Raw genomic sequence first — 57,671 nt, forward strand, 5'->3', positions numbered from 1 at the left:
AGGTGCAGGCCCTTGGCCAGGCCGAACTCGCGTGCCAGGTCGCGGCGCTGGTTGCCGCCGCCTTCGCTGCGTTGGCCATCGATCTCGGCTTGCTTGCGCTTCAGGTAGGCATCGGCGCCGGCCTCCTCGCCGCCGTAGCCGAACTGCTGCGACAGCCAGCCTGCCAGCGTCAGCTCGCCGCCGTAGCTGTACAGCGCGGTGCCGGGCTGGTCCGCGAAGGGGCGGCCGCTTTCGGCGCGGCGCTTGGGATCGAGGTAGCGCGCGGCGAAGCCGTCCCAGTCCGGCCCGTCGCGGCCCACGCCCACCGCCACCGAGATGCCGGCGCCGCTGCTGCGGTCGCCCGGCTTCACGTTGACGATGGCGCCCACGCTCTTGAGCTCGCCCTTGTCGGCCATGTACAGGTCGCGCCCGGCGCTGAGTGCCAACTCGCCGGGGCCTGCGATGTGGAAGCTGCTGGTGCGGATGTCGCGGCCGGCCTCCACCACCGACACATCGTCGGCATGGCGGTGCACGATCAGGTTGCCGCGCGCCGAGCCGGCGAGCAACTGCTGCGGCTCAGGTGCCCACTCCGGCTTGCCGTTGACGGTGCGTCCATGCCAGCCCGTGGCTTCGGCCGGCACGTTGTCGACCTGGCCCAGCGCGGTGCCGGCATCGACGATGTCGCGCCCGGCGCGGATCGCCACCGGGCCGCCGCCCTCGTACCAGATGCCGAACGAGGTCGGCGCGCCGGTGCCGCCGCCGCGGTAGAGCATGGAGCCGGTGCGCAGGCCCACGATGTCGCCGTCCACCGCGTAGAAGCGCGACGGCGGCTGGCCCATCGGCGCCACGTCGGCCGCGCTGGGCGAGGTGAGCGTGAACAGCGGAAAACGCAGCGACGAGTTCTGTCCGCCCACGGTGACGGAGGCCAGCAGCGCGTCGGCGGCCGAGTTGTGGATGATCTCTCGGCCGTACCAGATCGGGTTGCCCAGCGCGATGAAGCCGGGCTGGAACGGATCCACCAGCCGCGACGGGTCGGCGCCCGAGGGCGTGATGGTGTAGCCCCCGCCGTAGATCGAGTCGCGCGCCAGCAGCTCGAGCTGCGCGGTGCGCTGCACCGCGTACTGCGGTCCGGTCGGCGACGGCGCCAGCGTCAGGCTCCAGCCCGAGGGGCCGCCGCTGCTGTCCATCCAGCCCCGGCTCGCGTCGCCGTAGTACAGGCTGCCGCTGGCCGCCAGAGCGCGCAGCACCGCCGGATAGACGAAGCGACCGTCGGTGGCCTGGTGGTTGGTGCGGTAGCTCGGGTCGGCCCAGCCCAGCGTGGGCGTGAGGTTGCCGCCGGCGCTGGCAAGGTCGATCGCGGTGGATGGCGTCCACAGCGAGAACCAGGTCCAGCCGTCGCCCTGGTACTGCTTGCCGTTGGCACTGAAGGGCGTGCCGCCGGTGAGCGTGGGCACGCGCCCCGGATCGGCCACGCCGCCGAGCACCAGGTCGCCGCGCGCGTCGAGCCGCACGCCCGCATCACCGGGAATCAGCACCGGCCCGCCAGTGGCGAGGCCCGAGGTGGCGATGTAGGAGTCGGTCGCCCACGCGTTGTTCAGGTTGGCGACCTCGTAGCCCAGCTTGATGCCGCCCACCGCGCCGCTTTCCAGCCGCAGCGCGCCGCGCAGGTTGGCGAAGACGCCGTTGAGGTCCATCATCGTGCGGTGATGGCTCAACGGGTTGTTGGCCTGCCATGTGGTGCTGGAAGGCAGTCCGCGCACCTCGGGCGACGGGTTCAGGGTGCCGCCGATGCGCACGTCCAGGTCGCCGCCGCCGGTCAGCAGCAGCTCGCCCGAGCGCGTCACGCGGCCGGTGCTGCCCACCGCCAGGTGCAGGCCCTGGCTGCGCGCCACGTAGGTGCCGCTGAAGTCGCCCATCTGCTCCATCATCCCGGCGTTGCCGCCGGTCTCGAACACCAGGTTGCCGCCGCCCAGCGTGCCGATGCCGACGAAGCCGACCAGGAAGGGCCATTGGCCGCCAAGGTCGTACATCGAGGTGTCGCTGCCCGCGACGTAGCTGCCGAAGTTGATCCACCAGGCGGTGGGCACGCCCTCGGGGCCCGGCACCACGCTGCCGGTGCCCTGGCGCCAGACCCAGTTGCCCAGCATCGCGCTGGGGTACTGCACGCGGAACACACCCAGTTCGTCGGTGGTGCGACGCAGGCTGCCCCGAGCGCCGATGGTGTCGCCGCGCGCATCGCCCTGCACGCGCACTCGCAGGTTGCCGCCGTGGTCGGGGTACCAGGCGCGGTACAGGCTGTCGCTGTCGACGAACTTCTCGAAGACCTCGTAGGCGCCGTTGAGCACGTTGTTTCCGTCGCTCCCCTTGGCGCGCGGGCGGTTGAAGTCGGCGTCGTCGGCGCGTGCCGCGGCGCGCGTGCCGGCGGTGTAGATGCCGTAGGGCGAGTTCTGCGTGAAGTCGTTGCCGGCCAGCAGATCGAGGTCACCGGTGCCGGTGCGCAGCACGCTGAACAGCGGCTGGCGCACCGGGTAGGACTTGTAGTTCCAGACCTCGGGCGTCTCGGAGACCAGGTCGCAGTAGCCATAGTCGCACATGCCCCAGGACACTTCGCCCGGCGTGAGGATCACGCCCTTCCCGCCATAGCCTTCGTCCTCGGCCAGCTGGTTCCAGGCCCAGACCTTGCCGCCGGAAACCAGCTCCTTCGTGAAGGCGTTGCCGTAGTGCGTGTCGGCCAGCCGCAGATCGCGCTGCGGCCCGCGCGGCTGCAGCGCGCGGCTGTCGGCGGCCTGTGTGTCGGCGCCGGCCACCAGGCGCATCGACCACGACTGCGAGCCCTCGGCCAGCATCGGCGCGATGGCGAAGTTGCGGCCCTGGTTGCCGTCGGCATCGGCCAGGCGCAGCTTGACCGACGCCACGCCGCCTGGCAGCTTGACGATGGTCTCGGCCGGGATGATGGCGCCGCGCTGCAGCGCCACCTCGCGCGCCAGCACCGGGCCGTTGTAGCGGTAGAAGGGCGGCTGGTTGATGTCCATCACGGCGCCGTCGGGGAAGGGCAGCGGCACACCGGCGGGCCACAGCATCTGGCCGACCTTGGCCGCGCCCGGCAGGCGCATGCCGGCATCGAGCTGCATCCTGGCGCTGAGCTTGAGCGGCTGGGCCAGCACGCTGCCGGCCGGCTGGATCACGTTGCCGGCGGCGTCGCGCACCGCACCGCCGAGCACGGTGCCCGCGGGCAGCGTGTAGTCCCCGGTCAGTACCGCGCGCACCGCCAGCACGGTGCCGGCGGCCAGGCTCATGGGCTTGAGCGGCGCGTCGAAGTTGAGCGCGCGCCCGGGCTGCAGGAAGGTGTCCTCGGCCAGCGCGACGGCACCGCCGCGCGGCACCACCACGTCGCCGCCGAAGGGCACGCGGCCCTTGAGCAGCACCCAGCCGTCGTCGTCGCGGGTCGCCGGCAACGCCGAGGTGTCGAAGCCGTCGTTGACGCTGCCGTAGATCTTCAGGTTGCCGCCCGCGCGCACCGCCAGCGCGCCGGCCTCGCCCGAGCCGTAGACGGCGGTGCGCTGCGTGCGCGCATTGAGGCTGTCGTAGCGGAAGCCCGAGAGGTCGAGGTCGCCCTCGATCTGCAGGTCGCCGTCGGGCGTCCTGCTGATGATCTGCACGCCGGGGCGCAGGTGGAAGGCGTCGGCGTAAGCGCGCAGGCCGCCCAGGCGCCGGTTGACCAGGTCGCCGTTGGCCAGCACGTTGCGCATGAAGGCCACGCTGTCGTCGTGCTTGGCGTTCAAGTAGGCCTGGTCGATGCGCTGGTAGGGCCGGCCGCTGACGTCGAGGTCGGTGCCCTGGGGCGCGTCGTCGTACTGGAAGAAGCCGTTGACATTGATCGTGCGCGCGCCCGCGATGCGCTGCGTGCCGCTGGCGTCGATGTCGATGTCGCCGCCGCGCCTGCCGCCCAGTCGCGGCGCGTTCAGCTCCACGGTGCCGAAGGCGCGCGGCGTGCCGTCGGTGCCGGCGCGCAGGTCCATGCGCGCGCCGTCCTCCAGCACCAGCCGGCCCTTGCCGCTGTCGATCTCGATGGTGGCGCGGTTGGGCGCCTCGATGGCCTGGCCGTAGCTGTCCACCCGCAGGCGCGAGCCGTGCGCGTCGAGCAGCGCGCCGCCCGCGATGGTCACGCCGTCGCGCGCCGCCAGCCGGATGCTGCCGACCTGCACGCCGCCAGCGTCCACCTTGCCTGCCACGGTGAGGTGGCCACCATCGACCGAGAGGTTGATCTCGCGCGCCTTCAGCTCGTCGCCCACCACCAGATCGCCCTGCTTGATCTGGAAGCTGCGCTCGCCCAGCACGCCGGCGTCGGTGAGGCGGTGGTTCAGGCCGGTGAAGTCGGCGATGCGCTGCGCGTGCACATCGATGCGCCCGCCCGCGTAGGGCACCAGCGTGCCGCCGGCGTCGTACTCGCCGCTGCTGCCGCCACGCAGGCGGCCCAGCAGCTCGACACCGCCGGCACCGGCATCGAGCGCGGTGACGGCCAGCCGGCCGGCGCGGTTGTTCTGCGCCGAGAAGTCGATCCGCGCGCCTTCCGCCACGCGCACGTTGCCCTTGCGGCTTTCCAGCGCCACGTCGCCCCCCCAGCTGTACTTGTCGACGTCGAAGAAGTTCAGCCGCCGGCCGGCCAGGTCCAGCCGCGCGCCGTCCTGCAGCTGCACGTCGCCGTCCGCGCGCAGCGTGAGCTTGCCGCTGGGCAACACCACGGCGGTGTCGAGCGTCACGCTGCGGCCGTCGATGGCGATCTCGGCACCGAGCGCGCGTTTCGCCTCGGCATCGCCCAGGGTGCCGGGCTTCGTGCCCTCGGGCGCGGTCACCCGCACGTCGCCGCCGGCCTTGTAGCGCATCACCGAGCCGGCCTCGCCGGTCAACAGCGGCGTGTCGATGCGCAGCGTGCCGCCGGTGCGCACGTAGCCCTTGGCGGACTCGTCCCAGGCACCCTGGGACTGGTAGACCGACAGCGACCCCTTGCTGCGCGCGCTGACCTGCTCGCTGGCGTTGAGCCGCACTTCGCCGAAGCCCAGTGCCAGCCGGTCCATGTCGTGCACGGTGTCGCCGCGCTTGCCGTTGGCCTCGCCCAGCTCGATGCGCCGGGCGTCGATCTGCAGCCGGCCACTGCCGGTGCCTGCGCCATTGGCAGCCACCATGCCGGGCGGCGTGATGGTGCCGCCCCACACCAGCACGTCGGTCTGGATGCGCGCCACGTCATCGGCGCCGCCCCAGCCGTAGATGGCGGGCGCGGTCAGCACCAGGCGCTCGATCGGCGACTTGCCGGTCGCGGGGTCGATGGTCGACAGCTGCGCCGTGCCGTGGAAGTTGACCGCGTCGCGCACGGTGAACATCAGGTTCTCCAGCGCCGGCGCGCCGGTGCTGGTGTCGCCGCGCAGCAGGCGATCGAGCACCTGCTGGTTCAACGTCAGGCCCGGCGTCAGCGCGCCGCGCGCCGCGGCATCGGCCAGCGTGCGTTCGCTGCCGATGTTGATGCCGCCCAGCGCCAGCACCAGGTTGCGGGTGCCGTAGCGCGAGTTCTCGCCCAGCGTGAAGGACTGGTCGGTGGCGGCGGTGATGGTGCCCTCGGAATACAGCCGCGCGCCGGCGCTGCAGCTGCCGGTGCCGGGGCACACGCCGATGTCGATGCGGCCGGGGCCGCTCTCGCCGCCAGCAGAGACGCCCGGCGGCAGGATCTCGATCCAGCCGTTGGACACCGCCAGCACGCTGCGCATGCCCGGGTCGTAGATGTAGCCGCGGCGCGAATCCCAGGCCGCCGGGCCGCGGCCCAGCGCGTCGATGCCGGCGCCGGCTTCGATGGTGATGCCGTTGTCGCGGCGGTCGGTGACCAGGAACACCTCGCCCGCGCGCAGCACCGCGCCGCTGCGCAGCACGATGCCCGGGGCGGCGGCGCTGAAGCCGAGCGTGAGCTTGCCCATCGGCACGCCGCCGATGCCCAGCTGCGCGGCGCCGATGGCGTTGAGGTCGCGGTCGTACAGCGAAGCGCCCTCGAAACCCGGCGTGGGCGCGGCGCCCTCGGGCAGCACCTCGACGGAGCGTCGCCAGCCGCCGAGCACCACCGCCGTGCCGCCCATGCCATCGCCTTGCGTGCCGTAGCGCGTGGTGCCGGCAAAGCGAAGCGCCCGCGCGCCGGGCACCGAGCCCGGCGTGCCCCTTTCGCCGAACTCGAAGCGCAGCGCCTTGGCGTCGCGCTCCAGCACCGGGCGCGGCAGGCCGTCGCGCATCGCCTGCGCCACGGCGAAGTCGGCGTAGCTGGTCTCGTTGTACTGCGAGTAGGTGCGCAGCACGTCGCCCGGCGTGAACACCGCCTGCAGCGGCAACGCGTCGCGGATGCCGGTGCCGGCCACGCCCAGTTGCGCGGGCGCGGTGTAGGAGCCGTTGCGCATGGCCGTGGCGCTGCCGGGGGCACCGACCTGCGCGGCCAGCCCGTTGAGCTCGACGCGGAAGGCACCGGGCATCAGCGCGTAGGTGGAGGGCATCAGCGTGTAGGTGCCCGGCGGCAGGCCGGGCACGCCGGTGCCGATGGTGATCTGGCGGCCGATCGCGGCATCGCTCGCGCCCTTCTCGCCCTTGAGCGGTGCCGCCAGCGGCTGCACGCCCGGCACGATGGCATAGACCGGGTTGGTCGCCAGGCCCGGCAGCGCGAAGCCCTTGCGCTGCGCGCCCACCTGCATCAACGGGAACATGCGCGCATCGGTGGAGCCGCCACGGCCGGCCAGGAAGGCGGCCCCGGTCAGCGTGCCGCCGCCCGACATGTCGAGCACCGCGCCCTCATGCACGTCCATCGAGTGGGCAGCCAGCCTGATGCTGGGACCCTCGCCGACGCCACCGTAGACCACGTCCTTGCCGTTGAACAGATAGCTCAGCCCGTCCTGCGTGCCGCCATAGGGTATCCGCAGCCCGTCGGCGCTGACCGAGGTCAGGCTGCCCGAATGCAGCTGCACCGAGGTGGCGGCGGTGTTACCGCGGGTGTCGCCCAGCGTGATGCTGCCCAGCGGCGCGCGCAGCACGCCGCGCTGGTCGATGTTGGCGGCCCGGAAGGTCATGGTGCCGAAGACCGACTGCGGCATCGCCGGCGTATCGCCCACGCGCTCGATCACCAGCCGCCGGGTCATGTCCATCTCGGACTGGCGCGCGCCCCATTTGTCGATGTAGTTGTGCATGCCCACCTGCACCAGTCCGCTGTCGCCGGTGGCCGGGTAGATTTGCGCCGCCGCCAGCGTGAGGTCGCCGGGCACATGGAACCTGGCGTTGTCGGAAAAGCGCAGGTCGCCGCTGCTGCGCAGCACCGATTGGTCGAAGGCGTAGCGCTCGACCTCCAGGTCTTTCGGCACGTTGCGCACGATGGTGCCGCGCACGCCCATCTGCACCATGCCCGACAGGTCGATCAGCTGCGCGTCCATGCGCAGCGAACTGCCGCCTGACACCAGCGGCACGCCCAGCGTGCCGGCGCCGTCCCCGCTGTTGCGCGAGCCCAGCACCGGGTTGGGCACGATGTAGTCATCGGGCTGCTTGCGCGTGCTGCCGGCCACGCGGATGTAGGGCGCGGCCAGGGCCACGCGCACGTCGGGGGGGGCCTTGTCCGCCAGCGCCAGCGCGGTGGTGGTCAGGCGCAGGCTCTGGCCCAGCGACAGGTCCACGTTGCCGTCGAAGGACAGCATGCCGTGGGCCAGCAGCGAGAGGTTGTCGAAGCCGCCGTCGTGGATGCGGTCGACGCCGATGCGGGCCGTGCCGTAGGACAGCGCGCGGTGTTCTTCGCCCGGGCGCAGGTCGGCGGCCTCGCCCACCCCGCTCCTGCCCTGCACCTGCGCCAGCAGCAGCTCGCGCGGCACGCGCACAGCGTCGTCGACCTTGGCGCCCTTCAGGCTGTAGCGCTCCACCGGGCCGTAGGCGGGCGTGTCCAGGTTCACCGCCAGCGTGCCGCCGGCCGCACCGGCACCGCCCGCGGCGGCGCGCATGCTGCCGTCGAGGAACAGGCCACGGTAGGAACTGAGCGCGATGGTGCCGCCGTGGCTGGCGGCCTCGGTCGCGCCGCGGCCCGGCAGGTCCAGCGTGGCCGAAGTGCCCGAGGCTTCCAGCCGCGCGCCCGGGCGCAGCACCACGAAGGCATCGGCCGCGTCTACCTGCGTGGCATCGAGTACATGGCGCCCGCCGATCTCGATGGTGCCCCCGTTGGTCAGTTGGCCGTAGCGGCGACCCAGCACATCCGTGGCGACCACCGGGCGGGCCGCGACGTCGATCAGCGCCTGCCCGCCGATCCAGAACGAGCGCGCATTGGGCATGCCGTCGGGCAGGTTGGTGTCGCTGCCCGAGCGGTAGTCGCCCGGCAGCAGCGAGACGCGCCCACCCCAGGCCGAGAGCGTGCCCTCGAGCGTGATCTGGTCGTTGCCGCGCAGCGTGAGCGTGCGGCCCGGGTCGAGCGCGACCTGGGCGCCCTCGCCCACCGTCAGCGGCGCGCGCTGGTAGAGCGTGCCGCCTTCCAGCGTCAGGTCGGCGCCGGCACGCTGCGTGAGCTTCTGCTTGACCGGGTCGTCCTGGTAGAGCGGCGGTGTCCACAGCTGCAGCGCGGCCGACGGGTCGGCCCCGGTGGGCAACAGCCTGCCGACGGCGGGATCGAAGCGCTGCACCGGCATGTGCACGTTCACCTGCATGCCGTCGGCCACGGTCAGGCCGTCCTGGCCGCGCACGGTGTACTGCGCGAAGCCGCTGCGGAACAGGCCAGAGTCCAGGGTCAGCATCGGCTGCACCGCGACCTCACGCGGCAGCGACTTGCCGGCGACGATCGGCGTGCCGGCCGGCATCACCGTCTCGGCCGCGGCCACGGTGCCGCCCTTGTACGAGGTGGTCTTGGCCGGGACCGGCACGCCCTCGGGGAACACATCCCTGGGAATCACGTAGCCCTTGCTCAGTTCGGTAATGGTCACCAGCACGCTGCCGGCCGGCACCTTGTCGCCCGGCTCATAGACGGTCTCGTTGGCCAGTTGCACCATGGTGTTGGCGGGCAACACCCAGTCGGCGGCGGTGACGACGGTGCGCGTGCTGGAGACGTCGGGCATCACCGTCTCCTTGAGCGCCACGCCCGGGAGCGCGCGCGACACCGTGACGGAGAAATCCATCGGAATCATGCTGCCGGCCGCGATCACGTAGTCGCCGGCCAGCCGCAAGAGCACGCTGCTGCTGCGGCCGGCGGCCAGCACGCCGTTGCCGCCGGCGGGCAATTCGCCAATGCTGATCGCCGTGCCGTTGGCCAGCGTCAGCTTGCCGCCGCCCTTCACGCCGTAGCCGCGCAGCTCGCCGTCCATGTGCAGCGCGCCCGCGCTCACGCCGTCCTTGCCGGGCTGGGCCGACATCAGCGTCACGTCGCCGCCGCGGCCGCCGCGCAGTTCGTTGCCGGCCATCAGGGCGGCACCGCCCGACACGTCGATCAGGCTGCGCGCGCCGAGCGTGATGTCACCGGTGCCGCGCACCGTCACCTGTCCGCCGTCCACGTAGGGCAGGCCCTCGATGCGCTCGGGCGATTGCGCGATGTTGCTCCACAGCCCGCGTGCATCCAGGCGCACGCCCTCGGCCACCGCCACGCGCGGCCGGTAGCCGGCCGGCAGCATGTCGGCGATGGAGAGCTCGACCCAGCTGCCGCCGCTGGCGCTGGTGAAGCGGCTGACCAGATCGCCCAGAACGATGCTGCCGCCGCGCGCGACCAGGTCCGCATCCACCGCCACCGTGGGCGCATGCAGGGCGATGACGCCACCCGGGGCGACGGTGATGGCGGACTTCACCGCCACGGTGTCGTTGGCGTAGGCGGTGAAGCCGCCCAGGCCCTGGCGCTGCAGCCAGCCGCTGTCGATCCGCAGGTGGCCCCGCAGGTCCTTCGGCAGCGCGTCGCCGGCGGCCAGCGCATCGGCCAGCGTGCTGGGCGCGTCGGCGATCGTCACGCGGTCGACCTGCGCCGTGGGGTTGTCGCGCAGAAGACCGGTGGCGGTGTCGTAGATCGGCGCGATGCCGCCGATGAGCAGGCGCCCGGCCAGCGGGGCGGCCGTCTGCAGCTGGCGGTAGCCGTCGAGCCCGGCATCGCGCTTGCGCTGCTGGCGCTCGCCCTGGAACACGGTGGCCTCGATGTCGCCGTCGAGCACCGCGGCGCGGGTGCCGACCAGCACCTGGCCGGCATCGCGGCCGACGGTGTAGCCGCTCTCCAGCCGCTGGCGTGGCCCGATCAGCGGGTTGTAGAAGTAGGCGGTGGTGTTCTTGCCCCAGCGCACGTGCTCGTCCTCGAAGCCGCGGTACAGGCCGGCGTAGGCGATGTCGGCCGGCGCGTTCGACAGGTTGTACAGGCGCCCGTCGGCGTCCTTGAGCCAGCTCTGCTGCAGCATGCCTGTCTGCACGTTGAGCGTGCCGCCAGCCACGTTGATGGCCGAGCCGCGCTGCGTGACCAGTTCGCCGCCAGCGAAGCCCACCGTGCCGCCCACCGAGGCCCATTCGCCGATGGTGTGGCCGTCGGTGTTCAGGTAGCCACCGACTTCCAGCAGCCCGCCGCCGGTGTACCAGCGCTCGCCGGCGTAGCCGTTCACGCCGGGGGCCACGCGCACCAGGTCGCGCCGGTCGATCCACATGTCGATGCTGTTGAGGCGCTTGCCGTCGCGGTTGAGCGGCGCATCGCGCTGCTCGTTGCCCTGCACCTTGATCTTGACGTTGTTGGACGCCATCGCCACGCTGACGCCGACCGCGCCGGCCACGTCGATGGTGGCGCCGCGCGCCAGGCGGGTGCGGTGCTCGGCGCGCGCCTGCACCTGGCCGCCGGTGGCCAGGGTGAGCGAATCGCCCTCGAAGTCGATGTCGCCGGCCGAGTCGATCTTCACCAGCGACTGGTCGCGGCGGTTGTAGCCGCCGTCGCTCGGGCGCATCGAGTCCTTCAGCAGGGTGTCGCGTTGCACGTCGAGCGCGGTCGCGCCGTCGTTCTCCAGCACGATCGCGCTGATGCTCTGCGGCGCCAGCGTGACGCGCGCCTCGGCGGCATCGCCCTGCGCCTTCAGGTGGATGGTGCCGCGCGTGTTGACCGAGGTGCTGGACAGCAGCACGCCCTGCTGCTCCACCGTCTTGCCGACCAGGGTCACGTCGCCCGTCGAGGCGGCGATCAGGCCGGTGTTGCGCACGCGGCCGGCGGCGCTGCCGGCCAGGCGCAGCGGATCGACCTCGTTGCCGCGGGTGCTCGAATCGCTGTTGCCGTCGGTGCTCATGCCCTTGCGGATCACGAAGGCATCGCCCGCCGCCAGCACGGCCTGGCCGCCGGGGGTGGTGATGCTGCCGTGGTTGTGCGCCTCGCGGCCGGCCAGCAGCACGTAGCCGCCGCCCTCGGTCACGCTGGTGGGCCGGCGCGTGGCGATGCGCGCGCCGGGCTCCACCACCACGTCGGCGGTGGCCGCGCCGTGCGTGGCGCCGGTGGCGTTGAGCACCAGGTCGTTGGCCAGCACCGGCACCTGGCTGCTGCCGCGCGTTTCGCTGTACAGGCCCTTCCTGAACTGCGCGTCGCTCATGCCCACGGCCGCGGCCACGAGGTTGCGCGTGTCGACCTGGCTGCTGCCGCTGAACACGATGCCGTTGCGGTTCACGACCATCACGGTGCCGTCGGCCTGGATCTGGCCCTGGATCTGCGAGGGCCGCGCCTTCGGGTCGTTCACGCGGTTGAGCACCGACCAGCTGGCCTGCTGGTCGAACTTCACGGTGGTGTTGCGGCCGACGTTGAAGGTCTCCCAGTTGAGGATCGCCTTGTCGGCCGTCTGCGCGACCGTGACCACGGTGCGGCCATCGACGTTCTTCTGCGAATCGCCCGTCAGCGGGCGCGCGTTGTGCCAGCCGGCGGTGAGCGAATTCGTGTCGACCTTCAGGCCGCCTTCGGCCAGGCCGTCGGGCACCGACGGATTGTTCTGTGCAGCCGCGCGGGCCGCGGCCTGGGCCGACTGCTGCGCCGCGATGGCACGCGCCGCCAGGTTCAGGTTGCCGATGGATTGCTGCAGCTGCTCGTTCGCGCGCTGCTGCTGCGCCTGTGGTCCCGCGAGCAGCGCCGTGGGCATGCCGTTGGGCAGGCGACCGGTGGCCAGGGCGGTGTTCTGCGCCATGTTCTTCTGCGCCATCCAGGCGCCGCTGAACGCCTGCTGCGCCTGCGCGCCGTCGAATACGGCGCCCCCGGCCAGCAGCAGCGCGATGGCTCGCACCAGCGGCGTAAGCCGGACCTGCGCGAATGCGGGAGACGAAGAAGAGGACGCGTTCGGCGGATTGCGCCGGGACACCGTGCGGTGGCTGCTGCGTTGCATGCGGACTTCCATGGGTTCGTGTTTCGTTGCTCGTCGATCGAGGCCACGAAGCGAAAGGGCCCGTGGACTACCGAGCTATGACAGCGAAGGTCCGGCGCGACTGCACGATGTCACGAAATCTTCACGAACGCGCGCACCGGCACGTCTCAGGCGTTTGCAGCACCCAGCAGCACGATGCCACCGGGCAACTGCGTGAGTTCGGCGCCGTAGACATCGCGCACGAGAAAAGCCACGTCGTCCAGCCGGTCGATGGAGAAACTGGCCTGCACGCGACTGCGGCCCAGCGCCTCGCTCGTGAGGATGAGCCGGCCGCGGCGGTAGCGATTGACCTCGGCCACCACCTGCGACAGCGGCACCTGGTCGAACACGAGCTGGCGGCGGCGCCATGCAATGACGGGACCGGTGTCCACGCCCGTGACGACGCCGAACCCGGCGGGGCCGTAGCGCAGCTGCCGGCCCTCGTCGAGCTGCGCATGCTGCGTGCCTTGCGCCACGTTGACCTGTCCCGCAAGGCAAGTCACGCAAACCTCGCCGTCGAGGTGGCGGATATTGAAGCGCGCGCGCGTCGCCGACACCACGCCGCCGCCCGCTGCCACCGTGACGCGCGCCGACGCCAGACCATCGGCCAGCACCTCGGCCTCGCCGGACACCAGTTCGATGGCCTCGCCTGCACGTTCCTGCGCCGCACCATGCCGCAGGTTGATGCGCGTCTGCGTGTTCATCTGCAGCACCACGCCGTCGCCCATGGCGACCTCGCGCTGTTCGCCGGTGGCGGTGTGATAGTCGTCACCCCACTCGACAACCGACGGCCACAGCGCCAGCGGCGGCGATACCGCGAGGTAGGTAACCGACGCTGCCACCGCGCCACCCAGGAAGGCGCGGCGCCCACGCATGGGCACGGGCAGGCGGCGGGTCGCCTCGCGCGCTTGCTGCTGCTGTTGTTGCTGCTGCATGCGCTGTGCGGCCGGCGCCATGGCCTGCCACACCTGCCGCGCCTGCACAAAGGCCTGCGCATGGTCGCGGCTGCGCGCACACCAGTGCCGGAAGGCCTGGCCGTCGGCTTCGGTCACCTGCTGCGAGCCGAGCCGCACCACCCAGGCCTGCGCTTCGCGTTGCAGGGTCTTCATGGCCTCGGTCGCTCCGGGTTCTTCAGCTGTCATCATGGGAAGACTGTTTTCCGGCGCCGGGACCGAAGCGTTGGATGAAATCTCTGCCAAGCCGCTCGCAGCAATGCTCCAGGCCGGCACGCAGCTCCTTCTCGACGGTGCGTGCCGACACGCCGTAGCGCGCCGCGATGTCCTTGTGCGGCATCTCGTCGACGCGCGCGGCCAGCACGATGGCGCGGCGACGGCGCGGCAACTCGGCCAATGCGCGCTCGAGTGCCTCGAGTTCGTTGCGCGCCTCGGCGCCGCGCGCCGGATCGGCGGCCTCGTCGGCCATGTCGTACAGCGCCTCGACCTCACCCACGCTCAGCAGCCGCGAGTTGCTCTTGCGCTGGTCTTCCGCGACGTTGAGCGCAATGCGGAACAGATAGGCCGAGGGGTAGCGCACGGCACTTCGCACGGTGGAGTTCTCCACGCGCAGGTAGGCCTCCTGCAGCGCATCGTTGGCGAGATCCTCCGAACCGAGGCGGTGGTGCAGGTGCTTGCGGAACTGCGCATAGCGCGCCAGGAACAGCGCGCGCAGCGAGGCCTTGATCGATTCGGACATCGCGCCGACGCCTCAGCCCGCGGCGCGCCCGCCGCGCGCATCCAGATAAGGCCGGCAATCGCGCGCCGGGTCAGGACGCGGGGTCAGCAAGAGGGTGAAGGGCTGCGGCAGCGCGGCCGGCGGCGGCGCATCCAGGCCGAGCGTGCGCAGGCTCGCGAGCACCGTGGCGTCGCGCGCCTGCACGCCGCTGCCCTCGAGCAGGCGGGCATCGGCGACGGCGCCTGCCGGGTCGATCCACAACTGGATCGCGAGCCGGTAGCGGCCGAAGGCGTCGGGCTGCGCGATGCACAGCACGCGCGTGACCGCACCCTGCAGGACAGCCGCATAGGCCTGCAAGGCATGCGCATTGCCGGCCGTGGCGGTACCCGTCGGCGCGCGTTCGCCCTGGACACCGGTTGCCGCCTGTACCGGCACGAGCGTGAACGCGCTGGCGCCTGTGTAGCGGGCCACCAGCCCGGTGCCGACAAGCATGCGTTGCAGTGCTTCGCGCGGCGTGAAGTCGCCCTGCACCGGCGACGCCTCGCGGCCATCGGTGAGGCGACTGGTGACGAGCACCGAGTGACCGGTGAGTTGGCCGAAGACGGCAAGGGAGCGCGCCAGCGGCTGCACCGACAGGTCGAAATGCAGAGGTGCCGCGTCGGTTGCCACTTCGTCGGCCGCTGCAGCAGCGTGGGCGGCGCACATTACCAGCGCCATGACCAGGCACCAGGACAGTGTCAGGGCACCGCCCGATGCGGAAGTACGGATCATGTGACGGGAGATCAACAGCAGCAACGAAAAGGCAGGAAAGCGGCCGTCCGCTGTGCGGCCCGGGTGAGCGTGCGGGCGAGACTAGTCGGCGCAGATGACTGACATGTGACGTTTTGTTCACACTTCTGATGCTGCGTGATCCGCGTCTTTTTCTGATGGCTTGTGCGCTGTCTTGGCTGTTCGGTTCGGTGTTGCTTGGAGCTTGGCCTTGCGACACCGATGGCTCAGGCCTTGCCGGACTCGACATGGTGTCCGCAGGTAACACCTGCAGAACCGCATTCATCCGCGATGCGCGCCAGATCCCCTCACTCGACGGCGACGACGGACTGCGGTGGCTGCGCGGACGCTTCCCCGGCACCGTGCGGCACAACAGACCGCAGGCGGTGTCCCCAACAGCAAAGAGGCGATAGCGCCACCGCTGCAGCCGATATGCGCAAACGGCAATCCAGAAGATGCGAGCATGTTGTCCGTGTTTTCATCCCAGATCATTTCCGGTGAATTTAGACAGCGCCAACGGGTCCGAGCATGCATCTTCGCCCTGGCCTTTGGCTTCTCGGGACGATGAGCCGTGGCCCGATAGTGCCCAAAGAATGAGAAGGAGCCGAATAGAGCTTTGCTTGGAGCCGGTCAGGCCGGTGCCATAGGAGACAGGCCAACAGGCAACACTTGCGGGCAATGAGCTGCAGTATTTCGACGAGTCGTAGACTGGCCACTCCAGTTGCATGGACGGTATGTCGTCGGCGCACAGAAGATATGTATGCACCCGTGGTGCTTCTTTAGCCCAAGTTCAAGCGCAACATCAATAAGCCAGTGCCGCTCAGCATGCCAAGCGGTTTAACCCAACGGTCACCGCCGAGCGCCTCGAATACGCGTTTTGACCAAGCAAAAAAACCGATTTGCGGGGCATACTCTGCCCCGTCGCCAATATCAAATCAGCCATGCAAATAGAGAACGCTGTCAAGTCCCAGGTCCGCCCGTGGTTTATGGACGAATCGAAAATTCCGACAAAGCTCGCGTCCCTTGACGCTGACATTCGGCCACATGCTCAGAGCATGATCGACAACGGCTTCGCCATCATCCGAGGCGGCATCAGCAAAGAGCGATGCGAGCAGTTGATTGCGCGCTTCCGGCTCTTCGCTGGCGCGAATCCCGACAAGTTCCAGAAGTTCTTGGACAAGGACGGGCACTACCCCCGGATCGTCAATCTCCACGTGGCGATGCCGGAACTGTTCGAGTTGTTCGCCTCCAATCGGCTCGCCTACCGTGTACAGCAGGCGCTATGGGGTGCGACACCTTGCCTGTATACGTCACTTTTCTACGAGCGTGGCTCTGCTCAGCCGCCACACCGGGATACCCCGCTCTTCGCCACACGTCCGGAGTACTTCTATTTCGGCGTCTGGACTGCCTTGGAAGACGCGACCCCTGCGAACGGGGCACTTCAGGTATATCGAGGCGGCCACAAGCTTCCCGAACTTGATCGGGAAGATATTGCGATGCGGCTATTTGGCTCGCTGGACAACATTCCATCGATGTCCAACGATCTCTGGATGGACTATCAAGGTCAGGTGGATCAGCAGTGCAAGGATGCCGGGCTCGAGCTGGAATCCCTCTACGTCAACGCTGGCGACACGATCATCTGGCATCCGCAGTTGCCGCATGGTGGCGGCCCCATTGCAGACATGACGAAGAGCCGCTTCAGCCTGGTCATGCACACGACACCCATCGGCGCCCCCGTCTACCATCAAGATAGGTTTTTCAACCCGAGCGGCGACGCTCCGATTGATGCTCCATGGCAGTACGAGCAAGCGGCAGGCGCGTACCGAGTGATCCACGACCGGGTCGACTTCGACCACAAGGAATCGTTCGCGGTTGCGGACTTCAACATCCCGCCGGCCGAGATCAGGGTTGGCGAAGCAGCCAACAAGCCTACCTCGCTCTGGCGCCGGCTGTTCAGCTGATTGCCATGCGGCCTGCGGGCTTCAACTTCAGTTCGCTCGCATGGCCTTGAAGATGATGGGCCACATGTTGTAGTCGTCGTAGGGATTGCCGTCACGCAGGATCCCTTGATCTGGGTTGAACGCCAAACCCAGCTCTGCGACGGCGAATCCTGCTCGGCGTAGATCATCCAACAGCTCGAGTCCGGGCTCTGCAAAAACCAACGCGCCATTCGGGTCCATTGGGTTCCCGTGATATGCAGGCTCCAAGATGTGCCGGAGCTTCCCGTTTTCGACAACGGCACGCACGTTGTGCTTGCGAAAATTGAACACGGGGCAGGTGAACAGGAGCGTTCCTCCTGGCTCGAGCACTCGATGGCATTCACGCAGCGCTACATGCATGTCCGGCACGTGCTCCAGCACGTCGCCGTGGAAAACATAGCGAAATGTGCGATCAGAGTACGACAGGTTGAGCATGTTCTCGTGTCGCACATCGATCCCGTGTGCCTGACGAATCTCACCAGGGGCCACGTCGTCGCCAAAGTACTCGCAGCCTTCGACGAAGGGATAGCGCTCCTGCATGCGGCCGAACAGCGGCGTAACCCGCTCGAACATCAGAAACCGCCCGGATGGTGGGTATTTCTCGACGGCACTCATGATCATGCGCATCCGCGAATTGAGGCCACACTCACAAAAAAGTGCCTCGCGAAGATTCGTCCATCCTCCATCCGGCGTTTCGACCAAGTGCATGTTCGTCTCGCGCTGACAGGAGGGACACCAGCCCCGCATCTTTTTCTCGCGATAGGCGGTTTCTTGGGCGACCTGCGCTTGACCACGCAACTCGCTAAATCTTTGCATAACACCGTCTACCGAGGTGAACCATTCGATCTGCATGTGAGGCGTTTTGTAATGATGTTAAAAGGTGCCAGTATGGCAGCAGTCCAGATTGCGAATTCCCGTTCGCGCGCAAGAAACGAGAAGCCCGCAAAAAGGCGTGCGGGCTCGATCCCGGCCCCGCACCATATCTTCTTCTGCGCCCAAGGCGACAGTCGCTCTGTTCGCATCCATCGGCATCAGGCTTTCAGAGCCGCCACGGCTCGTATCTCCACCAGCAACGAAGCCCGCGCCAGCGCGGCCACACCCAGGATCGTCCAGGCCGGATAGTCCTGCTGGATGTAGCGATCTTTCACTTCGCGAAAGCCGGCCAGTTGGCTGTCGATGTTCACGTGGTACGTGACGATCTCCACGAGGTCGCGAAACCCCAGCCCTTCGGCCTCGAGCACCACACCCAGCCGCCTGAAGGCCCAGTCCGCCTGCTCTGCAGCCGTCTCGGGCACGCTGCCATCTGGCCGAACGCCGATCTGCCCCGCCACGAACAGCAAGCCGCCAGCCTTGACGCCCGCGGAGTATTTGAAAGCGTCAAAGACGGCCGTCGACCCGAATTCGGGATGGCCGTCAGGGACACGGGTGATGCGCTCGCTCATTGGCTGCCTCGTCTCTCTTCGTCAAATCAGGCCGGTGTGCACGGTCGGGTGCGCCAGCCGCACGCGCAGCTCCTTCTTGAGCCGTGCGTTGTCGAGCCGGCGCGATTCCCCCATGAAGCTCAGCAGTTGCAGGGGCAACTGCCGCTCGGCCTCATCGCGGGCCACGCGCGGCGGGCGCTGCAGGCCGTACAGATCGGCGGCCAAGTCCATGTAGTCGCCCATGCGCAGCTCGGTGTCGTCCGACGCATGCACGATGCGCTGCGGCCGGCCTCGGAACAACGCGGCCTCGCAGGCATGCGCCAGATCGTCGGCATGGATATGGCTGGTGTAGACATCGTCCTCGCGCCGCAGCACGGGCGTGCCGCGCTGCAGGCGCCCGCGCGGCGTGCCGTTCTCGCGATCCGGCGCGTAGATGCCAGGAATGCGCAGGATGCTCGCGCGCACGCCGGCGCTGCGGCCGAGCCAACGCACGGCACGTTCGGCGTCGACGCGCCGGTGGGAACGCGGCGTATCGGGCCGCACGGCGCGTGTTTCGCTCACGCGCGCGCCGCCGCAGTCGCCATACACGCCACTGGTCGAGCCGTACACGAAAACGGCCGGCGCCGAACGCAAACGCAACGCACGCGCCAGTGCCGTGGTGCGCTGGTCGCGCCACCAGGCGGTGCCGCCGTCTCGTGCGGGCGGCGCCAGGTGCAGCACGCGCGTGGCGATGCCGGCCAGGCGGCGCAGCGTCTTCGCGTCATCCAGATTGCCCACCAGCGGCAGGATTCCTGCTGCGCGCAAGGCGGCCACCCGGTCGGTCGACGAAGTGAGCGCCACCAGTTGCATGCGCCCCCGCAGATCGCGCGCGACGCGCTGGCCCACGTCGCCGCAACCGACGATCAGGAGGCGCTCGCGCCGGAACCTCGCCGGCAGCGCGCCGGAGGGACTATTGATTGAAGGCAAAATCCCGTTTCCTTTCTCTTTCAGACCCAGGCTGAAAACAAGCCGAAGAATACCGATGACTGCTGCAGCACCGCATGAAGCGGGCTTTTCCATCACCGTCGAGCCCAGCGGGCGCCATTTCGTGGTGCAGGGCGACGAGACCATCCTCGCGGCCGGCATCCGGCAAGGCATCGGCCTGCCCTATGGCTGCAAGGACGGCGCCTGCGGCTCCTGCAAGTGCAAGAAGCTCTCGGGCGAGGTCGTCCTCGGCCCGCATCAAAGCAAGGCCCTGAGCGCCGAGGAACAGCTCGCGGGCTTCGTGCTGACCTGCTGCGCCCATGCCAAGAGCGACGTGGTCCTCGAATCGCGCCAGGTGACCGAGGCCGGGGCACTCCCGATCCGCAAGATGCCGGTGCGGGTGCAGGCCCTCACCCGCCAGTCGCACGACGTGATCATGCTGCGCCTGCAACTCCCTGCAGGCGAACCGCTGCAGTTCCATGCGGGCCAGTATGTGGAGTTCATCCTGCGCGACGGTGCGCGCCGCAGCTACTCGATGGCCAATGCGCCACACACGCTGAGCCAGCCGGGCACGGGCATCGAGCTGCACCTGCGGCATCTGCCCGGTGGCAAGTTCACCGACCATGTGTTCGGCGCCATGAAGGAAAAGGAAATCCTGCGCATCGAAGGCCCCTTCGGCAGCTTCTTCCTGCGCGAGGACTCCGACAAGCCGCTGATCCTGCTGGCTTCGGGCACGGGCTTCGCGCCGATCAAGGCGCTGCTGGAGCACATGAAATTCAAGGCCATCGAACGGCCTGCCACGCTCTACTGGGGCGGCCGCCGGCCCGAAGACCTCTATATGGACGCATGGGTGCGCGACCAGTTGGCCGAGATGCCGAACCTGCGCTACGTGCCGGTGATTTCGAACGCCACGCCCGAAGACAACTGGACGGGCCGCACCGGCTTCGTTCACCAGGCTGTGCTGGAAGACTTTGCGGACCTCTCGGGCCATCAGGTCTATGCCTGCGGCGCGCCCATCGTGGTCGACTCGGCCAAGCGCGACTACGTGGCGCTGGCGGGCCTGCCCGAAGAAGAGTTCTTTGCCGACGCATTCACCACGGAGGCCGACAAGGCCATCCCCTGACCGACGACGCGCACGTCGCGCCGCAACACCTGACAAGGGACAACACCGACGGCCCGCAGAGGCCTGCTCCGCAGTGTTCCTGCGCCCATGAGATGTTGAGATCCGAGAAAAAAATGAAAACGCGACACTTCCTCCTGACCCTGCTTGCCAGCGCCACCACCCTGCTGGGTGCCGGCCCGGCCAATGCCCAGCAGCAACGCCCGATCCGCCTTGTGGTTCCGTACGCAGCGGGCGGCCCGATCGACAACACGGCACGCATCCTGGCCGAACGCGTCAAGGACACGCTGGGCCCGGTCATCATCGACAACAAGCCGGGTGCGGGCGGCAACATCGGCGCCGACGCCGTGGCGAAGGCGCCCGCCGACGGCCTGACGATCGGCATCGCGGCCACCGCCACCAATGCGGTCAACCCGTGGCTGTACAACAAGATCCCGTTCAACGCCGCGACCGACTTCGCGCCGATCACGCAGATGGTCCGCGTGCCCAACGTGCTGGTGATGAACGCCGACACCGCCAGGCGCCTGAACATCAACACCGTGGCCGACCTGATCCGCTACGCCAAGGCCAACCCCGCCAAGCTCAACTACGGCAGCGGCGGCAACGGCAGTGCCGGCCATCTGGCGGGCGAGTTGTTCAAGAAGGAGGCCGGCATCTTCGCGGTGCACATTCCGTACAACGGCGGCAGCCCGGCGCAGCTGGCACTGATTTCCGGGCAGGTCGATTTCAACTTCGACAACCTGGCGACCGCGGCGCCGAACATCCGCTCGGGCAAGCTGAAAGCGATTGCGGTGACGACCTTGCAGCGCAGCAGTTCGCTGCCCGAGGTGCCACCCGTGGCCGACACGCTCAAGGGCTTCTCGATCGACACCTGGTGGGGCCTGGTGGCGCCGGCGGGCACGCCGCACGACGTGATCGTCAAGCTCAATCAGGCCTTTGTCGCCGCGCTGAATGCGCCGGAAACGAAGACCCGCTTCGCCTCGCTGCTCGCCGAGCCCGTGGGCAGTTCTCCCGAACAGTTCGGCGCCTTCATGAAGAGCGAACTGGCCAAGTACGAGAAGGTCGTGAAGGCAACGGGCGCAAAGGTCGACTGATAACTGACAGAGAGGCCGCCGCACGGCGGCCTTGAAGCTCACTGCCGAACGATGGCGGTGGCGCTCAGTGAAAGGCCGCGCGGCCCTTCATTCGCTTACTCCCCGAGGTACGCAGCACGCACGCGCGGGTCGCGCAGCAGTTCCTTGGCGTCACCGTTCATGGTGATGAGGCCCGACTCCATCACATAGCCACGATCGGCCAGTTGCAGTGCGCGGTTGGCGTTCTGCTCCACCAGCAGGATCGTGACGCCTTGCGAGGCCACGGTCTGCACCACTTCGAAGATCTTGTCGCACATGATCGGCGACAAGCCCATCGTGGGCTCGTCGAGCAGCAGCACCTTGGGGCGCGCCATCAGCGCACGGCCCATGGCCAGCATCTGCTGTTCGCCGCCCGACATGGTGCCGGCCAGCTGATCCTTGCGCTCGCGCAGGCGCGGGAAGGTGACGAACACGCGCTCCATGTCGCTGGCAATGGCCGCCTTGTCCTTGCGGATGTAAGCACCGATCTGCAGGTTCTCGGTGATGGTCATGCGCGTGAACACGCCACGGCCTTCCGGCACCATCACGAGCCCCTCTTCCACCAGGTCCCAGGCGCCGCGCCCCTTGATGCTGCGGCCCAAAAATTCGATGTGGCCCGCGCCCGCAGGCAGCGTGCCGGTGATGGCCTTCATGGTGGTCGTCTTGCCGGCGCCATTGGAGCCGATCAGCGACACCAGCTCGCCTTCGCGAACCTCGAAGTCCACGCCCTTGACGGCCTGGATGCCGCCGTAACCCACCTTCAGGCCGTTGACCTTCAGCAGCGTCTTGCCGGTGGCCTTGGCCTGCGCGGCCGTGGCCAGGGTTTCTGCTTCGCTCGTCATCGTCGTCATCTCAATGTCCTCCGGTGCCGAGGTAAGCCTCGATCACCTTCTCGTTCTTCTGCACGTCGACCGGGGTGCCTTCGGCAATCTGCTTGCCGTAGTCCAGCACGGTGACGCGATCGCACAGGCCCATGATGAGCTTGACGTCGTGTTCGATGATCAGGATCGTGCGGTCGTCCTTGCGGATGCGGTCGATCAGCTCGCGCAGCAGGACCTTCTCGGTCGAGTTCATGCCGGCGGCAGGCTCGTCGAGCGCAATGAGTTGCGGGTCGGTGGCTAGCGCGCGGGCGATCTCCAGGCGGCGCTGGTCGCCGTACGACAGCGTGCGGGCCTTGTAGTCGGCAAACTTGCCGATGCCCACGTAGTCGAGCAGCTCTTGCGCGCGCTTGGCGATGGCGGCCTCTTCGGCCTTGAAGCTTCCGGTGCGCAGCATGGCGCCGAACACGCCCGATTTCGTGCGGATGTGGCGGCCGACCATCACGTTCTCCAGCGCCGTCATTTCAGCGAAGAGGCGGATGTTCTGGAAGGTGCGCGCAATGCCGGCCTTGGCCACTTCGTGCACGGCCGTCGGCTGGTAGGGTTTGCCGGCCAGCTCGAAGGTGCCGCTGTCGGGCGTGTAGAGCCCTGTGATCACGTTGAAGAAGGTCGTCTTGCCCGCGCCATTGGGGCCAATGAGTCCGTAGACCTGGCCGCGCTTGATGGTGATGCCCACGTCCGAGAGGGCCTGCAGCCCGCCGAAGCGTTTGGAGATACCGCGAACGTCGAGGATGGTGTCTGTCGTCATGTCTGTGTCTCCTGCGCTCACGGATTGATGGACATGGGACGCGAAGCCGGGCCCGGTAATTCATCGGCCGGCGTGTCGATGCCCGGCGCATGGGTTTGCAGCGAGCCCGGTGCCACGGCCGCATGGGCAGGATCGACGGGCACGCCGCCCTTCTTGGTCAGCGTCTTGCCATGCTCCGGCGAAGGCCAGAGGCCGCGCGGACGCAGCAGCATGATGATGATCATGGCCAGCGCAATGAAGAGCTGGCGAAGGATCGATGCATCGAGGCGGCCGTCGGTCATCGACTGCAGCGGGCCGGCCACGTAGCGCAGCACTTCGGGCAACGCAGCCAGCAGCACGGCACCGAGGATGACGCCGGGCAAGTGCCCGATGCCGCCGAGCACGACCATCGCGACGATCATCACCGACTCCATCAGGCTGAAGGACTCGGGCGACACGAAGCCCTGGAAGGCCGCGAACATCGCGCCCGACACGCCACCGAAGCTGGCGCCCATGCCGAAGGCCAGCAGCTTCATGTTGCGGGTGTTGATGCCCATGGCCTTGGCGGCGATCTCGTCTTCGCGGATCGCCATCCAGGCGCGGCCGATGCGCGAGATCTGCAGGCGGTGCGAAATGATCACCGTGGCAACCACCAGCGCAAGGAACAGGTAGTAGTAGAGCGACACCGACGAGATCGAGAAGCCATCGAACTTCCAGGCCTTGCCGAGGTCGAGGCCCCAGAACTTGATGGAGTCGATCGCGGTGATGCCCTTCGGACCGTTGGTGATGTTCACCGGCTGGTCGAGGTTGTTCAGGAACACGCGGATGATTTCGCCGAAGCCGAGCGTGACGATGGCGAGGTAGTCGCCGCGCAGCTTGAGCGTGGGCGCGCCGAGCAGCACGCCAAGGCAACCGGCCACCACCAGCGCCAGCGGCACCACGATCAGCAGCGAGGTGTGCATGCCGTTCGGGAACATCTGCGCGAACCACGGGAAGGTCTCGGTCAGGTGCGACGAGCCCATCAGCGCGAAGAGATAGGCGCCCACCGCGAAGAAGGCAACGTAGCCCAGGTCGAGCAGGCCGGCGTAGCCGACCACGATGTTCAGGCCCAGTGCGAGCAGCACGTAGAGCAATGCGATGTCGGCGATGCGCACCCAGGCGTTGCCCTGCATCTGCAGCAGCAGCGGCAGTGCAAGCACGGCGATGGCGCCGATGATGTAAAGAGCGAGGTTCTTGCTGTTCTTCATGATGCGTCGCTCCTCAGGCACGGTCCGCCACGCGCTCGCCGAGCAGGCCCGAGGGCCGCAGCGTGAGCATGACGATCAGCACGATGAACGCGAAGATGTCGCTGTAGTTGCTGCCCAGCACACCACCCGTGAGGGTGCCGATGTAGCCGGAGCCGATGGCTTCGATGAGGCCCAGCAGGATGCCGCCGACCACCGCACCCGCGAGGTTGCCGATGCCGCCGAACACCGCCGCGGTGAAGGCCTTCAGGCCAGGCAGGAAGCCCATCGCGTGCTGTGCGATGCCGTAGTTGGAGGCGTACATCACACCGGCGATGGCCGCGAGGATGGCGCCGATGATGAAGGTGGCCGAGATGACCATGTCGGGGCGAATGCCCATGAGCGCCGCAACGCGCGGGTTCTCGGCGGTGGCGCGCATCGCGCGGCCGAGCTTGGTGTAGTTGACCACCCACATCAGCACCACGAGCGAGAACGCCGTGACGCTGAGAATCATGACCTGCGTGGGAGAGATGACTGCGCCGCCCAGGTGGATCGGGTCGGTCGGCAAGAGGTTGGGGTAAGCCTTGTTGGTCGGCTTCCAGATGATCATTGCCAGCGTCTGCAGCAGGATCGACATGCCGATGGCGGTGATGAGCGGAGCAAGCTTGGGGCTGTTGCGCAGCGGCCTGTAGGCCACTTTCTCGATCACGAAATTGAGGGTTGCCGCGACGATGCAGGCAATGATCAGCGCGATGAAGAGGATCAGCCAGCCGGGCGTTCCGGGCATTGCGTCCTGCATGAGTCCGATGATGGTCCAACTGGTGAGTGCCCCCACCATCAGCACTTCCCCGTGCGCAAAGTTGATCAGATTGATGATGCCGTACACCATGGTGTAGCCCAAGGCTATCAAGGCATACATGCTGCCCAGGACCAGACCGTTGATGATCTGCTGCAGCAATATTTCCATAACGCGATTCCCTATGTGTTGCACCGATGCGGGGTGCCATTCACCCACCGAGGCACCGGTTTGGCGCCCTTGGCTTGACAAGCAAAAAACCAGCCAACATGTGTCGCTGGCGGATTTGTGGGCGGGATTGTAGTCACGCACCAGCGCTGATTTGGTGCGTGTTGACCGGGGTTTACCCGCTCACCTCATGCTGTATGCGCGTGAGGTCATGCGCTGCCTGAGCGCATGTTGCAAGACAGTATCAGTCGTCTCGCTCGGCGTTCAGGCGGCGCAGTTCGCGCAGCTTTTCTCCGATGCGGATCTCGAGTCCGCGCTCGACCGGTTCATAGAAAACCTGGCCTTCCAACCCCTCGGGAAGGTAACGCTCGCCGGCAGCGAAACCGCCCTCTTCGTCGTGCGCATAGCGGTAACCCTTACCGTAGTCGAGCTCCTTCATGAGCTTGGTCGGCGCGTTGCGCAGGTGCATCGGCACCGGGCGGGTGCTGTCCTTCTTGATGAGGGCGCGCACTTCGTTGTAGGCCTTGTAGACCGCGTTCGACTTGGGCGCGATCGCAAGGTAGACCACGCATTCGGCCAGTGCCAGTTCGCCTTCGGGCGTGCCCAGGCGTTCGTAGACCTCGGCCGCATCGAGCGCCAGCCGCAGCGCACGCGGATCGGCCAGGCCGATGTCTTCGCTCGCCATGCGCACCAGCCGGCGTGCCATGTAGCGCGGATCGGCACCGCCATCGAGCATGCGCACGAACCAGTAGAGCGCGGCATCCGGGTCGCTGCCACGCACCGACTTGTGCAGCGCGCTGATGGTGTCGTAGAACTGCTCGCCGCCCTTGTCATAGCGGCGCATGCGCTCGCCGAGCACACGCAGGAGCCATTCGTCGGTGATGTGGCCCAGCTTCTCGGCACGGGCCGCAATGGCCAGTGTCTCCAGCGTGTTGAGCAGCCGGCGCGCATCGCCGTCTGCATAGGCAACCAGGCGGCCGACCGCCGCATCGTCGATGGCCGGCACGGCCTGTATCGCCTGGGCGCGCATGACGATCTGCTTGAGGTCGTCTTCGTTGAGCGACTGCAGCACATAGACAGCCGCCCGCGACAACAGCGCCGAGTTGACCTCGAACGAAGGGTTCTCGGTGGTGGCGCCGATGAAGGTGAAAAGGCCCGACTCCACATGCGGCAGGAAGGCATCCTGCTGGCTCTTGTTGAAGCGGTGCACTTCATCGACGAAGACGATGGTGCGCTGCTGCTCCAAACCATCGCGCGCCGCTGTTGCACGCTCCACGGCTTCGCGGATGTCCTTCACGCCGCCGAGCACGGCGCTGATGCTCAGGAACTGCGCATCGAAGGCATCGGCCATGAGCCGCGCGATGGTGGTCTTGCCGGTGCCCGGAGGCCCCCAGAGAATGCACGAGTGCGGCTGGCCCGACTCGAAGGCAATGCGCAGGGACATGCCCGGCCCCAGCAGATGCTGCTGGCCAATCACTTCGCCCAGCGTCTTCGGACGCAGGCGCTCGGCGAGGGGTTGGTGCGCGGTGGCCAAGCCTGCTGTACTTCTCTTGTTTCTGGTTTCTTATTGCTTGACGACATCCGCGCCGGCAGGCGCCTTGAAGTCGAACACGCTCGCGGGCAGCGACGGATTCACCTCGACCTTGCTGAACTTCAGCACCGAGCGCTGGCCGAAGCTGTCGAGAATTTCAAGCGCCGCCAGGGCGTCGCCCTGAAAACCGACCTGCACGCTTTGCAGCTGGCCATCCTTGTTCTTCGGTGTGGCCTTGATCCACTGCAGGCCATCGCGCTCGGGCGCGGCTTCCAGCACGAAATCGGCCTGCAACGCACGCAGATCGGGCGCGGCGGCAATCAATGCCGCGGGGGTCGAACCCAACGCCTGGGCCTGGGCCCGCTGCGTGACCTGGTTCAGGTCGGCGTCGTAGAGCCACAGCGTCTTGCCGTCGGCCACGATGGTTTGCGCAAAGGGCTTCTGGTAGTCGAACTTGAATTTGCCGGGGCGCTGGAATTCGAAGGTGCCGGTCGATGTCTTGACGCGGCCCGGTTGCCCTTCGCGCGCGGGCGCCGTCACGGTCTGGGTGAAATCGGCGCGGCCCGATTTGACCGTCTTCACGAAGGTCTCGAGGCTTTCAAGCCCGCCGGCCCAAGCGTTGGCGGAACAAAGAAGGCCGATCAATAGCCAATGACGCAATTTCAATTTGAATTCCTCGGAAAAGCTGTGATGCCTGGCATCGACCCTACACGCAGCCAATTGAGGCCGGTGCAGGTCTTCATGAAGATTTGCGACGCCTCTTGCGTGTTTTTGCAAATTGCTTTTCAGCAAGTAACCTGAATACCGATAACCCGCCTCGCGAATTACTCCGTGCGCGCGGGCACCAGGATTTCGCGCTGGCCGCTGCCGCTCATGGCGCTGACCAATCCGGCCTTCTCCATGTCTTCGACGAGGCGCGCGGCGCGGTTGTAGCCGATCTTCAGATGGCGCTGCACCAGCGAGATGCTGGCCTTGCGGTTCTTGAGCACGACCTCGACCGCCTGGTCGTACATCGGATCTTTCTCGGCGTCGCCGCCACCACCCAGCATGTCGCCGTCACCATCGCCATCGACGGTGCCGCCTTCGAGCACGCCTTCGATGTAGTCAGGTTCGCCCTGGCTCTTCAGGTAGGCGACCACGCGGTGCACTTCCTCGTCGCTCACGAAGGCGCCGTGCACGCGCACCGGCAAGCCGGTGCCGCTGGGCATGTAGAGCATGTCGCCCATGCCGAGCAATGCTTCGGCGCCCATCTGGTCGAGGATGGTGCGGCTGTCGATCTTGCTCGACACCTGGAAGGCGATGCGGGTGGGGATGTTGGCCTTGATCAGGCCGGTGATCACGTCGACGCTGGGACGCTGCGTGGCCAGGATCAGGTGGATGCCGGCGGCGCGCGCCTTCTGCGCGAGGCGGGCAATGAGCTCTTCGATCTTCTTGCCGACGACCATCATCAGATCGGCCAGCTCGTCGATCACGACGACGATGTGCGGCTCGCGGCGCAGCGGTTCCGGATCGTCGGGCGTGAGGCTGAAGGGGTTGTAGATGAACTCCTCGCGCGCCTTGGCTTCGTCGATCTTGGTGTTGTAGCCGGCCAGGTTGCGCACGCCGAGCTTGCTCATGAGCTTGTAGCGGCGCTCCATCTCGGCCACACACCAGTTCAGGCCGTGTGCAGCCTGTCGCATGTCGGTGACCACGGGCGCCAGCAGGTGCGGAATGCCTTCGTAGACCGACATTTCGAGCATCTTCGGGTCGATCATCAGCAAGCGAACATCGCGTGCCTCGGCCTTGTAGAGCAGCGACAGGATCATGGCGTTGATACCCACCGACTTGCCCGAACCGGTGGTACCGGCCACCAGCACGTGCGGCATCTTCGCGAGGTCGGCCACCACGGGGTTGCCGATGATGTCCTTGCCGAGGCCCATCGTGAGCATCGACTTGCCTTCGTTGTAGACCTGCGAGCCCAGGATTTCGCTGAGCTTGATCGACTGGCGCTTGGCGTTCGGGAGCTCGAGCGCCATGTAGTTCTTGCCCGGGATGGTCTCGACCACGCGGATCGACACCAGCGAGAGCGAACGCGCGAGGTCTTTGGCGAGGTTGACGATCTGCGAGCCCTTGACGCCGGTAGCGGGCTCGATTTCGTAGCGCGTGATCACCGGGCCCGGCGAAGCCAGCACCACGCGCACTTCGACGCCGAAATCCTTCAGCTTCTTCTCGATCATGCGCGAGGTCATCTCGAGCGTGTCAGGCGACACCGTTTCCTGGCGCACCAGCGCGGCATCGAGCAAATCGACCTGCGGCAGCTTGCTGTCGGGCAGTTCCTTGAAGAGCGGCTTCTGGCGCTCCTTGACGACGCGATCGCTCTTGGGCACTTCGGTCATCGCGGGCTCGATCTGCACGGGCGGTGATGCGACACGGCGCTTGGGGCGCGGCTCGATGTGGATGTCGTCCTCGCCGTCGCCGAACACAGGCGATTCGAAATTCGTGGACGACGGTTCGCTGCCCTTGCCCGAATCGCCGCGCGTGAAGGCCGGTTCGTCGGCCTCGGCACGCTCGCGGGCGGCCTGCTTGCCCATGGCGATATCGGCCGCCATTTCGCGCTTTTCGCGACGCGACTCGAACAGCGAATAGACGCGCGCGCCGATGCGCTCCGCAATCAGGCTCCACGAGAAACGGAACACCAGCGCCGAGCCGACCACGCCGAGGGCGATGGCCACCAGCGCGGAGCCCGTGAAGCCCATCCAGCGGACACTCGACGGCCCCACCAAGTAGCCCAAAGCACCGCCGCCAGAGCCGGGCAGATGGGATTCGAGGCGGTACAGGCGCGACCACTCGAGCATCGTGCTCGCGCACAGCAACAGGATGAGGCCGAACCAGAATGCGATGCGGCTGCGGTTGAAGCGCCCCTTCACAGGCTGTTCGGCAGGAGCCTCTTCGCCGCCGCGCAGCCAGCTCGCCAACGACGAGAGCCACGCGCGCAAGCCTGCGGCGAGGCACCACCAGACGGAATAGCCCGCCAGGAAATAGCTGCCGTCAGCCAGCCACGCGCCGATGCGGCCACCCCAATTCTTGATGTCGCCACCGGTGCCCGAGGTTGACCACGCGGCATCGGAGGGCGTGAAGCTCAGCATCGCGAGCAGCCAGAACAACAGCGCCGCAAACCCTGCAATCAGCGTGATTTCGTGGGCGAAGCGCATGGCGCGCACGCGCACAGGTTGCCCTTCGGCAGCAGAAGAAGATTGAAGCGTATTGAGCGAATAGGTCATGAAAAACACGGCGCCCGACCCAAAAAATCGGGAGCCGGACGCACGAACACTACAACAAAAGGCCCGGCCGCCCGAAGCCGGCCCGGCCCCGGAGGCTCAGGCGAGAGACAGGAGCCGTTCCTTGACGATCATGGAGCCGTCATCCTGGGTCTGCACGAAGCCACGCTCTTCGAGGTCTTTCATCACGCGGCTCACCATTTCGCGTGAGGCGCCGACCATCTTGGCCAGATCCTGACGGGAGATCTTGTCGCGGACCTTGAGGTTGCCCGCGCCGTCCTCGACGGCGAATTCGAGCAGCGAGCGCGCCACGCGGCCATAGACGTCCATCAGCGCCAGCGACTCGATCTTGCGATCGGCGTGACGCAGGCGCTGCACCAGGCCGCGCATGATGTTGTAGGCCATCGAGGAGTTCTCGGGCAGGCAGCGCGCAAAGGCGTCGCGGCCCAGCATGAGCACGTCGCACTGGATTTCGGTGCGGACGGTGGCCGAATGCGGCTCGTCGTCGATCAGGCTCATTTCGCCCAGGTAATCGCCGGGATGCAGCGTGGCCAGGATCACTTCCCGGCCGCGACTGTCGGCGCTGGTGACGCGAGCGCGACCAGTCAGGATGATGTAGAGCGCATCGGACTTCTTGCCCTGCTCCACGACAACTTCAGCACGCTTGAAACGCTTCTTGATGATCGCATCCGCGATGCTTGCGGACTGCGTGGCAGTCAGCGACGCGAACAAAGGAACGCGCCGAAGCAATTCAAGGTTGGACAGCATCGACATTTATCAATCCCTGCTACAGCGCGCGGAGGGGTCCAAAAGACAAGCCAATGGATTACTACAATCGCGCGCATTGAAAACACCGTGCACCCGGTGTTGAACCGAGCGGTGATACTCCACATATATCGCTACCACCCTGAAAATGTACACGCTGAAGCAGCGTATATCCTAGGTTTTCTACTCATGTCTGCTCCCCAACACGCCAAGGTTTTAATTCTCGGCTCCGGCCCGGCCGGATATACCGCCGCTGTCTACGCAGCGCGCGCAAACCTTCAGCCTTTGCTCATTACCGGCATCGCCCAAGGTGGTCAACTGATGACGACCACCGAAGTCGACAACTGGCCGGCCGACGTGCACGGCGTGCAAGGCCCGGAGCTGATGCAACGCTTCCTGGAGCACGCGGAGCGCTTCAAGACGCAGATCGTGTTCGACCACATCAACAAGGTCGACCTGAGCAAGCGCCCCTTCACCCTCACCGGCGACAGCGGCACCTACACCTGCGATTCGCTGATCATCGCCACCGGTGCATCCGCCAAATACCTGGGCCTCGATTCGGAAGAGAAGTTCATGGGCCGCGGCGTTTCCGCGTGCGCGACCTGCGACGGCTTCTTCTACCGCGAACAGGAAGTCTGCGTGATCGGCGGCGGCAACACGGCTGTGGAAGAAGCGCTTTACCTCTCCAACATCGCCAACAAGGTCACGCTGGTTCATCGCCGCGACAAGTTCCGCGCCGAACCGATCCTGATCGACAAGGTCATGGAAAAAGTGGCCGAAGGCAAGATCGTGCTGAAGCTGCACAACCAACTCGACGAGGTGCTGGGCGACGGTACGGGCGTGACGGGCATCCGCATCAAGAACACGCAAACCGGCGCGACCGAGCAGATCGATCTCAAGGGTTGCTTCATCGCCATCGGCCACCATCCGAACACCGACATCTTCCAGGGCCAGCTGGAGATGAAGGACAACTACATCGTGACACGCTCGGGCCTGAAGGGCTTCGCGACCATGACCAGCGTGCACGGCGTGTTCGCGGCCGGCGATGTGCAAGACAACATCTATCGCCAGGCCATCACGAGCGCCGGTACGGGCTGCATGGCGGCACTCGACGCACAGCGCTTCCTCGAAGAGCAGTAAGCCAACGCGGTCCACGCTGCGCGCCGCCTCCGGCGGCACTTCGCCTTTTCTGCGAAACCTGCGGTTCAGCCAAGCTGGATCGCAATGCTCCAGCCCCAGGATCGCGCAGGCGGCAAAAGAGCTATAATCCGAGGCTTTGCCGAAACAGGGTCCACCTCCCACCGGGGTCGGATTGCGGCAAAACCGGGGTACCGCCACCCGTTTCTGGCGAGGTCAAGCTGCAAAACACCCTGCAATCGCCACGATTGCGCCGGTGCCAGCTGTTCAAGAAAGAGTGTCCACATGGCACGCGTATGCGACGTAACGGGCAAAGGCCCGATGGTCGGAAACAACGTTTCCCACGCCAACAACAAAACCAAGCGCCGGTTCCTGCCGAACCTGCAATATCGCCGTTTCTGGGTCGAGACTGAAAACCGCTGGGTTCGCCTGCGCGTTTCGAGCGCTGCACTGCGCCTGATCGACAAGAACGGTATCGACGCCGTGCTCGCAGACCTGCGTGCACGCGGCCAAGCTTAAGGAGCTGAATCATGGCAACGAGCAAAGGCGGACGCGAAAAGATCAAGCTGGAATCCACCGCGGGTACCGGCCACTTCTACACGACCAGCAAGAACAAGAAGACGATGCCCGAAAAGATGTCGATCATGAAGTTCGACCCGAAGGCGCGCAAGCACGTCGAATACAAGGAAATCAAGCTGAAGTAATTCAGTCTCGGTTTTCCCAAACAAAAAACCCGCTGTTTACCCAGCGGGTTTTTTGTTGCCCGTCATTTCCTGCACCACCCTACTCCAAAGACAGCCGAATACGGCGGGCATGAAAAAGCCGACCCTCAGGTCGGCTTTCAATTGAGCGGGGCGTAAGCCTCCTTGGCGTCAGGCGCGTGCAGCGCGCAGGCGGGTCGAAAAGTCGCGCAGCCCGGCAATACCGCTGGCTTCCGCCCGATGACACCAGGCCGCCAGATCAGCCGCCAGTTGCTCGCGCGACTGCGAGGTGTTCAGCCAGAGCTGACGCAGCTCTTCGCGCATCGTGACCATCTTGTCGAGCACGGGGTGAGCGGCGCGAGCCTGCACGACATGCGAGCGAGCCGATGCAGGCACCTTGTCGTCGTCCCGATGCAGCCAGCGCTTGGCCGCCTTGAGCACCGACAGGTCGGCACCCTTGGTCTTCAGCGCCTCCAGCTCCTGGCTCGTAGCACGGCGCATCTCGCGGGCATAGCCAGCCATGACTTCATAGCGGTTGGCAATGACGGCCTCGAGCGTCTTTTCGTTGGCAACAGGCTGGATATCGCCCATCTGCATCTTCGGCGGCACCTTCTTGACCTTGGCCCAGCCGATCTTCTGCATCATCTGGATGTAGATCCAGCCGATGTCGAACTCGTACTTCTTGACCGAGAACTTGGCCGAGGTCGGATAGGTATGGTGGTTGTTGTGCAGCTCTTCGCCACCGATGATCAGGCCCCAGGGCATGATGTTGCGGCTGGCATCGGGCGCCTCGAAGTTGCGATAGCCCCAGTAGTGGCCAATGCCGTTGATGATGCCGGCGGCAGTGATCGGAATCCAGAGCATCTGCACAGCCCACACGGCCATGCCGAGCGTGCCGAACAGCGCCAGATTGATGACCAGCATGAGGCCGACACCTTGCCAGCTGTAGCGCGTGTAGAGGTTGCGCTCGATCCAGTCATCGGGGGTGCCGTGACCGTAGCGCTCCATCGTTTCCTTGTTCTTCGACTCGGCACGATACAGCTCGGCGCCGCGCCAGAGCACTTCGTCGATGCCCTTGACTTGCGGGCTGTGCGGATCGTCGACGGTTTCGCACTTGGCGTGGTGCTTGCGGTGAATGGCAACCCATTCCTTGGTCACCATGCCGGTGCCGAGCCACAGCCAGAAGCGGAAGAAATGCGAGGGGATCGGGCCCAGATCCATGGCCCGGTGCGTCTGCGTGCGGTGCAGGAAAATCGTGACCGCCGCGATGGTGATGTGCGTGGTGACGAGCGTGTACAACACGATTTGCCACCATGTGAGATCCCACAAGCCGTGTCCGAGCCATTCGATGGCCGCATTCAGAACGGCAGAGTCAGGAAGCAACATTGAGTCAGGTACTCCATGGCCACACGAAGGTGCAGCCTTTAGATAACCGGCGATTTTAAGACGGGAGGGCCAAAACGAGGCCTTTTACCCTTCCAGAAAAGCACTGATTAACCCTAGATTGGAGTCCCCTGCCTATTTGCGGTTCCACACCGCGGCGAAGAAACCGTCGGTGGCATGGCGATGCGGCCACAGCCGCAGGTAGCGCCGGCCATCCGATCCGCCAGCGCAAAGCGCCTCGAAACCCTCCACTTTGAGCCCCTGAAGCAGTTCCGCGGCGTCCATCGGCTCGAAATCGGGGTTGGCGGCACCAAAGGCCTCGGCGATGGCTTCGTTTTCCTCCGGCAGCACGCTGCAGGTGGCGTAAACCAGCCGGCCGCCCGATTTCACGAGCCGTGCCGCGCTCTGGAGAATCGCCGTCTGCTTGACCGTCAATTCCTCGACCGATTTGAGCGACTGACGCCATTTCAGGTCCGGATTGCGCCGCAGCGTACCCAGCCCCGAACAAGGCGCATCGACCAGCACGCGGTCGATCTTGCCGGCCAGCCGCTTGACGCGGTCGTCGCGCTCATGGGCGATCGCGGCCGGATGAACGTTCGAGAGCTTGCTGCGCGCAAGCCGCGGCTTGAGCGCATCGAGCCGATGCGCCGAGGTGTCGAAGGCATAGAGACGGCCGGTATTGCGCATCGTCGCGCCGATGGCCAGCGTCTTGCCGCCAGCTCCGGCGCAAAAGTCGACCACCATTTCGCCGCGCTTGGCATCCAGCACGAGCGCCAACAGTTGCGAGCCTTCGTCCTGCACCTCGACGGCGCCGCGGGCAAAAGCATCCAGCTTGGTCAGCGCCGGCTTGCCGTCGATGCGCAAGCCCCAGGGAGAAAACGGTGTCGCTTCCGATTTGATAGCAGCCTTCGCAAGCTCCGCCTTCACATCGGCCCGTTTATCGGTCAGCACGTTGACGCGCAGATCGAGCGGCGCCGGCTGCTGCAGGCTTTCGACCAGCGGCCAGAAACCGTCGCCCAGTTGGGCCTTGAGCGGTGCCACCAGCCACTCGGGCAGGTTGTGGCGATGGCGCTCGAGCAGGTCTTCCGGCTTGACGGCGTCGCAGTTGTCGAGCCAGCGCTTCTCGGTGTCGTTGAGGGCGCTCTTCAGAAAATCGCGCGGGCCGTAAAAGCCCAGGATCGCCATGCGGCGCTCTTTCGAGCCGCTGCCCGAAGGCGAGAGGTGATCGAACAGCAGCTTCTTGCGAAGCACGGTGTAGACAGTCTCGGCAAGCGTCGCGCGCTCGCGTGGGCCGAACTCGCGGTGGTCGCGGAAAAAGCGCGAAACGACCTGGTCGGCGGGGTGATCGAATTTCAGGACAAGGCCCACCAGATCGGCGGTGGCCTCCAACAGGGCTTTGGGGTGCATCCCCCGATTGTCTCAGCCAGCCGGCCCCGCGACCCGAAGCGCTACGCCTGGCGTGTCCAGAGCGTTCCGAAAGCCTGCCGCTCGATGTCTTCCAGGGTGGGCGAATGGCCGACCCACAGCACCAGCGCAGCACCCGGCAAGGTCAGGGTGTGCTCCAGCTGGCGGCACAGTTGCCAGCGGTCGTCGTCGTCCAGACCCGGCAGTTCGATGAACACGATGTAGGCGCGCCGCCACGGAAATTCGCGCAGGTTCTTGCGCACCAGCCAGGCCCGCGACGCGGGCAGGCAGCGCACGAGGTCGGCCCGCAGTTCCCCCAACTCGTAGTCGTTCAGGTCGTGCCGCGAAATCTGGCTGAAAAAGGGCGTGCCGGTAATCTCCTCCCAGGCGCGCGCCTCGGCTTCTTCGGCGTCCTTCAACCGGCCACGCCAGAGCTTGAGCGCTTCTTCGTCGTGCACGCCGGCATCGGGGTCTTCGAGCGTGGCGACGGCGCTCTTCGCCGCCCACCAGCGGCTGGCGGCGCCGGACTGGTGCAGCCGCTCCAGCACAGCGAGGCGTGTGGCGCGATCACTGGCCGGCAGCATCTGAACCAGCCCGCGCAGCGCGCCCGGGTGTTCCGGCGCGATCCTCAAGGCGCTTTCATAGCGGGTTCGCACGGGCGCCGACGGGTCGAGGCGCCGCTCCGAATCGGCCCACTCGACCATTTCATCGGGCGTGTTGTGCTCGCCACGCGCCGCGAGCACGGCGATGCGCTCGCGGATGCGCGACCTGTGCGCGTGGTGCTGCTTCCAGTCGGAGGCATGCGCGCGGCGCCACTGGTTGTCGAAATACTCGATCCACTTCTTGCGATCGGCCAGCAGTTCCAGCGCCGGCCGCACCGACCATTCGGGCAAGACGGCTTTCTGGTCCAGCGCCTCCAGCCGGTCGCGCAAGACCGGATGGGTGTCGTCCAGATCGCTGACACGGCGCATTGCGTCGCGCAGCGCCTGGCGCGCGAATTCATCGCTCGGCGGCGTGCGGACGCGCTTGCGCAAGGCGGCGAACGGCCCGGGCGGCTGCGGCTCGTGCTCAGCGCGCGCCCAGTGCCAGGGCCAGAACTCGTTGGCGTACCAGTTGCCCTTGATCGCGATCTCGGTCAGCGCGGCGGCCGCCACCGGCGCGCCCAGCAGCCGGCCTGAAATGCGGTCGGCCTCGTACTCGTCCTGCCGCGCGAGCGCGAAGGTCTTGGCGGCAAAGCGCGGGAAATACCAGCGGAAGAAGGCCTGCGAGAAAAGCGCCATCACGCCTTCGTCGCGTTGCAGGTTGGCGTCGAGCTTGAGCCACGACAACCGCGTGCGATAGATCCAGGCGCTCAGCTTACCGTGGTTGCCGCGCAGGTGGCCATATTCATGCGCCAGCACCGACAGCAGCCGGCGTCGGTCCAGCATCATCAAGAGCGGCAGGCCGATGCTCAGGGAATTGACCGCGCCGCCGAACAGCCCGAAGCGCGGCACCTGCCGGATGCTGGCGTTGAATTCGTCGTCCAGGTAGACGTGGTGAACCGGCGGCCCCTTGATCCTGGCGCGGATGCGGTCCAGCGCCTCGAAGAGCGCGGGCGCGTCTTCGCGGGAAAGCTCCTGGCCCTCGGGCTCCTCGAAGCGCACCCAGAGCGCCCGCACCGTGGCCCACAGCAAGCCGGCGGCAAACAACAGGAGCCAGCCCCGCATCAAACCGAAGCGCTCGCGATCGAACGACGAAATCACCCAGACAATGATGCCCACCGCGAGCCCGAGGCAACCCAGCACCCACAGGTAGCCGAGCGCGGCAAAGGCCGCGACGCCACGGCGATAGCGCGCGCTGTCGTCCGCACTGGCATGCTCGCTCAGCCGAACCAGGTGAACAAAATCAGCGCGATCCATCCGCCTCCGTCAAATCAAGACCCGACAGTTTTTGAAGAAAGAAGCCCCCGTTGAACGACGACGACCTGCCACCCCTGATCGAAACACCTCCCGGCCGCTATCGCCACTACAAAGGCGGCGAATACGAGGTGATCGGCACCGTGCGCCACAGCGAAACCCTGGAGCCGATGACGCTGTACCGCGCCTTGTATGGTGCCCATGGACTCTGGGTCCGGCCTGCCGCGATGTTTGGCGAAACCGTCGAGATCGACGGCACGCTGCGGCGAAGGTTCACCCCGATCTAGTCCGGCAGGCCTGTTGCGGGCGTCCTGCCTTCGTGGGTTGCTATATTTTCAATAGCAACCGTTTCCATCAACCGCAGCGGACGTCGGTGACGCGGTTGCGCGCGTCGACATCGAGATTGAGTCGCCCGCCATTCAATTCCGTCGTGGCCGCTTCGTCCGGCTTCAGCACGCGCACAACGCCGGCGCCGGCGCGCACACGGGCGGCGGCTTCGAGTTGAGGTGTCAATGGCTGGCCGACGGCGAACCGGGCGCCGTCCGCGTTGCACTGGTAGACCGGTTCTGGCGGCGGCGCGGGCGCCGGAGCGGGTGCGGGCGCCGGAGCGGCACAGGCCGCCAACAGGGCGGCACCGGCAACGGTCAGCAGCAGCGATTGGGTTTTCACTTCAAACTCCCGGAAAACCCGCGAATATAAACAAAATTAGCGAATGTGACCCGATGTATCTGCCAGCCATCCGGCGATGGCACGTGGATACAACAGGTGTTCCTGCGCCAGCACCCGGCCCGCCAGCGTGGCCGCCGTGTCGCCTGGCAGCACGGGCACCACGGCCTGCGCCAGGATCGGCCCGTGGTCGAGTTCGGTGGTCACCTGGTGGACGGTCACGCCGGCCACCTTGCAGCCGGCCTCGATGGCGCGCTGGTGCGTATGGAGCCCCGGAAATGCCGGGAGCAGCGAAGGATGGATGTTCACCAGCCGGACGGCATAACGCCCGACGAAGCCCGGTGTCAGGATGCGCATGAACCCCGCCAGCACCACCAGCGTCGGCGTGTAGCCGTCGACAACTTTCGCCAGCGCCTCGTCGAAGGCCTCGCGGGTGGCGAAGTCCTTATGGGAGACGACGGCGGTGTCGATGCCATGCGACCTGGCCAGCGCCAGCCCGCCCGCCTCGGCCTTGTTGCTCACGACCGCCGCGATGCGCGCGCCGAATCGGTCGGCCCAGCGGTCGCGCTCGGCGGCGCGCACGATGGCCGCCATGTTGGAGCCGCCGCCGGAAATCAGGATCACGATGTTCTTCATGGGAGGCGGGATTATCCGTGCCCCCGATTCCGCCCTGGCCAGCGCACCGTTGTCACGGCTTGTCGCCGCGCGGACACCGTTTCACAGCACGACCGTGCTAAAACTCGTGGTTCCGGAGACACACCGCGTCTGCGGTGAACCGATCAACACAGCGAGGCACGCATGGATTTGAGCTTCACACCCGAAGAACAGAAGTTCCGCGAAGAGGTTCGCGCCTGGGTCAAAGAAAACCTTCCCAAAGAGATTTCGCACAAGGTGCACAACGCGCTCGAACTGACGCGCGACGATCTGCAGAACTGGGCCAAGATTCTTGGCAAGAAGGGCTGGCTGGGCTACGGCTGGCCGAAGGAATTCGGCGGCCCCGGCTGGACCGCCATCCAGCGCCACCTGTTCGAAGAAGAAACCGCACTGGCTGGCGCGCCGCGCATCATCCCGTTCGGCCCCGTCATGGTGGCCCCGGTGATCATGGCCTTCGGCAATGCCGAGCAGCAAAAGCGCTTTCTCCCCGGCATCGCCAGCGGCGAAGTCTGGTGGAGCCAGGGCTACAGCGAACCCGGCTCGGGCTCCGACCTGGCCTCGGTCAAGACCAAGGCCGAGCGCAAGGGCGACAAGTACATCGTCAACGGCCAGAAGACCTGGACCACGCTCGGCCAGTACGGCGACTGGATGTTCAACCTCGTGCGCACCAGCAACGAAGGCAAGCCGCAGACCGGCATCAGCTTCCTGCTGCTCGACATGAAGTCGCCCGGCGTCACCGTGCGTCCGATCAAGCTGCTCGACGGCGGCCATGAAGTGAACGAAGTGTTCTTCGACAACGTCGAAGTGCCCGCCGAGAACCTGATCGGCGAAGAGAACAAGGGCTGGACCTACGCCAAGCACCTGCTCTCGCACGAGCGCACCAACATCGCCGACGTGAACCGCGCCAAGCGCGAACTCGAACGCCTCAAGCGCATCGCCAAGAGCGAAGGCGTCTACGACGACCAGCGCTTCCGCGACGAGATCGCCAAGCTCGAAGTCGACATCGTCGCCCTCGAAATGATGGTGCTGCGCGTGCTCTCGGCCGCGACCTCGGGCAAGAACTCGCTCGACGTGGCGGGCCTGCTCAAGATCCGCGGCAGCGAGATCCAGCAGCGCTACAGCGAACTGATGATGCTGGCCGGTGGCCCGTATTCGCTGCCGCTGATCCGCGAAGCCATGGAAGCCGGCTGGCAAGGCAACTTCCCGGGCGGCAATCCGGCCATCGCGCCGCTGACGTCGACCTTCTTCAACATGCGCAAGACCACCATCTACGGCGGTTCGAACGAAGTGCAACGCAACATCGTCGCGCAGACGGTTCTGGGCTGAGGAGACACGCATATGGATTTCAATTTCACCGACGACCAGGAACAACTGCGCGACGCCGTTCGCAAGTGGGTCGACAAAGGCTATGACTTCGAACGCCGTCGCGGCATCGAGGCCAAGGGCGGCTTCTCGCGCGAGGCCTGGGACGAACTGGCCGAACTCGGCCTGGGCGGCCTGTACATCAGCGAAGACGACGGCGGCCTGGGCATGGGCCCGGTGGCCGGCATGGTCGTCATGGAAGAACTGGGCCGCGGCATCGTGCTGGAGCCCTTCGCGCAGACGCTGATCGCCGGCGCGGTGCTCAGCGGCTACGCCGACGCAGGCACCAAGGAAGGCTGGCTGCCGCGCATCGCTGGCGGCCAGGCCATCGTGGTGCTGGCCTACCAGGAGCGCAAGGCGCGCTACCGCCTCGACGTGTGCGACGCCCACGCCGCCAAGACCGGCACCGGCTGGTCGCTGAACGGCGCCAAGAGCGTGGTGCCCGTGGGCGACGAAGCCGACGCGTACCTCGTGCCCGCCAAGGTCGACGGCAAGATCGCCCTCTTCCTGGTCGAGCGCAGCGCCAGCGGTGTCGAAGCGCGCGGCTACGGCACGCAGGACGGCGGCCGCGCGGCCGAAGTCGTGTTCGACAAGGCCGACGCGACGCTGATCACGCTCGACGGCCTCGCTGCCCTCGAATACGCGGTCGACGTCGGCATTGCCGCCACCTGCGCCGAAGCCGTCGGCGTGATGGACAAGACGGTTGCCGTGACCATCGAATACATGAACCAGCGCAAGCAGTTCGGCGTGGTCATCTCCAGCTTCCAGGCGCTGCGCCATCGCGTCGCCGACATGAAGATGCAGCTCGAACTGGCGCGCTCGATGAGCTACTACGCCACGCTCAAGCTCAACGCCCCGGCCGAAGAGCGTCGCCAGGCGCTGGCGCGCGCCAAGTACCAACTCGGCGTGTCGATGCGCTTCGTGGCCGCCAATTCGGTGCAGCTGCATGGCGGCATCGGGGTGACCGACGAATACATCGGCAGCCACTACTTCCGCAAGCTCACGCAGCTCGAACTGACCTTCGGCGACACCCTGCACCACCTGGGCGAAGTGTCGGCCCGCATGCAGGACACCGCCGGCGTCTTCGCCTGACGGCCTTTTTCCCCTAGCATCCAACGCCCACCCGCCTTGCGCCGGTGGGCGTTTTAACTTGGAACCCAGCCCAGGATCGAAACATGCCATCACGCCGCACCCTCCTTGCCCTCGCCCTCCTCGGGACCGCATCGACCACCGCCATGCTGACCGCTTGCGCCACCGCGCCCTCGCCTTCGTTCACCGAACGTCCGCCGATCGTGTTCATGCACGGCAACGGCGATTCGGCGGCGCTGTGGCAAACGACGATCTGGCGCTTCGAGTCGAACGGCTGGCCGCGCGACCGGCTGTTCGCGGTCGACCAGCCCAATCCCCTCGCGCGCGACGACGATGCCGTTGCGCAGCCGGGCCGCAGTTCGACCGGCGAGTCGGCCGTCTTCCTCAAGGCCCAGGTCGACAAGGTGCTGAAGGCCACGGGTGCCAGCAAGGTGGTGCTGATCGGCAATTCACGCGGCGGCAACACCATCCGCAACTACGTACAGAACGGCGGCGGCGCGGCGGTGGTGAGCCACGTGGTGCTGGGTGGCAACCCCGCACACGGCATCTGGGCGGTGAAGGGCTTCCGCGAGAACAACGAGTTCTCTGCGCTGTCGGGCTTCATGCAGCAGCTCAATGCACCGAAGGGCCCGAACGGCGAAGAAGTCACGCCCGGCGTGAAATGGCTGACGCTGCGCTCGGACAACAACGACAAATACGCCCAGCCCGACGGCGTGTGGATCGGCGCGCCCGGCAAGCCGACCAACATCGGCTTCGACGGCCCGGCGCTCAAGGGCGCGACCAACATCGTGCTGCCGCGCGTCGACCATCGCGAGACCTCGTTCTCGCCCGCCGCATTTGCGGCGACGTGGCAGTTCCTGACCGGCGAGGCGCCGCGCACCACGGCAGTGGTGGCCGAGGCCAACGTCGTGCTCGATGGTCGCGCGATCGGCGCCGAAAACCTCTCGCTGAACGGCGGGCAGGTGACGGTGTTTGCCGTCGACCCGGCCACGGGCGTTCGGCGCGGCGACGCGGTGCACACCAAGAACATCGGTGCGGATGGCCGCTGGGGCCCGTTCAGTGCGCGCGGCGACACGGCCTACGAGTTCGTCCTCAGTGCACCGGGCTACGGCACCACGCACATCTACCGCAGCCCGTTCCCGCGCAGCAGCGGCGTCGTGCACCTGCGCCCCGAGCGCATCGTGCCGGCCGATGACGGCGCCAACGCCGTCGTCGTCTTCACCCGGCCGCGCGGCTACTTCGACGCACAGCGCGACACCATGCGCTTCGACGGCCAGAGCCCGCCGGCGGGCGTGCCGCCCAAGGGCGCGGGGGTGGCGACTTCGCGGCTGCGCATTGCCGCCAGCGCGCCGCAGCGCGCGGTGACGGGCGAGTTCAACGGCGAGCGCATCACCGGGCTGACCTGGCCCGCCGCCAAGGAGCACACCACGGTGCTCGAGCTGACTTACTGAGCGAGGCGCGCCACCGTGTCCGACGCCTCCGCCCCTTTCGTGCTGGCCACGCGCGATGCGCGCGGCGTGGTCACGCTGACGCTGAACCGCCCAGCTTCGTTCAATGCGCTCTCCGAAGGGATGCTCGGCGCGCTCGAACAGGCCATCGGCGAGATCGCGGCCGACGCTACCGTGCGCGCAGTCGTCATCGCAGCCGCTGGCAAGGCTTTTTGCGCGGGCCACGATTTGAAGGAAATGCGCGCCGAGCCCTCGCTGGGGTACTACCAGCAGCTCTTCGAGCGCTGCGGCGCAATGATGCTGTCGATCCAGCGGCTGCCCGTGCCGGTGATCGCGCGCGTGCATGGCATCGCGACGGCGGCGGGCTGCCAACTGGTCGCGGTCTGCGATCTGGCGGTGGCGTCGAGCGACGCGCGCTTTGCGGTCAGCGGCGTGAACATGGGGCTGTTCTGCGCCACGCCGAGCGTGACGCTGTCGCGCAACCTCGGGCGCAAGGAAGCCTTCGAGATGCTGGTGACGGGCGAATTCATCAGCGCGCAGGAGGCCCGCGAAAAGGGCCTGGTCAACCGGGTGGCTGCGCCTGAGGAACTCGATGCCGCGGTCGAGTCACTGGTGGCCAGCATCGTTGCCAAGCCGCGCCAGGCGCTCGCGCTCGGCAAGGCCTTGTTCTATCGCCAGCTCGAAACCGGCATCGAAGCCGCGCTGGCCGACGCCAGCCAGACCATGGCCTGCAACATGATGGACGAGAGCGCGCTCGAAGGCGTTCAGGCCTTCATCGAGAAGCGCCCGCCGGACTGGAAGCGCTGAAGAAGCTAGGTGTCGTGCAGCCGCGAGCTTTGCGGCAGGTGCGCCATCAAGAACTCCATCTGGTCCGCCAGGATGCGGCGGTTGCGCAGGATGAAGTCTTCCCAGAGGCTGGGCACGTAGGGCGCATACAGCAGCGGCATGTTCGCCTGCTCGGGCGTGCGGCTGCTCTTGCGGTGGTTGCAGGGCTTGCAGGCCGTGACCACGTTCATCCATGTGTCGATGCCCTTCTGGGCGAACGGAATGATGTGCTCGCGCGTGAGCTCGTCTTCATGGAAATGCCCGCCGCAATAGGCGCAGACATTGCGGTCGCGCGAGAACAGCTTGCTGTTGGTCAGGCCCGGACGCTGGGTGAAGGGATTGATGCGCGGCACGCCCTTGGTGCCGATGATGCTGTTGATCGCGATCTGCGACTGCTCGCCCGTGATCGCGTTGTGGCCGCCACGAAACACCGCGACCTGCGCGCCCACTTCCCAGCGAACTTCGTCCGCCGCATAGTGGATCACCGCCTGTTCCAGCGAAATCCATGACTGGGGCAGCCCTTGGGCCGACAGCTTCAAGACCTTCACACACGCCTCCTCAAGAAAGGGAGAGAACACGGAAAGACCAGGGACACGGAGCGCATCGGAGACCCACGCCAATCAACGCACTGCGTCACAATATACCGGCTTTGTGACAAAACGGCCTGACTCGCCCATTTGACGGGCGAAAGGCGCTATCAAAAAGATACTCACCGATGCAGGTTTTCCGCGGCTTCCGGCACCCGGGCGTAGCTCCGGCCTGCGCCCTCACGATTGGTAATTTCGACGGCGTGCACCGTGGCCATCAGGCCATGCTCGCGCTTTTGCAGACCGAGGCTCGCCAGCGCGGGCTGCCGAGCTGCGTCATGACCTTCGAGCCCCATCCGCGCGACTATTTCGCGGCCCTCACCAAAAAACCCGACCTGGCGCCCGCGCGCATCGGCACGCTGCGCGACAAGCTCAGCGAGCTCGCGGCCTGCGGCGTGGCCCAGACCATCGTGCTGCCCTTCGACGCCCGGCTGGCCTCGCAGTCGCCCGAGGAATTCATCCAGAACGTGCTGGTCGACGGCCTGGGGGCGCGCTATGTGCTGGTGGGCGACGACTTCCGCTTCGGCGCCAAGCGGGCCGGTGACTACGCCATGCTCGACGCGGCCGGCGACGCGCGTGGCTTCGACGTGGCGCGCATGAACAGCTACGAGGTGCACGGCCTGCGGGTTTCCAGCTCGGCGGTGCGCGAGGCGCTGGCCGAAGGCCGCATGGCCGACGCCCAGACGCTGCTCGGCCGGCCCTACACGATTTCGGGCCACGTGGTCCACGGCCGCAAGCTCGGCCGCGCGCTGGGCGCCTCGGCGCCGGGCCAGGACGACGGCTTTCGCACCCTCAACCTGCGCTTCAAGCACTGGAAACCGGCCGCCAGCGGCATCTTCGCGGTGCTGGTGCATGGCCTGGCCGACAAGCCGCTGCCCGGCGTGGCCAACCTCGGCGTGCGCCCTTCCCTCGACGCCAACGACGTCAACGGCGGCCGGGTGCTGCTGGAGACCCATTGCCTGGAGTGGCCCTCGCATCTGGGGTCCGAAGGGGCCTACGGTAAAATCGTCCGCGTGGAACTCCTGCACAAATTGCACGACGAATTGCGCTACACCAGCCTCGAAGCCCTCACAGCGGGCATCGCGAAGGATGGCCGCGACGCACGTGCGTTCTTTGCATCGACCCACGCCGAAACCCACCGCCAGACCACGCGCGACCGAATTTAGCCCTGCACGCACCGTGCTGCCGCCCTTCGACAAGCTCAGGGCGAACGGCTTTTCTTCCGCACCGACCGCTCAATGCAGTTCGGGCTGAGCCTGTCGAAGCCCCCTGTTTCGCACCCCAACATGTCTGACGCTGCTTCCCCCACCGATTACCGTTCCACGCTGAACCTGCCCGACACCCCCTTCCCGATGCGCGGCGACCTGCCCAAGCGCGAGCCGGGCTGGGTGAAGGAATGGAACGACGAAGGCCGCTACCACCGCCTGCGCGACGCCCGCCACGGCGCGCCCAAGTTCATCCTGCACGACGGCCCGCCGTATGCCAACGGCCAGATCCACATGGGCCACGCGGTGAACAAGATCCTGAAGGACATGATCACCAAGGCACGCCAGCTCGAAGGCTACGACGCGCTGTACGTGCCCGGCTGGGACTGCCATGGCCTGCCGATCGAGAACGCCATCGAAAAGCAGTACGGCCGCAACCTGAGCCGCGACGAGATGCAGGCCAAGAGCCGCGCCTACGCCACCGAGCAGATCGCCCAGCAGATGGCCGACTTCCAGCGCCTGGGCGTGCTGGGCGAGTGGGACCACCCCTACAAGACGATGGACTTCGCCAACGAAGCCGGCGAGCTGCGCGCGTTCAAGCGCGTGATCGAGCGCGGCTTTGTGTATCGCGGCCTGAAGCCCGTGTACTGGTGCTTCGACTGCGGCTCGTCGCTGGCCGAATTCGAGATCGAATACGCCGACAAGAAGAGCCAGACCATCGACGTGGCCTTCAAGGCACACGACCGCGAAAAGGTGCTCAAGGCCTTCGAGGCCGACCACCTGCTGCTGGGCGACATCTTCGCCGTGATCTGGACCACCACCGCGTGGACCATCCCCGCCAACCAGGCGATCAACCTCAACCCCGAGCTTGAATATTCGCTGGTCGACACCGAGCGCGGCCTGCTGATCCTGGCCAACTCGCTGGTCGAGATGTGCATGAACCGCTATGCGCTCGACGGCAAGGTGGTTGCCACGGTCAAGGGCGAGAAGCTCGGCGGCCTCGAGTTCGAACACCCGCTGTACGACGTCGACGCCGGCTACAAGCGCCTGTCGCCCGTGTACCTGGCCGACTACGCCACCGCCACCGACGGCACCGGCCTGGTCCACTCCTCGCCTGCCTACGGCGTGGACGACTTCAACTCCTGCATCGCCCACGGCGTGGCGTACGACGACATCCTGAACCCGGTGCAGGGCAACGGCAGCTACGCGCCCGACTTCCCGCTGTTCGGCGGCCAGAACATCTGGAAGGCCGTGCCGGTCATCATCGCCGCGCTGCGCGACGCCAACCGGCTGATGACCACCGAGACCATCACCCACAGCTACCCGCACTGCTGGCGCCACAAGACGCCGGTGATCTACCGCGCGGCCGCGCAGTGGTTCGTGCGCATGGACGAGGGCGAAGGCGTGTTCACCAAGGACAAGGCCCCCAAGACGCTGCGCCAGACCGCGCTCGACGCCATCGAGCAGACCAGCTTCTACCCCGAGAACGGCAAGGCGCGCCTGCACGACATGATCGCCGGCCGTCCTGACTGGTGCATCAGCCGCCAGCGCAGCTGGGGCGTGCCGATCCCGTTCTTCCTGCACAAGGATTCGGGCGAGCTGCATCCACGCACGATGGAAATCCTCGATCAGGCGGCCGACATCGTCGAGAAGGGCGGCATCGAGGCCTGGAGCCGCGTGACCGTCGAAGAGATCCTCGGTGCCGAAGACGCACCGCACTACACCAAGAGCACCGACATCCTCGAGGTGTGGTTCGATTCGGGCTCGACCTTCTATCACGTGCTGCGCGGCACGCACCCCACGGTGCACCACGAGACCGGCCCCGAAGCCGACCTGTACCTCGAAGGCCACGACCAGCATCGCGGCTGGTTCCATTCGTCGCTGCTGATCGCCTGCGCGCTGGAAGACCGCGCGCCGTACAAGGGCCTGCTCACGCACGGCTTCACGGTGGATGCCAAGGGCATCAAGATGAGCAAGTCGCTCAAGAACGGCATCGACCCGCAAGAGATCAGCAGCAAGCTGGGCGCGGAAATCATCCGCCTGTGGGTGGCTGCGAGCGACTACTCGGGCGACATCGCGGGCGACGACAAGATCCTTGCGCGCGTGGTCGATGCCTACCGCCGCATCCGCAACACGCTGCGCTTCCTGATGGCGAACACCAGCGACTTCGACATCACGAAGGATGCGGTGCCGCTCGACCAACTGTTCGAGATCGACCGCTACGCACTGGCGCGCGCAGCGCAGTTCCAGGCCGAGATCCTTGCGCACTACAAGGTGTACGAGTTCCATCCGGTGGTGGCCAAGCTGCAGATCTACTGCTCGGAAGACCTGGGCGGCTTCTACCTCGACATCCTGAAAGACCGTCTCTACACGACGGCCCCGGGCTCGCTCGCGCGCCGCAGTGCGCAGACGGCGCTGTGGCACATCTCGCAAGCCATGCTGCGCTGGATGGCGCCGTTCCTGAGCTTCACGGCCGAAGAGGCCTGGAAGTTCGTGGGCACCGGCAAGCCGGGCGAATCGATCTTTGCGCAGACGTACAGCCAGTTCGCGGCACCCGACGAAGCCCTGCTCGCCAAGTGGAGCCGCGTCCGCGAGATCCGCGATGCGGTGAACAAGAACATCGAAGCGGTGCGCGCCGAAGGCAAGGTTGGATCGTCGCTGCAGGCCAACCTGCAGCTGACGGCACCGGCCGACGACTTCGCGCTGCTGGGCTCGCTGGGCGACGACCTGAAGTTCGTCTTCATCACCTCCGCGATCGAGCTGGCCGCTGGCGAAGCGCTGTCGACGGTGGTGACGCCGAGCACCGCACAGAAGTGCGACCGCTGCTGGCACTACCGCGACGACGTGGGCCACGACCCGGCCCATCCGACGATTTGCGGGCGCTGCACGAGCAACCTGTTCGGCGCCGGCGAATCGCGGAGCTTTGCCTGATGGCGGCCGCGCGCTCCGCATCGGCATCGCGTTCGCGCGGTGGCAGCCTGGGCATCTGGCCCTGGCTGGGGCTGGCGCTGATCATCGTGATGATCGACCAGTTCACCAAGACGCTGATCCTAGGTTACTACAAGGTCGGTGACTGGACCTACGTCACGAGCTTCTTCAATGTCGTGCGGGCGCACAACACGGGGGCGGCGTTTTCATTCCTGGCAGATCACTCGGGGTGGCAGCGCTGGTTCTTCACGGCCATTGGCGTGGGCGCTGCGATATTCATCGTCTGGATGCTGAGGTCGCACGCGGGGCAGAAGCTGTTCTCCTTCTCCATGGCCTGCATCCTGGGCGGGGCCATCGGCAACGTGGTCGACCGGATGATGCATGGCTACGTGGTGGACTTTCTGAGCTTCCATCTGGGGAACTGGTACTTCCCGGCGTTCAACGCTGCGGACAGCGCGATCACTTTGGGCGCGATCTGTTTGATCGTTGACGAGATTCGTCGGGTTCGTCGCGGCAAGTAGTCTTTTTTGGGGAGCACCCGGTAGGCGGTACGGCGCGCTCAGCCCCGCTGTGCCGGCCGCTTCGCGGCTTCCCTGCGGTGCTCGCGTTTCGCGGGGTCTCGCAGAACTCGCTGCGCTCAAACAGCTGCGAGCCCTGATCCGCGAAACGCTGCGCTCCTCGGCGGCCCAGAGGGGCCGACCACGCCGCACCGCCTACCGGGCGCTTGTCGTGGCGTTGATGCCGTCGGCCCTCACCCCAGCCCTCTCCCGGAGGGAGAGGGAGTAATACGGGCTCCTTCGCCAGCTCCCCATCTCGCTCGAAGCCAAAGGGTTTCTCCCCACTTCCAGGGCCTGTCATAGCGGGGTCATACTGCGGCGGTTCAATGTAATCGATTACATGAACACCGCACGATGAGCATTCAAGCCGTTGCAGCCAAAGCCGGAGTCTCCGTGGCCACCGTGTCGCGGGCCTTCAACTTTCCCGACAAGGTGACCCCCGCCACGCGGGAGCTGGTCGAGCGGGTGGCGCGCGAGCTCAACTACCTGCCGAATGCCAGCGCCCGCACCTTGCGCACCCAGCGCAGCCGTGTGCTCGGCGTCGTGCTGCCCACGCTGCTGAACCCGACCTTCGCCGAATGCCTGCAGGGCATCGCGCGCGCGGCTGTCGCGGGGGGCTACGCCATCATTCCCGTCACCACCGGCTACCAGCTCGACGAAGAAGAGCGCGCGGTACACCTGCTGCTGGCTGGCAACGTCGACGGGCTCATCCTCGTCGTGTCGAACCCCTCGACCTCGACCGCCCTTCCCCGGCTGCGAACGGCCGGCGTGCCCTACGTGCTGGCCTACAACCGGCACGCCGACCACCCTTGCGTCTCCGTCGACAGCGAAGGCGCCGTGGCCGATGCGGTCACGCGCCTCGTGCTGCTGGGCCATCGCCGCATCGCCATGGTCAGCGGCACGCTCGCCGCATCGGACCGCGCGCAACAGCGCTATCGCGGCTACCTGAAAGGCATGGCCGACGCCGGGCTCGATGCCCCGCCGCTGATCGAAGTGCCCTTCGTCGAAACCGCCGTCGATGCGCTCTCGCACCAGCTGCAGGCGACCCGCAACCGCCCCACCGCGCTGATCTGCTCGAACGACCTGCTCGCCATCCGCAGCATCCGCGCCGCGCACCTGAGCGGCCTGCACGTGCCCGACGACCTGAGCGTGGTCGGCTTCGACGGCATCGCGCTCGGCGAAGACCTCACGCCCGCCCTCACGACCATCGCGCAACCCAACAGCGACATCGGCCGCCACAGCGTCGAACTGCTGATCCAGGCGATGGCCGGCGGCACCACGCTGCAGGCCGATGCGAGCCTGCTGCTTCCCCATGCCTTCCGCGACGGCGAATCGTGCGCATCCGCGCGCGAACGCGAACCACACGCCGCCGCTTCCTGATCGACCCGTTTCCCTCTCCCCGTTCTCCGCCCCCATCCATCCAAGGAGCTCTTCCATGTCTTTCCGTTTCCATCGCATGGCCCGCCTCGGCGTGCTGGCCGCCGCGCTCGTTGCCGCAGCCGGCAGCGCCATGGCCCAGACCGCCATTTGCTACAACTGCCCGACCGAATGGGCCGACTGGGGCACCCAGTTGAAGGCCATCAAGGCCAAGACCGGCATCACCGTGCCGCCCGACAACAAGAACTCGGGCCAGTCGCTCGCACAGATGGCGGCCGAGAAGGCCAGCCCCGTGGCCGACGTCACCTACCTGGGCGTGACCTTCGCGGTGCAGGCCGCCAAGGACGGCCTGGTCGAGCCCTACAAGCCGGCCGCATGGAAAGACATTCCCGACGGCCTGAAGGACCCGGCCGGCAACTGGTTCACCATCCACTCGGGCACGCTCGGCTTCATGGTCAACGTCGATGCGCTCAAGGGCAAGCCGGTGCCCAAGTCGTGGGCCGACCTGCTCAAGCCCGAATACAAGGGCCTGATCGGCTACCTCGACCCCGCCTCGGCCTTCGTCGGCTATGTCGGCGCCGTGGCCGTGAACCAGGCGCGCGGCGGCACGCTCGACAACTTCAAGCCGGCCATCGACTACTTCAAGGCCCTGCAGAAGAACGAGCCCATCGTGCCGAAGCAGACCTCGTATGCGCGCGTGCTCTCGGGCGAAATCGCGATCCTGCTCGACTACGACTTCAACGCCTACCGCGCCAAGTACAAGGACAAGGCCAACGTCGCCTTCGTGATCCCGAGCGAAGGCACGCTGGCGGTGCCCTATGTGATGAGCCTGGTCGCCAAGGCCCCGCACGCGGCCGACGCGAAGAAGGTGCTCGACTTCACGCTGTCCGACGAAGGCCAGGCCATCTGGGCCAAGGCGTACCTGCGCCCGGTGCGCGCCAGCGCGATGCCCAAGGACATCGAGGCGCAGTTCCTGCCCGCGAGCGAATACGCCCGCGCCAAGAGCGTGGACTACGGCCGCATGGCTGCCGCGCAGCGCGCCTTCTCCGACGAGTACCTGAAGGAAGTGCGCTGACCCGCACGGCATGAGATGACGCAAGCCACCACCTCCAACGCCTGGAACCCGCGCTGGCGGCTGCTCGCCTGCGCGGCACCGGCGGCCGCCTTCTTCGCGGCCTTCTGGCTGCTGCCGGTGGTGCGCCTGCTCACGCTGCCGGCCGACAAGGGCTGGGCCACCTACTTCGCGGTGCTGACCGACGCCCGCTACCTGCAGAGCATGGCCAACACGGTCGTGCTCTCGATCACCGTCACGCTGGCCACGCTGGTGCTGGGCGCGGCGGTGGGCATCTACCTTGCGCGGCACGCCTTCGTGGGCAAGCGCGTGCTGCTGTCGCTGCTCACGCTGCCGCTGTCGTTTCCGGGCGTGATCATCGGCTTCTTCGTGATCCTGCTGGGCGGACGGCAAGGCGTGGTGGCCGACCTCGGCGACAGCCTGTTCGGCGAACGCATCACCGTCGCCTACGGCCTGCTCGGGCTGTTCCTGGCGTACCTGTATTTCTCGCTGCCGCGCGCCATCGCCACTTACGCAGCGGCAGCCGAGTCGATGAACACGCAGCTCGAGGAAGCGGCCCGATCGCTCGGTGCCTCGCGGCTACGCGTAGCGCGCGACGTGTGGATGCCGGAGCTTGCGCCCACCACGCTGGCCTGCGGCGCCATCCTGTTCGCCACCTCGATGGGCGCCTTCGGCACGGCCTTCACGCTGGCCAGCAAGTTCGAGGTCATTCCCATCACCATCTACAACGAGTTCACCAACTACGCCAACTTCGCGCTCGCCGCGTCGCTGTCGATTTCGCTGGGCATCGTGACCTGGCTGGTGCTGTTCGTCGCGCGCCGCTTCGGCGCGAATCCCGTCGCACGCTGAAGCACGCCGAGACATGCAACCCATGCGAAAGAACACACAAGCCAAGGCGCCCTTCCTGCTCGCCGTCACGGTCATCGTGAGCCTCTTCATGATCGCGCCGATGCTGCTGTCGGTCATGGCGGGCCTCGTCAACAACTACAGCACAGGGCTGAAGAGCGGCCTCACGCTGCGCTGGCTCGGCGAGGTGTGGGAGAACTACGGCGGCACCGTCGGCTGGTCGCTCGCACTGGCCGCAGCCTGTGTCGTGGGCACCGTGCTGATCGGCGTGCCCTGCGCCTATGCGCTGGCACGCAGCCGCTCGCGCGCCGCGCGCATTTTTGAAGAGCTGCTGACGCTGCCCGTCGCGGTGCCGGGGCTGGCCACCGCGCTGGCGCTGATCCTGGCCTACGGACAGCTCACCGCCTTTCGCCAGAGCTTCGCCTTCATCCTCGTGGGCCACATGATCTTCACGTTGCCCTTCATGGTGCGCACCGTCGGCTCGGCCTTCGAGCGCGACGACCTGCTCGCGCTCGAAGAGGCCGCACGCTCGCTGGGCGCGAACTTCCGCCAGCGCTTCCTGGGCATCCTCGTGCCCGCCGTGTTCCCGGCCATCGTGGCCGGCAGCCTGATGGTGTTCACGCTCTCGGTGGGGGAGTTCAACCTCACCTGGATGCTGCACACGCCGCTCACGCGCACCCTGCCCGTGGGCCTGGCCGACAGCTACGCCTCGATGCGCATCGAGATCGGATCGGCCTACACGCTGATCTTTTTCGCCGTCATTCTTCCGGTGCTGTGGGGCCTGCAGTACCTTGCCAACCTGATGCAGAAACGCCATGGAACTTGAACGCATCCCCGTCGACATCGCGAACTGCGCGAAGACCTACGCCGACGGCACGCGCGGCCTGCAGCCCACCGACCTGAAGGTCGAGGCCGGCGAGGTGCTCGCGCTGCTCGGCCCCTCGGGCTGCGGCAAGACCACGCTGCTGCGGCTGATCGCGGGGCTGGAGGCGCCCGACGCCGGCAGCCGCATCGTGTTCGGCGACCAGGACGTGACGCAGCGCCCGGTCGAGCATCGCGGCGTGGGCATGGTGTTCCAGAGCTACGCGCTCTTTCCGCAGATGACGGTGGCGGCCAACATCGGCTATGGCCTGCGCATCCGCGGCATTGCGCCCGATGAAGAAAAGCGCCGGGTCGGCGAACTGGTCGATCTGGTGCGGCTCGGTGGCCTCGAGAACAAGCGCCCCGCCGAACTCTCGGGCGGCCAGCGCCAGCGCGTGGCCCTGGCGCGCGCCGTGGCCGTGCGGCCGCGCGTGCTGCTGCTCGACGAGCCATTGGCCGCGCTCGACGCCAAGCTCAAGGAGTCGCTGCGCGACGAGCTGGCCGAGCTGTTGCGCAGCCTGCACATCACGGCCATCCACGTGACGCACGACCAGCAGGAGGCGCTTGCCATTGCCGACCGTCTCGCGGTGATGCGCGCCGGCCGCATCGTGCAGGTGGGCCGTGGCGAAGACCTGTACCGCGCGCCGTCGCATCCCTTCGTGGCCGAGTTCCTGGGCCGGGTCAACCGGCTGGAACGCGCGGCCGAAGCCATCGCGCAAGGCGTTGTCCGACTCGGGGGTTGCACCGTGCCCTGCCCCACTGCGTGGCAGGGCCATGCGATGCTGCTGGCACGGCCCGAAGACATCGAGGTCGGCGCGCCCCAGCCCGACTGGGGCAACGCCACCGTCGAGCGCCGCACCTTCCTCGGCGACCGCGTGCAGCTGCACCTGCGCACGCAAGACCAGCCCGTGCTGGTGGCCGACGTGGGGCGCGACAACCCCTTCGGTCCGGGCGACGCGGTCGGTCTTCGCATCCACCCCGATCGCCTGATGACGTCGCAGGAAACCACCGCATGACGACCACGCATTCCGACAACACCTTCCTGGTCCAGCTGACCGACCTGCACATCCGCGAGCCGGGCCGGCTGGCCTATGGCCGCATCGACACCGCGCCCTACCTGCAGCGCGCGGTGCAGTCGGTGCAGGCACTGCGGCAGCCGCCCGATGCCGTCGTGATCACCGGCGACCTGACCGACTTCGGTCGCGCCGCCGAGTACGAGCACCTCGCCCGCCTGCTGGCACCGCTGACCATGCCGGTCTACCTCATGCCGGGCAACCACGACGACCGCGACCAGCTGCGCCGCAGCTTCCCCGGTCATACCTACCTCGGCACCGGCGACGACACCGACGGCTTCATCCAGTACTCGGTGCGCGTCGGCGCGCTGCGGCTGCTCACGCTCGACACCTGCGTGCCGGGTGCCAGCCACGGCTCGCTGTGCGAGAAGCGCCTGGCCTGGCTCGAAGCCCGGCTCGACGCCTGCCGCGACGAGCCGGTGGTCGTCGCCATGCACCACCCGCCCTTCGAAACGCTGATTGGGCACATGGACGAGATCGGCCTGCTGCAAGGCGCAGATGCGCTCGAAGCGCTGATCGCCCGCTACGCGAACGTCGAACGCGTGATCTGCGGCCACCTGCATCGTGCCATCGACGTGCGCTTCGGCGGCACCATCGCCTCGACCTCGCCGGCGCAGGCCCATCAGGTCTGCCTCGACCTTGCGCCCGACGCCCCTTCGGCCTGGACGCTCGAACCGCCGGCTTTCCGGGTGCACGCGTGGTCGGCTCGGGGTGGCCGGCTGGTCACCCACCTGGCGGCCTCCGGCAGCTTCGAAGGCCCCTATCCCTTCCACGACAACGGAGCCCTGATCGACTGAAGCGCGTACTTGTGGAAAATGGGGTCGAAACGAAGCAAAACGAAAACAAGAGAAAGGCCAGAACCCGACCTCCATGAAGCACCTTCTGAATCTGCTGGCGGCAGTCGCATTGCTGGTGTGGGGTACGCACCTCGTTCGTACCGGCGTGCTGCGCGTGTTCGGCGCCAACCTGCGCAAGATCCTCGTGCAGAGCATGCGCAACCGCTTCACGGCCGCCCTCTCGGGCATCGGCGTCACGGCGCTGGTGCAGTCGAGCACCGCCACCTCGCTCATGACCTCGTCCTTCGTCGGGCAGGGCCTCGTCACGCTGCCCGCGGCGCTGGCGGTGATGCGCGGCGCCGACGTGGGCACGGCGCTGATCTCGGTGCTGTTCTCGGCCGACCTGTCGTGGCTCTCACCCATGTTCATCTTCGTGGGCGTGGTGCTGTTCATCACGCGCTCGGCCAGCGTGGCGGGGCGCGTGGGGCGCGTGCTGATCGGCCTCGGGCTGATGCTGCTCGCGCTGCAGCTGGTGGTCGAGGCCACCGAACCGCTCTTCTCGTCACCCGCCGTGCGCGCGCTGCTCGCATCGCTCAACAGCGACGTGCTGCTTGAAATCACCATCGGCTCGGTGCTGGCCATCGTGGCCTATTCGAGCCTGGCGGTGGTGCTGCTGGTGGCGGCCATGGCCACGTCGAACGTGGTGCCGCTGGACGTGGCGCTTGGCCTCGTGCTCGGTGCCAACCTCGGCAGCGGGCTGCTGGCGGTGCTGACCACGGCCAAGTCGGCGGTGGCGGTGCGGCAGGTGACGGTGGGCAACCTGCTGTTCAAGGCGCTGGGCGTGGCCGTCGTCGCGCCCTTCATCGGACTGTGGATTCGCTACGTGCAGCCCGAGCTGCCGAACCAGACGCATGGCGTGGTGCTGTTCCACCTGGCCTTCAACGTCGTCATCAGCGTCGGCTTCATCGGCCTCACGCAATGGGTGGCCAAGCTGGTCACGCGAATGCTGCCGGTGCCGCAGCAACCGGCCGGCACCACCCGGCCGCATCACCTCGATCCATCGGCGCTGTCGACGCCTTCGCTGGCCATCTCGAACGCGGCGCGCGAAGCACTGCACCAGGCCGACATCGTCGAGACCATGCTGATCGGCACGCTGGACGTGATCCGCCACAACGACCTGCGGCTGGCCCAGGAGCTGAGGCAACTCGACGACACGGTGGACGAGCTGTACTCGGCCATCAAGTACTACATGACCCGCATCTCGCGCGAGGCATTGGGCGAAGAAGAAAGCCGGCGCTGGACCGACATCATCAGCTTCACGATCAACATGGAGCAGATCGGCGACATCATCGAGCGCGTGATCATCGACATCGAAGACAAGAAGATCAAGCCGCAGCGCAACTTCTCGGAAGCAGGCATGGCCGAGATCGTCGAGCTGCACGGGCGGCTCGTTGCCAACCTGCGGCTGAGCATGAGCGTGTTCCTGAACGGCAACGTGCGCGACGCGCAGAAGCTGCTCGAAGAAAAGGCGCGCTTCCGGGATCTGGAGCGGGCCTACGCGACGACCCATCTGGACCGCCTGTCGGACCAGACCACGTTGAGCATCGAGACCAGCTCGCTGCACATCGACCTGATCAGCGACCTGAAGCGGATCAACTCGCACATCTGCTCGATTGCGTACCCGATCCTCGAATCGGCCGGGGCGTTGGCGCCCAGCCGGTTGAGGGAATCGCGGCTGGGCAAGATCGAAGGGTAGTGTTCCCGCGGGCAGCATTCGGCTGCCCGTGCCCCCAAAAAAGCCTGAGACGCACCGCGCTGAAACGCGCCGGCTGCGTCGTGGCCGGCACGCATGCCGGCCGCGTCGTCTGCGCTTTGCCGCGTCCCTGGCAGGACGACCGGCAAGCGCCATCCATCGCATTGAACGACCCGACGTCTCGAGAAAAAAGACGTGCGAACACCTGTCGCTCCGATGTCATGAAGCCTGCCTAGCATTCGAGGCATAAATTGCTTTTGGGTGAATTTGTGTAATTCACAGATTTGCACGAACGCGATTTATCGCGCCCGGCTTCAAGCCGTTTCACGCTGCCCTTCGACTGCACGGCGTCGTGCTCCGAACGCCTGCCCAAGGGCAATCACTCTTACTTCCAAGGGGAGAGCCACATGATGAGCAATCGACAGAAACAACGGATGGTGCGCACCGTATCGGGCGCAGCCCTGATCGCCGCGCTCGCGGCCTGCGGCGGAAGCGGCGGGGGCACGTCGTTCGTGCCGCAGCCACCGCCGCCCGTCGCCGTCACGCCCGATCCGCCCGCGCCGGACACCGGCACCAAGGCCGTCTTTCACTGCGCGCCCTGAGGGCACGCCCCACCTTCATCGTCTCTTTGCCGACACCCCACACCATGACCGCTTCCAATCCCGGCCGCCGCCGCTTCCTGCGCAGCTCGGCCACCACTGCCGGTGCAGCCGCCGCACTCACGATGCTGCCGCCCTCGATCCAGCGCGCGCTGGCCATTCCACCGAACAACGTGAAAGGCACCATCGAGGACGTCGAGCACGTGGTGATCCTCACGCAGGAGAACCGCTCCTTCGACCACTACTTCGGCACCCTCCAGGGCGTGCGCGGATTCAACGACCCGCGCCCGCACGTCTTGCCGGACGGCCGCCCGGTCTGGTACCAGCCCACGCCGAACGAAAGCCCGGTCGACCCGAAGCGGGTCTACAACGCGCGCGGCCTGGCCAGCGACGCGACCTACGTGCTGCCGTTCTACATCGACCCACGCACGACCAAGGGACATGCGGGCACGCAGCACGGATGGAGCGACGGCCACGGTGCCTTGAACAACGGCAAGAACAACCAGTGGCTGAACCAGAAGCAGGACGTGATGACGATGGGATACCTGCGCCGCAGGGACCTCGCATTCCACTACGCACTGGCCGACGCGTTCACCATCTGCGATGCGTACCATGCCTCCGTTCCCGCCGACACGGTGCCGAATCGCGTTCACCTGTGGACGGGAACGATCGATCCGCGCAACGTCATGGGCACCCAGCCCAATGGCCCCGGATTGCAGGAGCGCAACGGATCGAACGGCTACACAT

44 protein-coding genes (2 of these 44 only partly in view) are annotated in these 57,671 nt (G+C 66.8%); 23 read left to right on the forward strand and 21 right to left on the reverse strand.

Translation table 11 applies throughout. The annotated features are described in order from the left end of the window. From ACGLHS_RS28955 to ACGLHS_RS28970, 4 genes are all read right to left on the reverse strand, one after another. Nucleotides 1-12,329: the 5' portion of a filamentous haemagglutinin family protein gene (locus ACGLHS_RS28955; RefSeq protein WP_394485285.1), read on the reverse strand. Its footprint begins 1,261 nt before the window's first position; the window shows 12,329 of its 13,590 coding nt (coding positions 1-12,329); the start codon lies at nucleotides 12,327-12,329; its stop codon lies off the left edge, out of view. Nucleotides 12,330-12,475: 146 nt separating this feature from the next. Next, nucleotides 12,476-13,456, reverse strand: coding sequence for a FecR family protein (locus tag ACGLHS_RS28960; RefSeq protein ID WP_394485286.1), 981 nt, complete (start codon nucleotides 13,454-13,456; stop codon nucleotides 12,476-12,478). Between the two features lie 22 nt (nucleotides 13,457-13,478). Beyond that, nucleotides 13,479-14,039: an RNA polymerase sigma factor gene (locus ACGLHS_RS28965; RefSeq protein ID WP_394485288.1), complete on the reverse strand. Its 561-nt coding sequence runs from the start codon at nucleotides 14,037-14,039 to the stop codon at nucleotides 13,479-13,481. Between the two features lie 12 nt (nucleotides 14,040-14,051). Continuing rightward, nucleotides 14,052-14,789, reverse strand: coding sequence for an STN domain-containing protein (locus ACGLHS_RS28970; RefSeq protein ID WP_394485289.1), 738 nt, complete (start codon nucleotides 14,787-14,789; stop codon nucleotides 14,052-14,054). Between the two features lie 1,052 nt (nucleotides 14,790-15,841). On the opposite strand from ACGLHS_RS28970, the gene ACGLHS_RS28975 reads away from it, so the two are divergent. Continuing rightward, complete coding sequence (locus ACGLHS_RS28975; RefSeq protein WP_394485290.1) at nucleotides 15,842-16,747, forward strand: phytanoyl-CoA dioxygenase family protein; 906 nt, start codon at nucleotides 15,842-15,844, stop codon at nucleotides 16,745-16,747. A 27-nt stretch (nucleotides 16,748-16,774) separates the two neighbouring features. Here ACGLHS_RS28975 and ACGLHS_RS28980 read toward each other — a convergent pair whose 3' ends face one another. The 3 genes from ACGLHS_RS28980 to ACGLHS_RS28990 all read right to left on the reverse strand — a co-directional run bounded on the left by ACGLHS_RS28980 (nucleotide 16,775) and on the right by ACGLHS_RS28990 (nucleotide 19,152). Further along, nucleotides 16,775-17,617: a class I SAM-dependent methyltransferase gene (locus ACGLHS_RS28980; RefSeq protein WP_394485291.1), complete on the reverse strand. Its 843-nt coding sequence runs from the start codon at nucleotides 17,615-17,617 to the stop codon at nucleotides 16,775-16,777. A 179-nt stretch (nucleotides 17,618-17,796) separates the two neighbouring features. Beyond that, nucleotides 17,797-18,207, reverse strand: coding sequence for a RidA family protein (locus tag ACGLHS_RS28985; protein ID WP_394485292.1), 411 nt, complete (start codon nucleotides 18,205-18,207; stop codon nucleotides 17,797-17,799). A gap of 21 nt (nucleotides 18,208-18,228) precedes the next feature. Then, nucleotides 18,229-19,152 (reverse strand): SDR family oxidoreductase, encoded by a 924-nt coding sequence (locus tag ACGLHS_RS28990; protein ID WP_394485293.1) that lies wholly within the window; start codon nucleotides 19,150-19,152, stop codon nucleotides 18,229-18,231. 55 nt (nucleotides 19,153-19,207) lie between these two features. Here ACGLHS_RS28990 and ACGLHS_RS28995 point away from each other — a divergent pair, with 55 nt between their 5' ends. Continuing rightward, nucleotides 19,208-20,272: a CDP-6-deoxy-delta-3,4-glucoseen reductase gene (locus tag ACGLHS_RS28995; RefSeq protein ID WP_394485294.1), complete on the forward strand. Its 1,065-nt coding sequence runs from the start codon at nucleotides 19,208-19,210 to the stop codon at nucleotides 20,270-20,272. 113 nt (nucleotides 20,273-20,385) lie between these two features. Next, nucleotides 20,386-21,363: a Bug family tripartite tricarboxylate transporter substrate binding protein gene (locus tag ACGLHS_RS29000; protein ID WP_394485295.1), complete on the forward strand. Its 978-nt coding sequence runs from the start codon at nucleotides 20,386-20,388 to the stop codon at nucleotides 21,361-21,363. Nucleotides 21,364-21,458: 95 nt separating this feature from the next. Here ACGLHS_RS29000 and ACGLHS_RS29005 read toward each other — a convergent pair whose 3' ends face one another. From ACGLHS_RS29005 to ACGLHS_RS29040, 8 genes are all read right to left on the reverse strand, one after another. Continuing rightward, nucleotides 21,459-22,223: an ABC transporter ATP-binding protein gene (locus tag ACGLHS_RS29005; protein WP_093246165.1), complete on the reverse strand. Its 765-nt coding sequence runs from the start codon at nucleotides 22,221-22,223 to the stop codon at nucleotides 21,459-21,461. A 10-nt stretch (nucleotides 22,224-22,233) separates the two neighbouring features. Then, entirely contained in the window at nucleotides 22,234-23,007 is a 774-nt protein-coding gene (locus ACGLHS_RS29010; protein ID WP_093245848.1) for an ABC transporter ATP-binding protein, read from the reverse strand. A 17-nt stretch (nucleotides 23,008-23,024) separates the two neighbouring features. Further along, the gene (locus ACGLHS_RS29015) at nucleotides 23,025-24,233 is read right to left on the reverse strand and encodes a branched-chain amino acid ABC transporter permease (protein ID WP_093245850.1); all 1,209 of its coding nucleotides are present in this window, start codon (nucleotides 24,231-24,233) and stop codon (nucleotides 23,025-23,027) included. A gap of 13 nt (nucleotides 24,234-24,246) precedes the next feature. Next, on the reverse strand, nucleotides 24,247-25,176 hold the full coding sequence (locus tag ACGLHS_RS29020) for a branched-chain amino acid ABC transporter permease (protein ID WP_093245852.1): 930 nt from the start codon (nucleotides 25,174-25,176) through the stop codon (nucleotides 24,247-24,249). Nucleotides 25,177-25,417: 241 nt separating this feature from the next. Further along, nucleotides 25,418-26,707 carry a replication-associated recombination protein A gene (locus ACGLHS_RS29025; protein ID WP_093245853.1) on the reverse strand — a complete coding sequence of 430 codons (1,290 nt, stop codon included), beginning with the start codon at nucleotides 26,705-26,707 and terminating at the stop codon, nucleotides 25,418-25,420. 30 nt (nucleotides 26,708-26,737) lie between these two features. After that, nucleotides 26,738-27,370, reverse strand: coding sequence for an outer membrane lipoprotein chaperone LolA (lolA, locus tag ACGLHS_RS29030; RefSeq protein ID WP_394485296.1), 633 nt, complete (start codon nucleotides 27,368-27,370; stop codon nucleotides 26,738-26,740). Between the two features lie 158 nt (nucleotides 27,371-27,528). Then, nucleotides 27,529-29,964, reverse strand: coding sequence for a DNA translocase FtsK (locus ACGLHS_RS29035; protein ID WP_394485297.1), 2,436 nt, complete (start codon nucleotides 29,962-29,964; stop codon nucleotides 27,529-27,531). Between the two features lie 96 nt (nucleotides 29,965-30,060). Beyond that, nucleotides 30,061-30,735 carry a Crp/Fnr family transcriptional regulator gene (locus ACGLHS_RS29040; RefSeq protein ID WP_093245859.1) on the reverse strand — a complete coding sequence of 225 codons (675 nt, stop codon included), beginning with the start codon at nucleotides 30,733-30,735 and terminating at the stop codon, nucleotides 30,061-30,063. 180 nt (nucleotides 30,736-30,915) lie between these two features. On the opposite strand from ACGLHS_RS29040, the gene trxB reads away from it, so the two are divergent. From trxB to rpmG, 3 genes are all read left to right on the forward strand, one after another. Continuing rightward, the gene (gene trxB / locus ACGLHS_RS29045) at nucleotides 30,916-31,866 is read left to right on the forward strand and encodes a thioredoxin-disulfide reductase (protein WP_394485298.1); all 951 of its coding nucleotides are present in this window, start codon (nucleotides 30,916-30,918) and stop codon (nucleotides 31,864-31,866) included. Nucleotides 31,867-32,148: 282 nt separating this feature from the next. Further along, entirely contained in the window at nucleotides 32,149-32,382 is a 234-nt protein-coding gene (rpmB, locus tag ACGLHS_RS29050) for a 50S ribosomal protein L28 (protein ID WP_007830293.1), read from the forward strand. Between the two features lie 11 nt (nucleotides 32,383-32,393). After that, nucleotides 32,394-32,567 carry a 50S ribosomal protein L33 gene (gene rpmG, locus ACGLHS_RS29055; RefSeq protein WP_007830291.1) on the forward strand — a complete coding sequence of 58 codons (174 nt, stop codon included), beginning with the start codon at nucleotides 32,394-32,396 and terminating at the stop codon, nucleotides 32,565-32,567. Between the two features lie 168 nt (nucleotides 32,568-32,735). On the opposite strand, the gene ACGLHS_RS29060 is transcribed toward rpmG, so the two are convergent. The 3 genes from ACGLHS_RS29060 to ACGLHS_RS29070 form a co-directional block, all read right to left on the reverse strand. After that, complete coding sequence (locus ACGLHS_RS29060; RefSeq protein WP_093245863.1) at nucleotides 32,736-33,950, reverse strand: fatty acid desaturase; 1,215 nt, start codon at nucleotides 33,948-33,950, stop codon at nucleotides 32,736-32,738. Between the two features lie 132 nt (nucleotides 33,951-34,082). Beyond that, entirely contained in the window at nucleotides 34,083-35,354 is a 1,272-nt protein-coding gene (locus ACGLHS_RS29065; RefSeq protein ID WP_394485299.1) for an RsmB/NOP family class I SAM-dependent RNA methyltransferase, read from the reverse strand. Between the two features lie 41 nt (nucleotides 35,355-35,395). Beyond that, nucleotides 35,396-37,249: a M48 family metallopeptidase gene (locus tag ACGLHS_RS29070; RefSeq protein WP_394485300.1), complete on the reverse strand. Its 1,854-nt coding sequence runs from the start codon at nucleotides 37,247-37,249 to the stop codon at nucleotides 35,396-35,398. Nucleotides 37,250-37,299: 50 nt separating this feature from the next. Here ACGLHS_RS29070 and ACGLHS_RS29075 point away from each other — a divergent pair, with 50 nt between their 5' ends. Continuing rightward, on the forward strand, nucleotides 37,300-37,533 hold the full coding sequence (locus ACGLHS_RS29075; RefSeq protein ID WP_093245869.1) for a DUF1653 domain-containing protein: 234 nt from the start codon (nucleotides 37,300-37,302) through the stop codon (nucleotides 37,531-37,533). Between the two features lie 67 nt (nucleotides 37,534-37,600). Here ACGLHS_RS29075 and ACGLHS_RS29080 read toward each other — a convergent pair whose 3' ends face one another. Together ACGLHS_RS29080 and purN are read right to left on the reverse strand one after the other, a co-directional pair. Next, nucleotides 37,601-37,915, reverse strand: a complete 315-nt coding sequence (locus tag ACGLHS_RS29080; RefSeq protein WP_093245871.1) for an I78 family peptidase inhibitor — start codon at nucleotides 37,913-37,915, stop codon at nucleotides 37,601-37,603. A gap of 36 nt (nucleotides 37,916-37,951) precedes the next feature. Continuing rightward, a complete protein-coding gene (gene purN / locus ACGLHS_RS29085) occupies nucleotides 37,952-38,548 on the reverse strand; it encodes a phosphoribosylglycinamide formyltransferase (RefSeq protein WP_394485301.1) in 597 nt (198 codons plus the stop codon). 162 nt (nucleotides 38,549-38,710) lie between these two features. Here purN and ACGLHS_RS29090 point away from each other — a divergent pair, with 162 nt between their 5' ends. From ACGLHS_RS29090 to ACGLHS_RS29105, 4 genes are all read left to right on the forward strand, one after another. Continuing rightward, complete coding sequence (locus ACGLHS_RS29090) at nucleotides 38,711-39,892, forward strand: acyl-CoA dehydrogenase family protein (RefSeq protein ID WP_093245875.1); 1,182 nt, start codon at nucleotides 38,711-38,713, stop codon at nucleotides 39,890-39,892. Between the two features lie 12 nt (nucleotides 39,893-39,904). Then, nucleotides 39,905-41,020, forward strand: a complete 1,116-nt coding sequence (locus ACGLHS_RS29095) for an acyl-CoA dehydrogenase family protein (protein WP_093245877.1) — start codon at nucleotides 39,905-39,907, stop codon at nucleotides 41,018-41,020. 83 nt (nucleotides 41,021-41,103) lie between these two features. Beyond that, a complete protein-coding gene (locus ACGLHS_RS29100) occupies nucleotides 41,104-42,468 on the forward strand; it encodes an alpha/beta fold hydrolase (RefSeq protein ID WP_394485302.1) in 1,365 nt (454 codons plus the stop codon). 15 nt (nucleotides 42,469-42,483) lie between these two features. Then, nucleotides 42,484-43,272, forward strand: a complete 789-nt coding sequence (locus ACGLHS_RS29105; RefSeq protein ID WP_394485303.1) for an enoyl-CoA hydratase — start codon at nucleotides 42,484-42,486, stop codon at nucleotides 43,270-43,272. 5 nt (nucleotides 43,273-43,277) lie between these two features. On the opposite strand, the gene ACGLHS_RS29110 is transcribed toward ACGLHS_RS29105, so the two are convergent. Further along, nucleotides 43,278-43,838: an HNH endonuclease gene (locus ACGLHS_RS29110; RefSeq protein ID WP_093245882.1), complete on the reverse strand. Its 561-nt coding sequence runs from the start codon at nucleotides 43,836-43,838 to the stop codon at nucleotides 43,278-43,280. 167 nt (nucleotides 43,839-44,005) lie between these two features. Between ACGLHS_RS29110 and ACGLHS_RS29115 the strand changes: the two genes are divergently transcribed. The 12 genes from ACGLHS_RS29115 to ACGLHS_RS29170 all read left to right on the forward strand — a co-directional run. Next, entirely contained in the window at nucleotides 44,006-45,043 is a 1,038-nt protein-coding gene (locus ACGLHS_RS29115; protein ID WP_093245884.1) for a bifunctional riboflavin kinase/FAD synthetase, read from the forward strand. 120 nt (nucleotides 45,044-45,163) lie between these two features. Then, nucleotides 45,164-48,013, forward strand: a complete 2,850-nt coding sequence (gene ileS, locus ACGLHS_RS29120; RefSeq protein WP_394485305.1) for an isoleucine--tRNA ligase — start codon at nucleotides 45,164-45,166, stop codon at nucleotides 48,011-48,013. Continuing rightward, on the forward strand, nucleotides 48,013-48,531 hold the full coding sequence (gene lspA, locus ACGLHS_RS29125) for a signal peptidase II (protein ID WP_093245886.1): 519 nt from the start codon (nucleotides 48,013-48,015) through the stop codon (nucleotides 48,529-48,531). The genes ileS and lspA overlap by 1 nt, the downstream gene beginning before the upstream one ends. 390 nt (nucleotides 48,532-48,921) lie before the next feature. Continuing rightward, entirely contained in the window at nucleotides 48,922-49,947 is a 1,026-nt protein-coding gene (locus tag ACGLHS_RS29130; protein ID WP_394485307.1) for a LacI family DNA-binding transcriptional regulator, read from the forward strand. 55 nt (nucleotides 49,948-50,002) lie between these two features. Beyond that, nucleotides 50,003-51,019: an ABC transporter substrate-binding protein gene (locus tag ACGLHS_RS29135; RefSeq protein ID WP_394485308.1), complete on the forward strand. Its 1,017-nt coding sequence runs from the start codon at nucleotides 50,003-50,005 to the stop codon at nucleotides 51,017-51,019. A 15-nt stretch (nucleotides 51,020-51,034) separates the two neighbouring features. Continuing rightward, entirely contained in the window at nucleotides 51,035-51,865 is an 831-nt protein-coding gene (locus ACGLHS_RS29140) for an ABC transporter permease (RefSeq protein ID WP_394485309.1), read from the forward strand. A 22-nt stretch (nucleotides 51,866-51,887) separates the two neighbouring features. Then, entirely contained in the window at nucleotides 51,888-52,688 is an 801-nt protein-coding gene (locus tag ACGLHS_RS29145) for an ABC transporter permease (RefSeq protein WP_394485310.1), read from the forward strand. Further along, entirely contained in the window at nucleotides 52,678-53,739 is a 1,062-nt protein-coding gene (locus ACGLHS_RS29150) for an ABC transporter ATP-binding protein (RefSeq protein ID WP_394485311.1), read from the forward strand. The genes ACGLHS_RS29145 and ACGLHS_RS29150 overlap by 11 nt, the downstream gene beginning before the upstream one ends. Then, nucleotides 53,736-54,593 (forward strand): phosphodiesterase, encoded by an 858-nt coding sequence (locus tag ACGLHS_RS29155; protein ID WP_394485312.1) that lies wholly within the window; start codon nucleotides 53,736-53,738, stop codon nucleotides 54,591-54,593. Before ACGLHS_RS29150 ends, ACGLHS_RS29155 begins: the two co-directional genes overlap by 4 nt. A gap of 73 nt (nucleotides 54,594-54,666) precedes the next feature. After that, nucleotides 54,667-56,328 carry a Na/Pi cotransporter family protein gene (locus tag ACGLHS_RS29160; protein ID WP_394485313.1) on the forward strand — a complete coding sequence of 554 codons (1,662 nt, stop codon included), beginning with the start codon at nucleotides 54,667-54,669 and terminating at the stop codon, nucleotides 56,326-56,328. Between the two features lie 407 nt (nucleotides 56,329-56,735). Further along, entirely contained in the window at nucleotides 56,736-56,927 is a 192-nt protein-coding gene (locus ACGLHS_RS29165; RefSeq protein WP_143012571.1) for a hypothetical protein, read from the forward strand. A gap of 44 nt (nucleotides 56,928-56,971) precedes the next feature. Continuing rightward, nucleotides 56,972-57,671, forward strand: the start of a protein-coding gene (locus ACGLHS_RS29170; RefSeq protein WP_394485314.1) for a phosphocholine-specific phospholipase C. 1,490 nt of this gene lie beyond the right edge of the window; only the first 700 of its 2,190 coding nucleotides appear in the window; it begins with the start codon at nucleotides 56,972-56,974; its stop codon lies beyond the right edge, outside the window.

It is taken from the genome of Variovorax sp. VaC1 (assembly GCF_043658315.1).
In the GTDB taxonomy this organism is placed as follows: Bacteria; Pseudomonadota; Gammaproteobacteria; order Burkholderiales; family Burkholderiaceae_C; genus Variovorax.

Bases quoted from the DNA above. Each gene is read 5' to 3' on its own strand.
- ACGLHS_RS28960 (WP_394485286.1), bottom strand. From the start codon at position 13,456: ATGAAGACCCTGCAACGCGAAGCGCAGGCCTGGGTGGTGCGGCTCGGC.
- ACGLHS_RS28965 (WP_394485288.1), bottom strand. From the start codon at position 14,039: ATGTCCGAATCGATCAAGGCCTCGCTGCGCGCGCTGTTCCTGGCGCGC.
- ACGLHS_RS28970 (WP_394485289.1), bottom strand. From the start codon at position 14,789: ATGATCCGTACTTCCGCATCGGGCGGTGCCCTGACACTGTCCTGGTGC.
- ACGLHS_RS28975 (WP_394485290.1), top strand. From the start codon at position 15,842: ATGATCGACAACGGCTTCGCCATCATCCGAGGCGGCATCAGCAAAGAG.
- ACGLHS_RS28980 (WP_394485291.1), bottom strand. From the start codon at position 17,617: ATGCAGATCGAATGGTTCACCTCGGTAGACGGTGTTATGCAAAGATTT.
- ACGLHS_RS28985 (WP_394485292.1), bottom strand. From the start codon at position 18,207: ATGAGCGAGCGCATCACCCGTGTCCCTGACGGCCATCCCGAATTCGGG.
- ACGLHS_RS28995 (WP_394485294.1), top strand. From the start codon at position 19,208: ATGACTGCTGCAGCACCGCATGAAGCGGGCTTTTCCATCACCGTCGAG.
- ACGLHS_RS29000 (WP_394485295.1), top strand. From the start codon at position 20,386: ATGAAAACGCGACACTTCCTCCTGACCCTGCTTGCCAGCGCCACCACC.
- ACGLHS_RS29005 (WP_093246165.1), bottom strand. From the start codon at position 22,223: ATGACGAGCGAAGCAGAAACCCTGGCCACGGCCGCGCAGGCCAAGGCC.
- ACGLHS_RS29010 (WP_093245848.1), bottom strand. From the start codon at position 23,007: ATGACGACAGACACCATCCTCGACGTTCGCGGTATCTCCAAACGCTTC.
- ACGLHS_RS29015 (WP_093245850.1), bottom strand. From the start codon at position 24,233: ATGAAGAACAGCAAGAACCTCGCTCTTTACATCATCGGCGCCATCGCC.
- ACGLHS_RS29020 (WP_093245852.1), bottom strand. From the start codon at position 25,176: ATGGAAATATTGCTGCAGCAGATCATCAACGGTCTGGTCCTGGGCAGC.
- ACGLHS_RS29035 (WP_394485297.1), bottom strand. From the start codon at position 29,964: ATGACCTATTCGCTCAATACGCTTCAATCTTCTTCTGCTGCCGAAGGG.
- ACGLHS_RS29040 (WP_093245859.1), bottom strand. From the start codon at position 30,735: ATGTCGATGCTGTCCAACCTTGAATTGCTTCGGCGCGTTCCTTTGTTC.
- trxB (WP_394485298.1), top strand. From the start codon at position 30,916: ATGTCTGCTCCCCAACACGCCAAGGTTTTAATTCTCGGCTCCGGCCCG.
- rpmB (WP_007830293.1), top strand. From the start codon at position 32,149: ATGGCACGCGTATGCGACGTAACGGGCAAAGGCCCGATGGTCGGAAAC.
- rpmG (WP_007830291.1), top strand. From the start codon at position 32,394: ATGGCAACGAGCAAAGGCGGACGCGAAAAGATCAAGCTGGAATCCACC.
- ACGLHS_RS29060 (WP_093245863.1), bottom strand. From the start codon at position 33,950: ATGTTGCTTCCTGACTCTGCCGTTCTGAATGCGGCCATCGAATGGCTC.
- ACGLHS_RS29065 (WP_394485299.1), bottom strand. From the start codon at position 35,354: ATGCACCCCAAAGCCCTGTTGGAGGCCACCGCCGATCTGGTGGGCCTT.
- ACGLHS_RS29070 (WP_394485300.1), bottom strand. From the start codon at position 37,249: ATGGATCGCGCTGATTTTGTTCACCTGGTTCGGCTGAGCGAGCATGCC.
- purN (WP_394485301.1), bottom strand. From the start codon at position 38,548: ATGAAGAACATCGTGATCCTGATTTCCGGCGGCGGCTCCAACATGGCG.
- ACGLHS_RS29090 (WP_093245875.1), top strand. From the start codon at position 38,711: ATGGATTTGAGCTTCACACCCGAAGAACAGAAGTTCCGCGAAGAGGTT.
- ACGLHS_RS29095 (WP_093245877.1), top strand. From the start codon at position 39,905: ATGGATTTCAATTTCACCGACGACCAGGAACAACTGCGCGACGCCGTT.
- ACGLHS_RS29100 (WP_394485302.1), top strand. From the start codon at position 41,104: ATGCCATCACGCCGCACCCTCCTTGCCCTCGCCCTCCTCGGGACCGCA.
- ACGLHS_RS29115 (WP_093245884.1), top strand. From the start codon at position 44,006: ATGCAGGTTTTCCGCGGCTTCCGGCACCCGGGCGTAGCTCCGGCCTGC.
- ileS (WP_394485305.1), top strand. From the start codon at position 45,164: ATGTCTGACGCTGCTTCCCCCACCGATTACCGTTCCACGCTGAACCTG.
- lspA (WP_093245886.1), top strand. From the start codon at position 48,013: ATGGCGGCCGCGCGCTCCGCATCGGCATCGCGTTCGCGCGGTGGCAGC.
- ACGLHS_RS29130 (WP_394485307.1), top strand. From the start codon at position 48,922: ATGAGCATTCAAGCCGTTGCAGCCAAAGCCGGAGTCTCCGTGGCCACC.
- ACGLHS_RS29135 (WP_394485308.1), top strand. From the start codon at position 50,003: ATGTCTTTCCGTTTCCATCGCATGGCCCGCCTCGGCGTGCTGGCCGCC.
- ACGLHS_RS29140 (WP_394485309.1), top strand. From the start codon at position 51,035: ATGACGCAAGCCACCACCTCCAACGCCTGGAACCCGCGCTGGCGGCTG.
- ACGLHS_RS29145 (WP_394485310.1), top strand. From the start codon at position 51,888: ATGCGAAAGAACACACAAGCCAAGGCGCCCTTCCTGCTCGCCGTCACG.
- ACGLHS_RS29150 (WP_394485311.1), top strand. From the start codon at position 52,678: ATGGAACTTGAACGCATCCCCGTCGACATCGCGAACTGCGCGAAGACC.
- ACGLHS_RS29155 (WP_394485312.1), top strand. From the start codon at position 53,736: ATGACGACCACGCATTCCGACAACACCTTCCTGGTCCAGCTGACCGAC.
- ACGLHS_RS29160 (WP_394485313.1), top strand. From the start codon at position 54,667: ATGAAGCACCTTCTGAATCTGCTGGCGGCAGTCGCATTGCTGGTGTGG.
- ACGLHS_RS29165 (WP_143012571.1), top strand. From the start codon at position 56,736: ATGAGCAATCGACAGAAACAACGGATGGTGCGCACCGTATCGGGCGCA.